This window comes from Bradyrhizobium sp. LA6.1 (assembly GCF_040547805.1).
GTDB classification, from domain to species: Bacteria; Pseudomonadota; Alphaproteobacteria; order Rhizobiales; family Xanthobacteraceae; genus Bradyrhizobium; species Bradyrhizobium barranii.
Genome location: NZ_JBEPQK010000011.1, coordinates 1 through 56,983, shown reverse-complemented (window position 1 = coordinate 56,983; position 56,983 = coordinate 1). Strand labels below are relative to the sequence as shown.

Sequence of the window (56,983 nt, the reverse complement as noted above, 5' to 3'; positions counted from 1 at the left end):
ATCGAGCCAGCGGTCGAAATGATCGCCGACCAGGCTGAGCGGCACATGCGCCCGCATCGGCGAACCATGATAGCGGCCGCTCATCAGCACGACCGACGACCAGAAATCCTTGAGTTTGGTGAGATGCTCGTCCCAATTCTGCACGATCGCAAAGACCGGCCCCAGCAGCGCATCCTCGCGCACGCGTCCGTAGAAGCGGGTGACGAGCTCCCCGATCATCTCCTCGGTGATCCCGGTGCGCTCGATCGCATCCTGGGTCAGCAGGTTCCGCCGCGCGGCCGCCGCCTCGCGCTCGGCCTTCAGTCGATCCGACATGTCCTTCGTTATCCGTTCATTTGTTCCCGCAGGCCGCCCGTTCGACATTGTCGGGCCAATTGCGCGCGGCGTCTTTGTCACAGCGCAAATTGCGGGGATCGGGCGGCGGATGCCGGGCACCCGCCGCCGGCGCCATCAGGCACCGTAAGTGTAGAAGCCCTGGCCGGTCTTGCGGCCGAGATGGCCGGCATCGACCATTTCCTTGAGCAAGGGGGCCGGACGATATTTGGGGTCGTTGAAGCCCTTATAGAAGACCTCCATCACCGAGAGCATGGTGTCGAGCCCGACGAGATCGGCCAGCGCCAGCGGCCCGATCGGATGGTTGCAGCCGAGCTTCATGCCGGCATCGATCTCCTCAGCGGTTGCGATCCCTTCCTGGAGCGCAAAGATCGCCTCGTTGATCATCGGGCACAGGATGCGGTTGACGGCGAAGCCGGGGCTGTTCTTGGCCGTGATCGCCACCTTGCCGACCCGCTTGGCGAAATCCAGCGCCTTGGCGTGGGTGTCGTCGGAGGTCTGCAGGCCGCGGATGAGTTCCAGCAGCGCCATCACCGGCACCGGGTTGAAGAAGTGCATGCCGATGAAGCGATCGGGACGATCGGTTGCGGCGGCAAGCTTCGTGATCGAGATCGAGGAGGTGTTGGTCGCGAGCAGCGTGCGCGGCGACAGCGTGGCGCAGAGGTCCTTCAGGATCTTGACCTTGAGCTCCTCGTTCTCGGTCGCGGCCTCGATGACGAGGTCGCAATCGGCGAGCTTCGCGCGGTCGGTGGTGCCGGTGATGCGCTTGAGAGCAGCGTCGCGATCGGCCGCCGACATCTTCTCCTTCTTGACCAGACGCTCGAGGCTGCCGCCGACGGTCGACAGCCCGCGGTTCACCGCCGCATCGGAGATGTCGACCATCACGACCGAGAGCCCGGCCGCGGCACAAATCTGCGCGATGCCGTTCCCCATGGTCCCTGCCCCGATGATGCCAACGGTGTTGATCATTGCCTCGTATCCTTCATCCTTGCGGGCGTGCCAGACGGCCCGGCCCCATTGTTCCTGCATCAGGGTCTAGCACCGCCGCCGGGCGGGTGCGACCTGATCCTGCCCCCCTCCTTAAAGCATCCCGGGCGGGAATAAAGCCGCTCTTCCGCCGCGGAGAGGTGCGATTTGATGCCCCGGCGGGCTGATTTGTGCGCATTTTGCCCGGCCGCTGCAGGGGGTGCCGAGGGCGCGCCAGCGAGCACCGGGCCAAGACGTCTTTGTGACACAGGCCACATCTGCTTCGCGCCCGGCCTGCTAGCCTCGGCCGCATGATGAAGCACCTCACTCTCCCCGTACTCTTCACCGCTCTGCTCGTCGCCACGCAAAGCCTGGCGGCCGAGACCAAGGGCGCCGGCTCAACCTTCGTTTCGCCCGTGATGGCGAAATGGATCGACGCGTACAAGACGAAGACCGGCAACACCGTCAGCTATCAAGCGGTCGGCTCGAGCATCGGCGTCGGCCTGATCAAGAAAGAGGCCGTCGACTTCGGCGCAAGCGACATGCCGCTTGATCCCAAGGAGCTGGAGAGGCTCGGCATGATGCAATTCCCGATCGTGATCGGGGGCGTCGTGCCGGTCGTCAATATCGATGGAGTCAAACCCGGCCAGATCCGCTTCACCGGCCAGATGCTCGCCGACATCTATCTCGGCAAGCTGAGATCATGGAACGATCCGGCCATTCGCGCGATCAACCCCGACATCAGGCTGCCGAACACTGCGATCACGGTGGTTCATCGCACCGACGGATCCGGCACGTCGTTCAACTGGTCGAACTACCTCTCGAAGGTCAGCCCGCAGTGGAAGACGAGCGTGGGCGAAGGCACCTCGGTCGAGTGGCCGCTTGGTCTCGGCGGCAAGGGCAATGACGGCGTCGCCTCGCTTGTCAGCCTCGTGCCCGGTTCGATCGGCTATCTCTAATACACTTACGCGCTGCAACGGCTAGACAGAATCTCATTTGGCGTCGTGCAGAACAGCGCCGGCAATTTCGTCGTCCCCGACGCCGCATCGTTCCAGGCCGCGGCCTCGAGCGCGGACTGGAAGGCGGAGAAGGATTTCCACCTCGTGCTCACCAACGCGCCCGGCGAAGACGCCTACCCCATCACGGCCACGACGTTCGTGCTGATGCCGAAGGCGCCGAAATCCGAGGAACGATCGGCAGCGGCCATCGACTTCATCCGCTGGTCGCTGGAGAACGGCAAGTCACAGGCCGAGACGCTGAACTACGTTCCGCTTCCGCCTGCCCTGGTCGACCAGATCGAACGCTATTGGCAGCAGAGCATCGAGACAAACCCCACGGTCTCGGCCTCGGCTAACGTCAAGCGCTGAAGCTTGGAAACGAGCGGCCGTCATGCCCGGGCCTGTCCCGGGCATCCACGTTGCCAGCCACGCGACCGCGATCCTTCTGGAAATCTCGCCGTGAATCGTGATTTAGTCCCGCGAAAGCCTGTTGCCGGCTCGCGGCGGCGAGAACGCGCGAAGGTCCAAGCCCGGGGACTTTCGAATGGACGTGATCATCGACCACAATCCCGACTGCAGCACGTCGCGCAGCGCGCTTGCCACGATCGGGAGTGCCGGCATCGAGCCGCACGTGGTCGAATATTTGAAGACGCCACCCTCGCGAGCCCCGTTGCAGCAGTCCATCGCGCGCATTTCGGTGCGCGAGGCGGTCCGCGAAAAGGCGGCGCCCTATCCGGAGCCCGGGCTCGACAACCCGGCGCTGACGGATGACCAGCGGCTCGAAGCGATGATGGTACATCCGATCCTGATCAACAGGCCGATCGTGGTGACCCCGAACGGCGTCAGGCTTTGCCGCCCTTCGGATCTGGTGCTTGATCTCCTGCCGGCGCAACAGCGTCCGGCCGGATGAACGATTTCGCGCGATCCATCGGCGCCGCGCTCACGCTGATCAGCGAGGCCGATGCCGAGCTGCTCGGCATCGTCGCTTTGTCGGTTCGTGTCAGCCTGACCGCCGGCATCGTTGCGCTGCTGATCGGCGCGCCGTTCGGGGCCCTGCTCGCGATCACCCGATTCCGCGGGCGACAGGTCGTCATCGTGCTGACCAACGCGCTGCTCGGCCTTCCGCCGGTCGTGGTCGGGCTTGCGCTCTATCTTCTGCTGTCGCGGTCCGGCCCGCTTGGGGCAGCCGGACTGTTGTTCACGCCGACCGCCATGGTAATCGCGCAGACCCTGCTCGCGACCCCGATCGTGGTCGCGCTGGTGCACCGGCCAGCGAGCCTGCTCTGGGCCGAGTATGGCGACCTCGCGCGGATCGACGGACTATCGACGCTGCGCAGCATCGGCCTGCTGTTCGCGCTCGGCCGAACGTCGCTGCTGACGGCCTTTCTCGCGGCGTTCGGACGCGCGATCGCCGAGGTCGGCGCGATCATCATCGTCGGTGGCAACATCCGCGGCTTCACGCGCACGATGACGACGGCGATCGCACTGGAGACCAGCAAGGGCGACCTGCCGCTGGCACTCGGGCTCGGGCTGATCCTGCTCGCGCTCAGCGTGGCGGTGTCGACCGTCGCCTTCCTGCTAGTGGGACGCGTTGGGGAAAAATAGCTGCTCGCCGCCGACCTTGTAGCCAGCGATCGCATCCTGCCCCTTCGGCGAAACCAGCCAGTCGATGAAGGCCTGTCCGTCCTTCGCCTTCACATTCGCATGCGTTGCCGGATTCACCAGCATGACGCCATACTGGTTGAACAGCCGCTTGTCGCCCTCAGTCAGGACGGCAAGCTCGCCCCGGTTCTTGAACGACAGCCAGGTGCCACGGTCTGACAGAACATAGGCGTTCGACGACGAGGCCATGTTCAGCGCCGGACCCATGCCCTGCCCGATCTCGCGATACCAGCTGTCCTTGCCGGCACCGATATCGACACCCGCCTCCTTCCACAATCTCAGCTCTGCCGCATGCGTGCCGGACTTGTCGCCGCGCGAGATGAATGGCGCCTTCGCCGCCGCGATCTTGCGCAGCGCATCCGTGACGTCCTTACCGCCGGCGATCTTGGCGGGATCGCTCTTCGGACCGACAATGATGAAGTCATTGTACATGACATCGAAGCGCTTCACGCCCTGCCCCTCGGACATGAACTTGTCCTCGGCCGGCCTGTCATGCACGAACACCACGTCGGCATCGCCGCGCCGCCCGATATCGAGCGCCTGGCCGGTGCCGACGGCAACGACCTTCACCTCGATGCCCTCCGCCTTCGAGAACAACGGCAGCAGGTAACCGAACAGGCCCGACTGCTCCGTCGACGTCGTCGAGGCCACGGTGATGGTGCGATCCTGCGCGAATGCGCATGTCGACCAGACCAGAACCGCTGCGATGGTGGCAAGCTTTCTCATTGCGTAGTCCTCACTCCCCAGACGTTTGAACTTAGGCGGGAAGGATGACGCAGGGAAGTCCGACATTCGGCGCAGGATCAGCGGCCGGGGCAGTACCGCATGACGCTGCGGTAGCCCTGCGGGTCCGGCTCCTTCATCCACTGCTCTTGCCAGGCAACCCAAAGCTTGTCGCCGGAGCTTCAGGACGACCGCAGCTTTTCGATGATGGCCGTCACCTCGTTCAGCTGGGCTTTGGCCGTGGCCAGCAGATCGAGCAGATCGCGCGCGGACTGAGCTGATCCGCCAGCGGCGGCCTGATCGATCACGCTCAAGCCGTCGGTGAGACGCGAGATGATTTGCACGAGTTCATCGCGGCGCGCCTCGAGGTCCGCAAGCGTTGCGTCAAAGCGCTCGTCGAGCCGGGCGCCTTGCAACGAGCGGATCGGAACGATCCTATCGTCGGGAGGATCGGACATGCGCGTGCTTTGCATTGCTGTCCCGCCCATCCTAGGCGCGACCGCCCGCAACCCGGCGGTGGTGCATTGTCGCATCCGACACGGCAGTCGCGTTGCCCTTTCCCGCGCGGTGGAGGCACGGATGTTCTGCAATTGGTCCCACCTACATTGACATCGATGTGACGGCCGGGGCAGTTTTTTGCATTGCTGGCGAATCAGCGATTGCTTCACGCCGAGTACCTCTTGGACAACTCCCTGTGCTTTCGAGACTGATATCGTTGCTGCGCCGCATTCCCGCGGTGAAATGGGCGTTCACCCGGCTTAGGCCCTTGCCTCACGGCGGCAGCATCGATGTCGCGCCGATCGCGGCAAGCGATTCGCCCGCAATCGTCGCCAACATCGCAGAAGCCGTTCCGGCTCCCGACGGCATCAGCACGAACCCGCAGCCCAGTGACACCGAGATCACCGTTGCGGCTCCGGTCGCCGAAGATGGCGCCGCTATCTCTGTCATCCCGGAGAGCCCATCCGCAGCGTCAACTGATATCAGCGTCGCCGATGATTCATCCTTGGAAGCGCCGACAGAGGTCGAGTCGATCGTCGTCGAAGAGGTTTCGGTCTCATCAGTCGAGGTGGAGAGCGAGGCCGTTGAGCTCGTCAGCAGCGATCCGCCCGCGGACCTTGAGACCAGCGTCGCACCCGTTGTCGTAGAAGAGACACCGGTCCCGGTTGTCGAGATCGAGAGTGAGCCGGTCGGTGCACCCGAGCTCGTCATCAGCGACCCACCTGTGGAACTTCCGGAGATCGTTGAACCCGTCATCGTTGAAGAGGCGCGGCTGTCGCCTGTCGAGGCCGAGAGCCGGCAGGCCAACGTTTCCGAGCCCGTCATCGGCAGCGATCCATCTCCCGACCTCTCGGCCGAGGTGGAGCTCGTCGTCGCAAAGGAGACGCCGGTCTCGTCTATCGACATCGAGATCGCTCCGGTTGATGCCCCCGCTCTCGCCGTCAACGACGATACCTCCTCTGACGTCGCTGATGTGGAGCCGGCTGTCGTGGAGGACCCGTGCGTCGCGCTTGCGGACAGCGACGTCTCGGCGGAGGAGGTCTCCGAGAGCAGCATCGACAGCGCGGCCTTCCCGATCGTCACAATGGAGATCGAGCCGATCCCGGCCAACGATCCCGCCCCGATCGCAGCGATCGCCGCGCCGGGTTCCTCTGCCGACACAGCGAGCGTCGTCACGCATGTCGCGCCGGAGCCGGTCCTCGAGTCTCCTGCGCCGGTGATCCCCAGCGCGCCGAAGACGCGCACAAAGGTCGTGGAACCCGTCGACCGCGCCACGTTGATCCGGCAGCGCTGGACGGAGACCGGGATCAGGATGTGGAATCCGCGGCTTCACGGCGCCGGCGACGCCACGCTGAACATCCAGGGCCGCGTCGAGCTGCTGCCGCCCGCGCCCGGCGAGACCATGCCACGCTACGACAAGCTCGAATTCAGGATGCTGGACGGGCAGATCGTCTGCGAGGGCGTCGTCGTCGAGGCGCCCGCGTCGGCGGGTCAGCGCAGCTTTACCCGGCTCGCCGAGCCGCGTAACCCCGACCGGCCCCGCGAACCGGTACGGGAGCGCCGGGCCGCTCTCGCCTGACCCTTGTCCTCTGCGACCATGCCCGCCATATGCTAGGCTGACGGCTTGGACACATGGGAGGCAGCATGCCCGCAAGATCATTGCGCCTGATCGTGATCGCCGCTCTCTGCATCTCGCAAGGGGCCTTTGCGGCGTCCGGCAAACGCCCGCACCATGCGCCCGCCACCGATCGGGCCGCGCCCTACAAGGCCGACCGGCTCTCGACCTCGCGCGGCGATACGATCCTCAACACGCCCGGCCAGACCACCGTGCTGACACGTCAGATCCTTGACGACATGAACGCGACGACCCTCCGGGACGCCATGCGCTCGACCGCCGGCGTGACGATAGGGCGCTAGATTTCGCGCGGCTTCGCGTTCAGGGGATCGGATAGCCCTTCCAGACCCACTCCAGCGCCGACGGCAGCGTTTGCGCGATCGTCGGCCGGTCGACGTGCTTGGCGTTGCGCACGAACAGGAACTGGTAGTGGTAGCCCTTCTCCGCCAGCACCTTCGCCATCAGCGCGTTCGACAAAGTCCAGTCGTGCATACCATCGGGAATGGTGGGGTTCGGATAGAACAGGTCCTGGTCGCCGCCGAAGAACCAGAAGCGGATCGGCTTCGCCGGCGCGGCGACGATCAGCGGCACGCCGGGCGGCTCGGCCGGCGTGAGCACGCCGGCCTTCGATATGAGGTTGGGCGTGGCCGGCCCGGTCCAAGCGCTGTGATATTCCCACGCACCACCACGCAACGACGGATCGTGCGGCCATTGCTGGTTGACCATCGTCGGCGAGAAGGCCAGCACGCGGTGATAGAGATCGGGATAGAACCACGCCATGGTGAAGGCCGCCACACCGCTCGAGCTCAGGCCCATGGTCGCGCGCCCGTCGGGGTTTTTGGTCAACTTGACGTCGGCGTTCTTCTCGACCAGCGGCAGCACCTCGCGCTCGACGAACTGCGCATAGTCGCCTGACACCGCATCGTATTCGCGGCCGCGCTGGCTGCCCTGCGCGTCCTGCCCGCCATTGCCGATCTGGATCGCGATCATCGGTGGCACGCGGCGCTGCGCGATCAGATTATCGAGCGTCGTGGCGAGGTCCTTGTAGGCGTTGGAGCCGCCGTCGCCGACCACGATGAACGGCGCCTCGGTGCCGCGTACATATTGCGCCGGCACGTAGACGTCGATCGTGCGCGACCAGATTCCGGGATGGCTGGTGGTGACGATCATGTGCGACTTGTCATCCGGCGCAGTGACGGTCGTCATGATCGACGAATTGGTGCAGCCAGCGACGTCGTCGCGGATCAGGCCGGGATTATAGATCGTGCTCTCTTTCGACGTCAGCGTGAAGGATTTTGTCGTGCCGCGTGGTACGCCTTCCTTCGCAATCGTCTCCGGCGCTGGATTGTGGGTGGGCCCGATGATGAAATTGCCCTCGGCGCCGGGCGGCGGCAGCGTTCCGTCGGGCAGCTCGGTCGCGCGCGGATAGTTGGGGTTCGAGGGATCGCGCGTCGGCGGCGCCGTCTTGAAATCCAGGCCCGTCGTGTCGATGAAGAACGGTGCCGCCTTGTCGGTGGTGTTGGCCCCGGGCGGCACGGCCATGTTCTGGGTGACGCAGGCCGGCTGCGACAATGCAATTGAAGTGAAGGAGACGAGGGAAATCAACGTCCCCGCAAGGACGGACAAAGAATTGGTCATTTCAGCTCCCGGTGCCGACAAGTCTTTCTGGCTCGCCTTGACGCAAAGTATGGCGGGCCGCCTGCGCGCGGTCAAACAGCAAGCGGCCGCATTCCAGCGATAGCCGCCATGCTCAAACCGAACGGCGACCGTTATTCCGAGCATGCTCATGAATTATCGCGGACACGAGGCCGTTGCTGCGGCACCTCGCACGACGTAGCTTGCGCAAGCACGTGCGTCGGCTGACCGCGCGGCCATGCGCCGTCGCCGACGTGAAAAGCCAAGATCTCGCATGGTTAGCAGATCGTAGCTGCAGGTGGCCGCGGGCGAGACGTGCCTGAGACACGCGCCTCGGCCGCCGGATATCCTTAACACGGTCTCACCAATACACGCGGCCGGAAAATCCCGTAGCCGCGCGCAACCTGCGCTGGCTTTTTCGTGCAGCCCCACCTAACGCGCCCTTTACCCCCGCCGTGGAAGATCGCCGCCGTTTTGAAGGGATCCGGGGCGCGTATTGCAATGCCTGTCGTCAATTTGAAGTCTCAGCTCGCCGCCGCGATGCGGCTGTTTCGCGTGCCGGCCGACAACCCGGACCTGACGCGCGCGCAGTTCGACGCCTTCTCGAAGCAGATCCCGCTGCTCTATTTCATCCTGATGAGCAACACGATCGCGGTTGCCTATACCTATGTCAACGTGGCGCCGGACTGGCTGACGATGATCGTGCCGAGCGTGCTCACCGTGCTCGCGGCGCTGCGTACCTTCTGGTGGCTGCGCCAGCGGCATCTCGTGCGCAGCGATGCCGATATCCTGCGCAATCTGCGCGCCACAAACTGGATGACATTGCCGATCGGCGCCGGCTTCACCGCATGGTCCTTTGCGCTGTACCCTTACGGCGATGCCTTCGCCAAGAGCCAGGTCGCCTTCTACATGGCGGTGACCGTGATCGGCTGCATCTTCTCGCTGATGCATCTGCGTTCCGCGGCGCTGATCGTGACGCTCGTCGTCGACGTTCCCTATGTGCTGTTCTTCTGGGCGACCGGCGAACCGACGCTGAAGGCGATCGCGGTCAACAACCTGCTCGTGTCAGGCGCGATGGTGACGGTGTTGTTCATCTACTACCGCGACTTCGCCGATCTCGTCTCGAGCCGCAAATCGCTGCTGGCGCAGCAGGCGGCAACCCAAGCGCTCTCGGACGAGAACTTCCGCCTCGCCAATCTCGATTCCCTCACCGAGCTGCCGAACCGCCGCCGCTTCTTCGCCGAGCTGTCGAGCGCCTTCACCGACGCCGAGCGCAGGCGCGTTCGCGTCGCGGTGGGGATCATCGACCTCGACGGCTTCAAGCCGATCAACGACAATTACGGCCACTCGGTCGGCGATCGCGTCCTGATCGAAGCCGGGCGCCGCATCCGCGAAGTTTGCGAGGGCTTCGGCCCGCAGCGGGTGGAATTTGCCCGGCTCGGCGGCGACGAGTTCGGCCTCGTGGTGTGCGGCGATCCCGAAGATGACGATTTGATGCGGCTCGGCCAGCGCATCGGCGAACAGGTCAAGTTGCCCTACCAGCTCGACACCGCCCATACCGGGCTGTCCTGCTCGATCGGCTTCGCGCTGTTCCCAAGCTCGGCGACCAGCGCCGAAGCGCTCTATGAATGCGCCGACTACTCGCTCTATCACGCCAAGCGCCATCTGCGCGGCCGCACCGTGATCTTCTCGAGCGAGCTCGAGGCCGAGATCCGCAGCCGCGGCGTCATCGAGAACTTGCTCCGCACCGCCGATTTCAGCACCGAGATGGACCTGGTGTTCCAGCCGATCGTGGACGCGATGAGCGAGCACACCGCCGGCTTCGAAGTCCTGGCGCAGCTCCCGCCTCGGCCTAGTCTCACCGGCCGACTTCATTCCGGCCGCAGAGCGCATCGGCCTGATCCGGCCGCTGACGCAGGCGCTGCTGGTCCGCGCGCTCGCGACGGCAAGGACCTGGCCCGAGCACATCCGCCTGTCGTTCAACCTCTCCGCTCACGATGTCTGCGCAGCCGAGGGCATTTTGCCGCTGATCTCGATCATCGAGAAGAGCGGGTTGCCGCCGCACCGGATCGACTTCGAGATCACCGAGACCGCCGTCACCTTCGACTTCGTGCGCGCGCAGCAGTCGATCGCGACGCTGAAGGCCATGGGCTGCGGCATTTCACTGGACGATTTCGGCACCGGTTATTCCTCGCTGAGCCACGTGCATCGGCTGCCGCTCGACAAGATCAAGATCGACCGCAGCTTCGTCGCCGACATCAACGACAATCCGGTGAGTCACAAGATCATCAAGTCTCTCGCCGGCCTGTGCGACGACATGGAGATCGCTTGCGTCGCCGAGGGCGTCGAAACCCGCGCCCAGCTCGACAGCCTGCGCCGCCTGGGATGCGACTTCATCCAGGGCTACTACTTCGCAAAGCCGATGTCGGGCGATGCGATTGGCGATCATCTCGCAAAGGAACACCAGCGTCTCGGCGACGCCGGCGCCAAGGTCGTGGCCTGAGAGGCCAGATCTCAATCCGCACGCGCAGCGCTGATAAATTAAATTGCTGCCTGTCAATCGTCCGCTTCACATGCGTCGAAACGCCCCCGACATGTCGGGATGCCGTGTCGGTGCTTGTCAGCGACGTCAAAACGCGCGATACTCAATTTCAAGGGGAAAGATATTAAATATACAACTTTTTGATCTTGGTGGCCTTCAACTGGGCGCGGCGGCAAACACGGTTGTGAGTTGGCAATCGGGAGGCAGGCATGTCGTCCAATGCGTCATTTTCGGCAGGGCGCCACGCCCCGCCGCATTCCCACCTCACCGCTTCGCATGCATCACCGCCGCCCGCCGAGCCGGACGCCGGCGGCCTCATACCCATCAGCCTCTTCATCCTCAGCGACGTGCGCCTGCTCTGCGAAGGCCTCAGTTCCTGCCTGGCCCGGCAGGAATGCTTACGCATCGCCGGACACGGTGATCTTGCGACCCCGCCTGAGCAAGTCGTCGACAGCGGCTCACAGGTGCTGCTGGTCGACATAGCGACGCCGCAGGGCTTGCGGCAATCGGCGGCGTGCCGCGCGCTGGCGCCCGCGTTGAAGGTCGTCGCCATCGCGGTCGCCGAGGCCGAGCAGGATATCCTGGCCTGCGCAGAGGCCGGTGTGTCCGGCTTCGTGCTCCGCGAGGGTTCGATCAGCGACGTCGTCGCCGCCGTCCATAACGCGATGCGCGACGAGCTCGTGTGCTCGCCCAAGGTCGCCGCCGCCCTGTTCGGCCGCCTCGCGCTGCTCTCTGCGCGGACCGTCACGCGAGCGTCGGCCGCCGGCGTCGATACGCTGACACCACGCGAGCACGAGATCATTCGATTCGTCGGCGAAGGGCTGTCGAACAAAGAGATCGCGCGAGCCTTGCGGATCCGCAATTCGACCGTGAAGAACCACATGCACAACGTGCTCAGCAAATTGCAGATTCGCCGGCGCGGCGAGATCAGCAAGCATCTGCACGCGAACGGCGCGGCCGCGTCTGCATCATCGCGGATCCAGACCCGCTAGACCTTTCGGCCTAGATCCTTCGAGCCGGCATCGCGCGCGAAGCCGCCATGTCGCGGTGAATTACGCGCCGTTTGCATCATCGCGGTCTCACCGCCGCGGGCATGGTCCGGACCATCAACTCCATCCTCGCTAGACCTTTTGGCTCAATCGCGCCGTCGCGCCTTGTGCAAGGCTCACCGCAAAAGGTGGCCATTGCGACAGAGACGCATCCTCATTGCGGGATTTCCGAGGCTGATGACCGATCTTCTCGAGCATGTCGTCGCGAAAGATCCGGCGTTGTCCGTAGTCGGGACGAGTGACGACGCCAATCTGGCAACGGAGGCACGCCGCACCCGGGCCGACGTCCTCGTGGTGGCGCAGAAGGCCCCGGACGAGCGCGACAGCCTCGCGAGCCTTCTGCACAGCCGGCCGCGGATGAAGGTCGTCACCATCGTCGCAAGCGGCGAAAGCGGCGCGCTCTACGAGCTGCGGCCGCACCGCACGGCCATCACCGAGATTACGACGCAATCCCTGTCGGAAGCCATTCGGGATCCGCCCGGCCCGAGGCGCCGGCCGCGCCAGCGGCGCGCCCGCCGGCCAGGCAAGACCATCGCCGCGGTCTGACCAAGCGAGACGGACCGCCAAATCACAGGAGCCGACATGCCCTCAGCCCTTCTGCAACCCGGCGTCTATATCGAGGAAATCTCCAGCGGCGTGCGCTCGATCTCGGGCGTGGCGACGTCGATCGCGCTGTTCATCGGCTGGGCGCCGCGCGGCCCCGTTGACCGTGCCGTGCGCATCTCGAGCTTTGCCGACTATGAGCGCGCCTATGGCGGGCTCGACCGCCGCGCCAATCTCGGCTACGCCGTGCGCCAATTCTTCGACAACGGCGGCAGCGACGCCTACGTCGTGCGGATCGCGCTGTTCAATCCGGGAACGCCCGCCAACGACGCGAAGACCGCGACCTGCGCGATCAACGATCTCGGTATCGAGGCGAGTTCTCCGGGCCTGTGGGCCAACTCCTACAGCGTCCGACTGACGCTGCGTGCGGACGACAGCACCCGCTTCCGGCTCGACGTCATCGGCCCGTCGCCGAGCACTGACATCGTTGAGACGTTCCAGGACCTGTCGATGAACAAGGCGGATCCGCGCTACGCGCCGAGCGTCGTCAACGGCCGCTCCGCCTTCATGGACAAGCTGACCACGGCGTCAACGACGGTCCCGACCCCGGCCACGAAACCATTTGCGGGCGGCGCCGATGGCACGGTCCTCTCCGCCAATGACGGTCCGTTCGTCAGCGCGATCGATCCGCTGTTCGCGACCGGCGGGATCGTCGATCGTATCGACATCTTCAACCTGGTCTGCGTGCCCGGCCTCACCAACGTCAATTCAACAACCCAGGGCGCACTCGCCAAGCTACAGCAACGCTGCCACGTCCGCCGTGCGTTCCTGATCATCGACAGCCTCCAGAACGAGACGGTCGCCAACATGAGCGGCGCCAACGGCGAGGCCGGCCTGACCGGCTCGGACGGCAATTTCTCCGCGCTGTACTACCCGTGGGTGATGCAGGCCGATCCGCTGCAATCCGGCGTCGTGCGCGACTTTCCACCTTGCGGCTTCGTCGCCGGCGTCTACGCCCGGACCGACGCGACGCGCGGGGTCTGGAAGGCGCCGGCCGGCACCGATGCCAGCGTCAACGGCGGCGTCGGCTTCGCGTTGAGCTTGAGCGACGCCGAGAACGGCCAGCTCAATCCGATCGGCGTCAACTGCCTGCGCACGCTGCCGGTCTACGGCAACGTGGTCTGGGGCGCGCGCACGCTGCACGGCCAGAACGACCGCGGCTCGGAATGGAAATACGTTCCGGTACGGCGCATGGCTCTGTTCCTGGAGGAGAGCCTCTACCGCGGCACGCAATGGGTGGTGTTCGAGCCCAATGACGAACCGCTCTGGGCGCAGATCAGGCTCAACATCGGCGCCTTCATGCAGGGCCTGTTCCGGCAGGGCGCGTTCCAGGGCCGCTCGCCGCGCGAGGCCTATTTCGTCAAATGCGACCGCGAGAGCACGACGCAGGCCGACATCAATCTCGGCATCGTCAACATCATCGTCGGCTTCGCGCCGCTGAAGCCCGCCGAGTTCGTCGTCATCAAGATCCAGCAGATCGCCGGCGACATTCCAACCTGAGGCAAGGAAAACCTGAGGCAAAGACACCTGAGGCAAGCAAATGGCACAGTTCTCGGTCAATCCGCAGCGCTTCGATCCCTACAAGAACTTCAAGTTCCGCGTGAAATGGGACGGCCGCTACGTCGCCGGCATCAGCAAGGTGTCGGCGCTGAAACGCACCACCGAAGTGGTCGAACACCGCGAGGGCGGCGATCCCTCGACGGGACGCAAGTCGCCCGGCCGCAGCAAGTTCGAGGCGATCACGCTCGATCGCGGTGTCACCCACGACACCGAGTTCGAGAAATGGGCCAACAAGGTCTGGCATTTCGGCGCAGGACTTGGCGCCGAGGTCTCGCTGAAGGATTTCCGCAAGGACATCATCCTCGAGGTCTACAACGAGGCCGGGCAGCTCGCGCTCGCCTACAAGCTATTCCGCTGCTGGGTCTCCGAATACCAGTCGCTGCCCGATCTCGACGCCAACGCCAATGCGGTGGCGATCCAGCACATCAAGCTGGAGAACGAGGGATGGGAGCGCGATCAAGCCGTCGCCGAGCCGTCCGAGCCCACTTTCACCGATCCGGCCTGAGGCCGCCCATGCTCTCCGCCACCGCACAACGCGAGCAGGACATCCTGGCGCTGTGGGACCGGGCCGCCGGCCGCGCGCAGCGCCAGCGCGACGATGCCTTGTTCGCGGCGGCGGGCGCAGCGCCGACGGACTCGATCGGCACAGGCAATGCCGCGCTGCTGGCCTTGCGCACGCGACTGTTCGGCGCGCCGTGGCGGCTGCGCGCCGCCTGCCCCATTTGTCACACCGACTGCGAGTTCACGGCGGACAGTGCAATGCTCGCGGACGGACTTGCTCCACCGGCTGACGCCGTGCCGCCGCGTATCACGAACGGGGGCCGGGAGCTGGTGCTGCGGCTGCCGACGCTTTCCGATCTTGCAAGCGTCGCCGCGACCTGCGATTCCGCCGCCGCGGCAAAACTGTTGCTCGCGCGCTGCCTCGGTGACGCGCCGCCGGCCGCGCAGGACATCCTGCATAGGGTCGAAGCCGAGCTCGAACGTTGCGATCCCGGAGCGGTGCTCAGTTTTGCGCTCGACTGCCCCGATTGCGGCCACGCCTGGCAGGCCGTGATCGACATCGCGCCGGCGCTCTGGGCCGAGGTGCAGGCGGCGGCCGAGCGTACCCTGCTCGAAGTCGACGCGCTCGCGCGCGAATATGGCTGGAGCGAAGCCGAGGTGCTGGCATTGCCGCACACCCGCCGCGCCGCCTACCTGCAACTTGCGGGCGCGTCATGACGGGCCTCCTGCAAAATCTTGCACGCATCGGCCGCTGCGAACCGATTCCCGGCGCGGCACGCGTTGCCCTGCCGCCGCGTTTTGCCGCCCCGCCCCGGAATGACGATGCTCCGATGCACGAGACGACACGGGATGAAAGGCAGACACCGGCATCCTCGCCGGCGGCATTGCCGAACATCACCGGCGCAGACGATCCTGCCACTGGCGTGCAGGCGCCGCAGCGCAGACAAATGGAGCCGGACAACGAAGGCGCACCGTTGCGTCTCGAGGCCAAGGTCGCAGCTGCCGCGCCGCCGCTTCAATCGACCGACGCGCCGTCGAGATCGCCTGTCGATGCCCCTCTGCCTGCCGACCCGCGCGATCCGCCGCGCGGCACACAGCCGCGTGACACGGTCTTGCGCGACACGCCCCGCCCCCGAAACGAAGCTGCAACACCGCCGGCGCTTCCGCTCGGCCAGACCGTGCTCGCCGGCCAGGCGCAGCGCCGGCGCGAGACACCGCCGGTGATCAAGGTGACGATCGACCGCATCGACATCCGCTCGCCGGAGCCCCCACGCACGGCACGCGCCGTTAAGCCCGCATCAAAGCCGTCGGTGTCGCTATCCGACTATCTGCGCCGCCCTGGACCCGGAGGCCGCGCATGAGTTCGCCGCTCGCGATCGGCGCGGTCAGCGCAGTGCTGCGCAACCTGCTCGACAACGGGCTGATCGAGGCCGGGCCCGCGGTCGGCGGCACCGTCAATGTCAGTGCGGTTGCGCCCGACACGATCGACCTCGCCAGCCCTGAAGAGCAGCCGCGGCTCAATCTGTTCCTGCATCAGGTGACGCCGAACCCGGGCTGGCGCAACCGCTCCCTGCCGTCGCGGTCCTCGACCAGCGGCGAGCGACTGACCAACGCACCGCTCGCACTCGACCTGCACTATCTGCTGACGGCCTACGCGCGGGTCGACTGCCAGGCCGAAATCCTGCTCGGCTATGGGATGCATCTGTTGCACGAGCGCCCGGTGCTCGATCGCGCCGCGGTGCAGCGCGCGCTCAATCCCAATCCGCTCGACGTCGCGATGCTGCCGCCAGCGTTCCAGGCGCTCGCTGCCGCCGACCTTGCCGATCAGGCCGAGTTGATCAAGATCACGCCGGCTGTGATGGGGCCGGAGGAGATGTCACGACTATGGGCGGCCATCCAGTCGCATTACCGGCCGACGGCCGCCTATGTGGTGTCGGTGGTGCTGATCGAAGCCACGAAGCCCGCAGTCTCGCCGCTGCCGGTGCTGTCGCGCGGGATCATCGATCCCGCGACCAAGCGCGACCGCGGCGTCGTCGTCAATCCCGACACGTTGCCTCCGCTGCCGACGCTGTTTGCGGCGACGCCGCAGAACAAGCAGGCCGGCGCACGGCTTGGCGAGCCCGTGGTGCTCTCCGGCATTCGCCTCAGCGGCAGCAATTTTCATGTGCGGCTGGCGCACCCGCTATTTCCGGCGCCTTTTGAACTGGTGCCGGGCGCACCCAACGACGACGGCACCGAGCTCACCGTGACGCTGCCGAACGATGCTGCCGCGCAGGCAGCGCTCGCGCCGGGGCAATGGAGCCTCACGCTGCGCCTGCTGCCGGCCGGCGAAGCCAATGAGCGCGAGACCAACGCGGTGGCCCTGGTCATCGCCCCAGCACTGGTCATTGTAGCCGATGCCGGACTTTCGCTGCCCGCAGCGACCGTGCTGCGCAAGACTGCGCCGCTGCGCGTCACGGCCACCCTATTCTCGCGGCCGCAGGTGCAGCCGCGGCAGCGCGCGAGCCTCGTCCTCGGCACGGCGGAAGCCACCGCCAAACCGCGCAGCGCGGCCACCGATCCGCTGGTGTTCGACTTCCCCGCGACGCTTCCCGCCGGGGCCTATCCGGCGCGGTTGCGCATCGACGGCGTCGACAGCCTCCTGCTCGATCTCAGCGGCGATGCGCCCGCTTTCGATGCCTCGCAAACCCTGAGCGTGCCGCCATGAACATGCACGACAGACCGCAAGCGCAGCCCGTGCTCGATTGGGCCAGCCGCAACCAGCATTGGCTGGCGGCGCAGTTCGCTGCGCTGCGCGGGCGCCTCGCACGGCAGTTGCGCGATACATCGGCCAACGCCGAGCCGCCTCCGCCGGAATGCGCCGATGATTTCGAGCCCGCGCTCGAGGCGCTGACCAAGCTGTTCGGCCTGTCGGCGTTCGAGCGCGACGTCGTGCTGCTCGCGGCCGGCGTCGAGCTCGACAGTGCGCTGCGTCGCCTCGTCGGCGTGGCGATGGCGCAAGCGCCCGAAGCCATCGCGAGCACGCAGCCGACGTTCAATTTCGCCATGCAGATGCTGAGCGAACCACATTGGGATGCGCTCTCGCCGCTCCGGCCGTTGCGGCGCTGGCGCCTGATCGCATGCGAGGGCCGCGAGGCGCCGCCGCGCCGCCCGATCCAGATCGACGAGCGCGTGCTGCACTACCTGACCGGCGTCCCCGCGATGGATGCCCGCCTGATCGGGCTCGTTCGCTGCGAGCCGGTCGGATCCATCGAGCCCGATACACCACAGGCGAACACGATCGCGCACGCGCTCGGCACGGGCGCGGCCGCCCTGGCCACCCTGGGTCACGCTCGCGGCGAGATCGAGCCGCAGCGCGACCTCGCGCGCGCCGCGCTCGCCTGCCTCGGTGCGAACGGCCTGTGGTTGCACGCCCGCGACCTGCCGCACGATCCGCGCGAGCTCGCCGAGATCGCCCGTCTGCTCGACCGCGAGGCCGCGCTCTCGGATGCCATCATCGCGCTCGAGCTCGACCGCCCGATCGAGGCGGCGGATGCCGAGGCGCATGCGATGACGCTGCTCGCCCATCTGATGGGACCCGCGATCGTGCTCAACGCGCCGGAGCCGGCCCGCTTGTCGCGACTGCGGCAGCGCCGCATGCTGCGGCTCCAGGTCGCCGATGCCCCGGCCGCCGCGCGGCAGGTCGCAGCCTTGCGCGGGCTTACGCGCGAGCAGGCCGCCGCGCTCGCAGCCGCGCTGCGCCCGGCGCTGCGGCAGTTCGACGTCCCCGCCGCCGACCTGCGCCTCGTGGTCACCGAAGCCCTCGCCGAGACCCAGGCCGATCCCGCTCTGCTCGGGCCGGCGGTATGGCGGCTCTGCCGCGCCGCGGTGCGCGGCGGGCTTGACACGCTGGCGCAGCGGATCGACAGCCGCGTTGGCTTCGACGACCTGGTCGCGCCCCCGGTGGTAACCGCGCAGCTCCGCGCCATCGCGAATGAATTGCAGCACCGGCCGCGCGTCCATGGCGACTGGGGCTTTGCCGCGCATAACGGCCGCGGGCTCGGAACCGCCGCGCTGTTCGCCGGCGAATCCGGCACCGGCAAGACCTACGCGGCCGAAGCGATCGCGAGCGCGGCCGCACTTGATCTCTACCGCATCGATCTTGCCAGCGTGGTCAGCAAATATATCGGCGAGACCGAGAAGAATCTGAGCCGGCTGTTCGAGGCCGCGGAGACCAGCGGCGCCATCCTGCTGTTCGACGAGGCCGATGCGCTGTTCGGCAAGCGCAGCGAGGTGCGCGATAGCCATGACCGCTTCGCTAATATCGAGATCGCCTACCTCTTGCAGCGGATCGAGACCTATCGCGGGCTCGTGATCCTCACCACCAACATGAAGAGCGCGCTCGACCGCGCCTTCCTGCGCCGCATCCGCTACGTGGTCCAGTTCCCCTACCCTGACGCTGCCGCGCGCGAAACATTGTGGCGCATGCAGTTCCCCTCCGATGCACCGCTCGGCGAGGTGGATTTCGCAGGCCTCGCCAGACTGCAACTGACCGGCGGCAACATCCGCGCCATCGCGCTTAACGCCGCCTTCCTGGCCGCCGCCGGCGGCGGACGGATCGAGCAGGACGCGATCAATGCCGCGGTGCGTGCCGAGTTCTCCAAGCTCGAGCGGCCTTGGCCGGGAGTCGGGCCATGAAACACGCCGCTATCGATATCCGGATTGGACGTCTCGTCGTCGATGCGTCGCGACACTCCGAAGCTGCGGGACTTGCCGACGCAATCGGACAGGCCTTGCAACAGCGGCTCACGGGGTCCGCCAACGAGGCGAGCGCCGTCCATGCCGAGGCGCCGCGCGCCGTCGCCGATCGGATCGCGGCACGATTGACCACGACATCCGGCGCCGGCGCTCCGCGAGGCAAGCTATGACCGTGCATGCCGCACCAAAGGCAGTGCCGAAGCAATCCTCGCCGGCCCATGCGCCTTCGCTCGAGCTTCGTCCGGCCCGCGACCGCTTCGAGAGCGAAGCCGAGCACGCGGCCGAGAACGCCCTGCGGCCATCGCAGCCGGCTGGCCCGGCCCCGGTGCTGTCGCCGCTTCCACGCTCTGCTGGCACGACGGGACAGGCCGCGCCGGGCGCGGTATCCGCGGTGGTCGGATCGGCAGGCTCGCCACTCGGCGCTCCGACACGCGAGACGATGGAACGCCAATTCCGGTCCGACTTCAGCCATGTGCGGATCCACACCGACGCGCAGGCCGCAGCCTCGGCCCGTGCGATCCGCGCAACCGCCTACACCGCGGGCGCCCACATCGTGTTCGGCGACGGCGCATACAATCCGCAAAGCCCACGTGGCCGGCACATTCTGGCGCACGAGCTCGCCCATGTCGTGCAGCAGCGCGGCGCGACCGTGTCGCCGGCGGCGGTGCAGCGGCTCGCCTGGTACGAATCGATCGCCGTGTTCTTCGGCGCCGAGGGCAATTTCGGCGACAAGGAGCTGCTCGCCTATCTCGAAAAGATCACCAAGTCCGCCGCGATCGAAGGCAGCTTCGACAGCGACAACAAGGCGCGTGCGATCGTCCGTCGGTGGAAAGCCGGCCAGGCCGAGTTCAAGCTCGATCCAGTCCAAAAGGCGCTGTTGATCCTGGAGATGCAGGACGGCCCCACACTTGATGACGACGAGAACGCGATCCTCGACCTGCTCGAGCTGAGCGATATCGCCGCACTGAGGATCATGTTCGGTTCAGGCAAACTCAGCGTCACCGAGCTCGAATCCGACATCGACGGCGCCGAGTACAAGAGGTTGAAGCGCTTCTTCGCAACCCGCTTTCGCGGCGGACGCGACGCGCTCGCCAAGGGCGACGTCGAGCCGCTGGGCGAACCGGGCAAGGGCGCGCCGACCTTCGCCTACGATGCCATGGCCATCAAGATCCGGATTGCGACGGCAGCGGGCCACGACGAGGTCGCCACCATCGCCGCGGAGGTGTTCGCGCTCGCGCCGGCCGAGCGGGCGAAGGCCACGGAGGAACTCGGCCGCGAGCGCGCCGACATCGCCCGCCGGTTCGACCTCCTCAGCGACCAGGCCGAGGACGAAAGCGATCCGGCGAAGAAAGCAACGCTCAAACAGCAGGCTGACGCGACGGAAAGGATCCTCGACAAATACGACGTCATGCTTCAGGGCGTGTTCCGCGACGTCACGCTGATCACCAGCGCCGGCGATCTGTCGACGACGGTCGAACCCGATGCCGCGAAGAAGGCAGACATCGCGGTGGCGCTGAGGCCCGACCCCAGCAGCCCGCTGCCATTCGACAACTCCCCGGCGGGCAAGAAGAAGTACGACGACGCCTTGCGCCTGCTGATGCCCGGCATGATCCAGGACTACTGGGATGAAATGGTCAAGGACAAGGGGACCGCGGAGCACGGCGATCCGAACAAGGTGCACCAGCTTGCGGAGTTCGAGCGGATCGGCAAGGCCAGCAAGGACGAAACCGACAAGGTGTTCGGCGAGTACTACGACCAGTCGAAGCATCCCGAGCTGAAAGCCGATACGCTCGGCGCGCGCGGCAACATCCACGACCTGTTCGCCGAGACCGAGGCCGAGCTCGCGGGCATGGACAGCACCGAGAAGCGCGACAAGGCGAAGGCGCTGATGCGGTATTTCTTTCAGGCCAACGACCGCGTGCGCGCCATCAATCGCAAGCTCAATGCCTCACCGCATTTCGATGCCAGCAACAATCCCGTGGGCGACGAGGCGATCATCCTCGACCAGATCGCCGACGACTTCACCAGCACGGCCGCGCAGGTCGACAAGCTGAACGAAATCGACCGCGGCTGGGATGCCTCCGCCAATCTCGGCGACATCAACATCCAGATCTTCAAGAAGGCCGACTCGGACAAAGATCGCGATTTCCTGTGGGACATGTTCCAGACGCTGATCCACGAATATATCCACACGCTGCGGACCACGGAATACGACAATTTCGCCAATACTTTCGGCGACGGCTCCAACGAAAACAATACGCTGATCGAAGGCGTCGATTCGCTCTTCGACGAGATCGCCTGGGAGAATGTCGCACCGCGGGTCAACGATCCCAAGCTGCGCGAGGCGGTTGAGGGCCCCGCATATGCAAAGCTCAAACCGATCACCGTGCAGCCGGCATCACGCCGACGCTATTCCTCGTATGCGGAGGCGGTGAAGCTCGTCAACGTCGTCGGCATCCGCAACCTCTACGCCGCCTATTTCCAGGGCGACGTCAAGAAGATCGGAGGCTGAGCGATGCAAGCCGCGCGCCCGTCGGATCTCGCTCTGTCACCGCTGCGGCTGCTCGCCGGCCGCGACCTGCGTTCGTTCGCAGGCCTCGCGCACCCGACCTCCCTCGACGACGTCGCAGCCGTGTTCGATCTCGACCGCTCCTGGCATGGACAGGGCGCGCTCGGCAGCGCCAGGCACCGGACCGACTGGTTCAACGCCGCGGCCGCAGGCTTCGCGCGAGGCGCGCGGGTATGGGCAAACGACGGCACGGTGGTGCTGATCGATGCGACCGACGTCGTCCTCGTCGAGCCGCTGCCGTCGTTGCTCGACGCACTCGGCGAGCCGGAGACAAGGCTCAATTCGTTCCAGGGGACGTTCGAGGTCGAAGCCAATGAATACGTGTACGCGCAGCGGGGCCTGACGCTCTACGTCAACCGCGCCGTCGATACGACGCTCCGGATTGCCGCGTTCGCACCGGGCAGTCTTGAACGCTATCAGCGCGACTTGCGGCTCGACCTTCAGATGAAACGGCTGCCACCGTCGCGCGGCCCATCGGGGGATCGCCTGCCATGACCGGCCTCACCTCGTCCCCAAAACTGATCAAGGGCGGCCTCGTGGTGCTGGCGCCGGGCGGCGGCACGGTGCGACGGCAGATCGCGCTCCAGTACAATCCGGACACGCTGAGCCGCAGCTACCAGGTGCAGGGCACCGGCGGCGACGGCTCGGCCGGCGGGCGGGCGCAACCGTTCCGGCTGAAAGGGCCCGCGATCGAGACCATCAAGCTCGACGCCGAGATCGACGCTACCGACCAGCTCGCCGATCCCGACGCGCACGCCAATGCGGTCGCCTTCGGCATCGCGCCGCAGCTCGCGGTGCTCGAGGCGCTCGTCAATCCGAGCGTCGACGATCTGCTCGGCATCGCAAGCCAGGCCGATGGCGGCACGCTCGAGATCCTGCCGCCGGAGGCGCCGCTCACTCTGTTCGTCTGGAGCAAGAACCGGGTCGCGCCGGTGCGCGTCGCCGAGTTCTCCATCGTCGAGGAAGCGTTCGATCCCGCGCTCAATCCGATCCGCGCAAAGGTCTCGCTCGGGCTGCATGTGATGAGCACCGACGATCTCGGCTTCTCGCATCGTGGCGGCACCATCTTCCTCAATTACCTGCGCAATCGCGAGACGCTCGCCGGCCTGACCGGGAGCGCCTCACTGGCCTCGCTTGGTCTTTCCAGCCTGCCCTGACGGAGCACATGATGTCCTCGGATCCCGTCCAGATGTTGATCGATGCCGGCGCGTTTCCGGACAATAGTTTTCCGCCGAACAGCCGCTATCACGGCACCGCGATCGGACGGCTCAAGCGCAGCGCCGACGATCCCGGTGTCGCCTATGTGCTGCGCCGCTTCATCCCCCAGGGGCGCGACATCGGCATCGCCGGCGAACACATCGTCAATGCCGGCGCCCGGCCCGACACGCTCGCCTCCGCAACGCTTGGCGACCCCGAACTGTATTGGCGGATCGCCGACGCCAATTTCGTGACCGATCCGCTCGAACTCACCGACACGCCCGGTGAGCGCGTGCAGATCCCGCGCCCGAACGGGCTTTAGGGAGACGATTCCCGATGATGCAGGGTGGCGTCCAGCTCTCGCTCCAGATCGGCCCGGCGCCGGTGCCGGCGCCGCGCGAGGTGCTGGAGACGCTGACCCATGCCAAGATCGAGATCGGATCGGGCGATGCGCAGAGCGGATTCGAGCTGACTTTCGACCTGCCGGTGCGCTCGCCGCTGCGCACCATCTTCCTGCTTGCCGGCGGCGGCGCGCTGCCGCCGCTGCTGCGCGTGGTGCTGATCGTCACCATCAACGGCATGGCCGAGTCCGTCATCGACGGCATGGTCACCAATGTCGAGACACAGCCGGGCAGCGGCGGCGTCGGCAAGCTGGTGATCAAGGGCAAGGACATGTCGGCGCTGATGGACATCATCGAGCTGCCGGGCCTGCCCTTCCCGGCGATGCCGCCCTCGGTGCGCGTGCTGGCCATCCTTGCCAAATATGCAGCACTCGGCGTGATCCCGATGGTGATCCCGAGCGTGCTCGATATCCCGCCGATCCCGGTCCAGCAGATCCCGCAGCAGAAGGGCAGCGACTACGCCTACGTCAAGAAGCTCGCGGGTGAAGCCGGCTACGTCTTCTATCTCGAAGCCGGTCCCGCGCCCGGTGCCTCCAAGGCCTATTGGGGACCGGAAATCCGCTTTGGCGCGCCGCAGCCGGCACTCACCACCAACATGGACGCGCTCACCAATGTCGAGGAAATCTCGTTCAACTTCGACAAGGAACGCAAGGTCATGCCGATCGTGTTCTTCCAGGAGGCCAACAGCAAGGCGCCGATCCCGGTGCCGATCCCCGACATCACGCCGATGAGCCCGCCGCTCGGCGTGGTGCCGCCGCTGCCGCCGAAGATCGAGAAGCTCTCCAACACCGCGCATTTGTCCGCGCCGCAGGCGCTGATGGCGGGGCTCGCTTACGCCAGCCAGCACAGCGACAGCGTGTTCGGGAGCGGCAAGCTCGACGTCGCCAGATATGGCCGCGTTCTGAAGTCGCGGCAACTGGTTGGCGTGCGCGGCGCAGGCCTCCCGTTCGACGGGCTCTATTACGTCAAGAACGTCACCCACGAGATCGAGCGCGGCTCCTACAAGCAATCATTCTCGCTCGCACGCAACGCGCTGATCTCGACCGTTCCGCAGGTGCCGACATGAGCGATGCGCCACTTTTCGGAAAGTATCGCGCGGTGGTGATCAACAATATCGATCCGCTTCAGATCGGCCGGATCCAGGTGATGGTGCCCGACGTCGGCGCCGTGATACCGACGAGCTGGGCGATGCCTTGCGTGCCGACCGCAGGCATCAATGCCGGCTTCTTCACGGTGCCGATCATCGGCGCCGGGGTCTGGATCGAGTTCGAGCGCGGCGACCCCGACTATCCGATCTGGGTCGGGTGCTACTGGGGCAGTGCCGCGGAGGTGCCGGTACTGGCGCACGCAGTGCCACCCGGCGTCCCCGGCATCACCCTGCAAACCCCCTTGAAGAACGGTCTCACCATCAGCGACGTGCCGGGCCCGACCGGCGGCATCCTGATGCAGACCACGACGGGCGCGATGATCTCGGTCAGCGACGTCGGTATCACCATTTCCAACGGCAAAGGCGCGGTCATCACCATGACCGGACCGACCGTCGACGTGAATCTCGGCGCGCTCACCGTGATCTAGGAGACGCACATGCCCGCTCCCGTCTTGCATCTCGGCGCCACGGTATTGTGCAGCCATGCCGGACAGGCGACGCCGATCGCGCCGTTCCCGCGCGTGATGCTGTCGGGCCAGCCCGCGGTCAATCTCACCAGCCCCTATGCGATCGCGGCCTGCTCGCTCACCGGCTCGGCGCCGCCTTGCGTCACGGCGCAGATGGTAGTGGGCGCCGCACGGGTGATGATCGGCGGCGCACCGGCCGCGACCATGATCGGGCAATCCGTCTGCACGCCGACGGGCACCCCGATGCTGCCCGTCGTGGCGCAGACGCGCGTGCTGGCAACCTGAGGGGAGGACGGCGTGAGCAGCGAACTCGATTTCCCCTATCATTTCGACGACCAGGGCCGCACGGCCACGACCGGCCGTCCCGATCACATCCGCGACCTGATCGAGCAGGTGCTGTTCACGATGCAGGGCGAGCGGGTGATGCGGCCGGATTTCGGCGCGGGACTCCTGGCGCTGGTGTTCGAGCCCAATTCGGTGACGCTCGCCGCGACCACGCAGATGCTGGCCCAGGCCGCGCTGCATCAGCACCTGTCGCATCTGATCGCCGTCACCTCGGTCGAGGTGATCAATGACGATGCGGTGCTGCGGGTCGAGATCCGCTACGTCGTGCTTGCCGACCGCACCAGCCACGTCGCGAGCTTTGCGGTTCCGGGGGGCGCGGCATGAAGCAACATTGCTGCGATCCGCGCCGGCTCGAAGTGCTCGAGGCCAAGGGCAGCGCCAACGCCATCGCATTCATCGAGGTGCTCGACCTCGCTTCTCCGCCCGGCGCGCCGCGGCAACAGACCCTGCTGGTGCGGCTGCTGCATTCCGGCTTCACGCTCTCGCCGGACAATCTGCGCATCACCGGCGGCGAGCGGATCGCGACCGTTGGCGTGGTCTGGTGTGCGCCGGCCGACGCGCTGCCGGCCGAGGCCGAGCCGGGCCTGGTCGACACCGTCGACGATCTCGCCCGCACGCTGGTCGTCCGGACCGACAGCAGCGGAGATTATTCGATCTACAATTTCGGCATCTTCGCCAATTCCGGCTCGGCCCTGCCGCCGGCCGGGTTCGATCCGAAGCTGTCGGCGATCGACTTCACCTTCAAGGTCGAATGTCCCTCGGACTATGACTGCGCAGACACCGCGCCGTGCCCGCCCGTGCCGCGCTTGAGGCCGGAGATCGACTATCTCGCGCGCGACTATCAGGGTTTTCGCCGGCTGATGCTTGACAGGCTGAGCCTGCTCGTGCCCGGCTGGCAGGAGCGTTCGGCGGCGGATCTCGGCGTGACCCTGGTCGAGCTGCTCGCCTATGCCGCCGACAACCTCGCCTATCGTCAGGATGCGGTCGCCAACGAAGCCTATCTCGCCACCGCGCGGCAGCGCATCTCGGTGCGGCGCCATGCGAGGCTGGTCGACTATCATTTGCACGAGGGCTGCAACGCCCGCGCCTTCGTGCATTTCGACGTGAATGGGCAGAAAATCGCGCTGCCGAAGGGCACGCAACTGCTGACCCGTGTGCCGGGCCTCGGCGCGGCGCTGACGCCGGGCTCGCGCGCGCTCAGCGATGCGATCGAAGGCGGCGCCGAGGTGTTCGAAACGGTCGCACCCGCCGAGTTGGACCAGCAACAGAACAGCCTCGCGTTCTATGCCTGGGGCAACAACGGATGCTGCCTGCCGCGTGGCACCACGCGCGCGACGCTGCGCGGCCACATTGATACGCTCGCCATCGGCGGCATCCTGATCTTCGAGGAGGTGATCAGCCCAACGACGTTGTCTGCCGCCGATGCCGATCCTGGCCATCGCTGCGCGGTGCGGCTGACCGAGAGGACGCTTACGAGCGATCCGTCCGGCGGGCTGTTCGACGAGCCTCCGGTCGACGGCCCGGTCGACGTCACCGAGCTCGCCTGGAGCGAGGCCGACGCGCTGCCTTTCCCGCTTTGCCTGACGGTGGAGGACCGCCCCGAGCTCGCGATCAGTGTTGCGCGCGGCAATATCGTGCTCGTCGATCACGGCCGCACGCTATCGCCCGAACAGCTCGGCGTGATGCCGCGCGCCAGCTTGAAGCAGGCATCGCGCGCGCCGGGCAATTGCTGCACCTCGTCCCCGGACGTCATGCTGCCGCCGCGCTTCCGCCCGGTGCTGGCAAACAGCCCGTTGACGCAATCCTTCGATCTCGGCGCGCTGCTCGCCGTTCCCGTCAGCAACGACAAGCCGTGGTGGGCGGCCAGCGCATTTTCGCTCTTGTCGCCGCGCGACGCCACGCCTGCCATCGTCGATCTCACGGGACAAGTCGCCGGCATCACCGAGCACTGGCTGCCGCGACGCGACCTCATCAACAGCGCCGGCAACGCGCCGCATGTCGTGGTCGCGATCGACAACCACGGCGAGGCCTTGCTGCGGTTCGGTGACGGCCTGCTCGGCAAGCGCCCGGCCGAAGACACCGCATTCACGGCGACCTACCGGATCGGCAACGGCACATCCGGAAATGTCGGCGCCGAAGCCATCGCCCACATCGTCAACACCACGGACGGCGTGTTCGCGGCCGTACGCAATCCGCTTCCCGCATCCGGCGGCGTCGAGCCCGAGGACATCGAAGCCGCCCGCCGCGATGCCCCACAGGCGTTCCGTACCCAGGAGCGCGCGGTGACGGCGGCCGATTACGCCGCCGCCAGTGAACGACGTGCCGACGTGCAGCGCGCGGCCGCAACGTTCCGCTGGACCGGAAGCTGGCACACCGTGTTCGTGACGCCCGACCGCTTCGGCGGCGGCGTAGTCGACGCGCCCTTCGCTACGCAACTGCGCAACCATCTCGAGCGGTTCAGGATGGCCGGCTACGACCTCGACGTACGGCCGCCGCGCTATGTGCCGCTGGACGTCACGCTGCATGTCTGCGTCAAGCCGGACTATTTCCGCGCCGAAGTCGCGCAGGCCGTGCGGGTGGTGTTGTCGAGCGCGGTGCTGCCCGACGGCACGCTCGGCCTGTTCCATCCCGACAATTTCACCTTCGGCGATCCCGTCTATCTCAGCCGCATCATCGCAGCCGCACAAGCGGTCGAGGGTGTCGAGGCGGTTCAGGCGGAAAAATTCCAGCGGCTGATCTCGCCGCTCGCGACCTCGCTGGATGACGAGGTGATCCCGATCGGAAGCCTCGAGATCGCGCAGCTCGCCAATAATCCGAGTTTCCGCGAGCGCGGCCGGCTCATCATCGAGGCGGGAGGCGGCAAATGACGCTACCGATCCCAACCATCAAGCCTCATGCCCTGCCTGCCGGCAGCGAGAGCTGCGGCTGCTGCGCCGGTGTCGAAGCCGAGACGCCGCAAGGCATCTCGAACCGCTACGGCCTCTCCGCCATCGCCTATCGCGTCGGCGACTACGCCCAGTTCCGCGAGAGCCTGCACGCTGCGCTGTCCTCTGCCGCGTTCGCACCGCTCGGCAAGCTGCAAAGCCGCGCCGATGACGATTTCACCATCGGCCTGATCGATGCGTTCGCCTGCGCTGCCGACGTGCTCACCTTCTACCAGGAGCGCATCGCCAACGAATCCTATCTCCGCACTGCGCTGGAGCGCGTCTCGCTCCAGGAGATGGGCCGGCTGATCGGCTACCGCCTGCGGCCCGGCGTCGCCGCCGAGACATGGCTTGCCTTCACGTTGGAAACGCCGCCCGCGCCGCCGCCAAAACTGTCGCCCGAGCCGGGCAGCTTCGTCACCGGCGTGCCCGCTCAAGTGTCGATCGAGATCGGCACGAAAGTGCAGAGCGTACCGGGGCCGGACGAGAAGCCGCAGACCTTCGAAACGGTCGAGCGACTGGACGCCGCACGGCCGGCCTGGAATGCGATCCGACCGTGGCTGGCGGAGACACGCCGACCGGACAAAGGCGACACGGTCATGTACCTCGCCGGCCAGCGCAACAATCTGAAGCCGGGCGATGCGCTGCTGATCGTCGGCGATGCTTTCAATCCCGGTACGAATGACAGCAACTGCGATTTCCGCTTCATCGACAGTGTCGAGCTGCAATCGGATTTCGATCGCACCAAAATCACCTGGCAAGCCGGTCTTTCCGGGGTCACGGCCGCCCAGAACTCGAAGGTCTATGCGCTGCGCAAGCGGGCAGCACCCTTCGGCCACAACGCGCCGATGTGGAAGTCGATGTCGACGGACTTTCGCAATAACTATCCGAGCGGGAGTGGCGCGCCGGAGTGGCCCGACTACACGATCTCGCCGATGGGCTCGGCCCAGGGCGGCGGTTTCATTGATCTCGATACGGTCTATTCCGAGGTCCGCGCCGGTGGTTACGTCGTGCTTTCGATGGCAGCCAGGGGCTCCATCCAGGTCATCATCAAGGCCTTCGGCAAGTCGGATGTCATCCTCGATCTCGGCCCGCATCTCGACGTCTACCAGATCGCCGATGCGGACGAGACGTCGCGCGCGGAGTTCGCGCTGGCCGGCAAGGTCACCCGGCTGCAATTGCGTGGCTCCCATTACGACCGCTATCAGGACCAAGTTCGTCGCATCACGGCCTTCGTGCAGTCCGAGCAGCTCGCGCTTGCGCCCTACGCCGTCGATGATGCCGCGACCGGCAACAGCATCCCGGCGCCCGTCAGTGCCGATGGCCTCATTGCAGGGCGACGGCTGATCGTACGTGGCAATCGCGTCTCCGACGGCCAGGCCGTCGTCGTGCAGGCTAACCTCGTATCCGCCCAGGCTGTCGATGCCGGCCGCTGCATGCTTCAGATCGATCCGCCGCTCGCCGGCAGCCTCGACCGCGGCAGCGTCGTCGTTCATGGCAATGTGGTGCCGGCCTCGCATGGCGAGACGGTGACTCAGATCCTCGGCTCGGGCGATGCGGCCCAGCCGTTCCAGCAATTCGAGCTGAAACAGGTGCCGCTGACCTATCGCGCCGCCGCCAATGAGAGCGGTGCCGCGAGCGAATTGACGTTGCGGGTCGGCCAGATCGCATGGCACGAGCGCGCGACGCTGTTCGGCACAGCCGCGACCGATCGCGTCTTTGCGCTCGATATTGACGAGCAAGCGCGCAATCTCGTGAAGTTCGGCGACGGCGCCAGCGGTGCGCGGCTGCCGAGCGGGCTCAACAACGTCCGCGCCACCTACCGCAAGGGCATCGGGGTCGCCGGCAATGTCCGCGCCGAGACGCTGAGCCAACTGCTGTCGCGTCCGCTCGGGCTCAAGGGCGTCAGCAACCCGTTCGCGGCCGAAGGCGGCAACGATCCGGAGCCGGCGGACGCTGCGCGTCGGAGCATGCCGCTCGGCGCCCGCACGCTCGGCCGCGTCGTGTCCGTCCTTGACTATGAGGATTTTGCCCGCGCCTTCACCGGCATTGCCAAGGCGCAGGCGCAGGTGTTGCAACTGCCGCGCGGAAAGACCATCGCCATCACGATCGCGGGGCCACCCGGCGCTCCCGTCAATTCGACAAGCTCGGTATGGACCAATTTGCTCGCTGCGCTGAAGGCCGGCGGCGATCCGCATGTCGCCGTCATGCTGCTGCCCTACCAAGCCAGCACCTTCCGGATCGGATTGAAGGTCAAGCGCGATCCCGATTTCGACGCCAAGGCCGTGCTCACCGCCGTCGAGGCGGCGCTGCGCGCGCACTTCACCTTCGACGCGCGTGAGCTCGGCCAGCCGGTGCAGCAATCCGACGTGATCGCGGCGGCACAATCGGTGCCCGGCGTCATCGCTGTCGACCTCGTCCAGCTCTATGGCGGCACGGCGCCCCTCGCGCAGACCATTCTCTCGCGCCAGGTCCGGCTGCTCGCCTCGCGGATGCACGTCGACCAGGGCGTGGCGAGACCGAGCGAACTGCTGACATTGAACCCGGCGCCGTTCGACCTCCTGGAGGAGATGGCATGAACAGCCTCACCCCCGAACGGCTCTACAGCCTGCTGCCGACGCTGCACCGGTTGCGCGACGCCGCGCTTGCGGGCGATCCCGCAAAGGCCGGTCCGCTCCAGGCTCTATTGGCGGCATTTGCGCGCGAGTTCGCCACGCTGGAAGAGTCAATCGACCAGCTCTACGACGACCAGTTCATCGAAACCTGCGCCGAGTGGGTGACGCCCTATATCGGCGATCTCATCGGCTACCGGCCGCTGCGCGGGCTCGGCACCGAGCTGACCTCGCCGCGTGCCGAAGTCGCCGACACCATCGCCTTCCGCCGCCGCAAGGGCACCGCGCTGATGCTGGAGGAGCTCGCGCAGGACGTCACCGGCTGGCCGGCACATGCGGTCGAATTTTTCGAACAGCTCGCCACCACGCAATACATGAAGCACATCCGCCTGCATGCGCCCGCGACCTGCAATCTGCGCGACACTGCGGCGCTGTTCCGGCGCGACGGCGCCTTCAACAGCATCGCGCACACCGCCGAGATGCGGCGGCCGGGAACGGGCGCCGGCCGCTACAACATTCCCAACATCGGCATCTTCCTGTGGCGGCTGTTGTCGCTGTCGCTCACGGCGGTGCCGCTGACGCCTGACGCCGGCGACGCGACCGGCCGGAAATTCCGTCTCAACCCGCTCGGCGCGGACATGCGGCTGTTTCGATTCGCGCAGGCCGAGTCCGACATCTCCCATCTCGCCGAGCCGGTCAACGCGCCGGAGCCGCTGTCGGTGCGGCTGATGGCAATGGCGGTGCGCGCCGCACAGGCAACCGCACAGCCGGACGCACAGCGCGAGGACGATTATGGCGACGGCGAGAGCCTGGTGTTTTTCACGCCGGGCACCCCGCCCATCCCGGTGCCGACGGCCAAGGTGCGGGTCTGCGATCTCCGCGACATTCTCGATGGCGGCGGCAATGTCATCGGCTGGGCCCATGAGGCGCAGGTGACGGCGGGCACGATCGGCTTCGATCCCGAGCGTGGCCGTGTGCTGCTCGGCAATCCCGCCGACGGACCGCTGCTTGCGACATTCCACTACGGCACTGCGCGGCAGATCGGCGGCGGCGAGTATCCGCGCGTGCCCGCCGCGGGCGATATCGGCAACGAGCAGACCGTCGATGCCGGAGGCGCGTGGCAGGCCAAGCTCAACCTGATCAGGACCGGTGGCCGCCTCATCATCGGCGACAGCCTGACCTACCAGGAGACGCCGACCTTTGTGGTCGACGACGTGACCGGCGACGCCACGCCGCACCATGTGGTGGTCGCCGCGCATGACCAGACCCGCCCGCTGCTGGCGGCGGGCGGCGAGATCACGCTCGACATCGGCGCGCGTGGTCGCCTCACGCTCGACGGGCTCGTGATATCGGGCGGCGCGTTGCGGCTGGCGGCTTTTGCCGATGTCGAGCCGCGGGAGCTGCTGCTGCGCGATTGCACGCTGGTGCCCGGACTTACCCTGAATGGGGACGGCAGTCCGACCTCGCCGGGCGAGCCGAGCCTGATCATCGAGCATCCCTTCGCCAAAGTGACATTGGAGCGCTGCATCGTCGGCCCGATCCACGCCGTCACTGATGCCGAGGTGGCGCTGACCGACTGCATCATCGATGCCGGCGCGCCGGGGAACGTCGCCTTTGCCGCCGATGCCGCAGGCGGCCCCGGCGCCGAACTGACGGTCGCCCAATGCACCGTCATCGGCAAGGTTCACACGAAACTGTTGAAGCTCGCCTCCAACACCATCTTCTTCGCAGAGCTTGGTCCAAAGCCCGCGGAAAAGTGGATCGCGCCGCTCTTGGTCCAGCGTCGCCAGGAAGGTTGCGTCCGCTTCTGTTACGTGCCCGCGGGTTCGATCACGCCGCGGCGCTTCCATTGCGTGCCGAATGACACGGCGCCCACGGCGCTGCCGCTGTTCACCTCGCTTCGCTATGGCGATCCCGGCTACGGGCAGCTGCGCCGCGCCACCAGCCTCGCGATCCGCGCCGGCGGCGACAATGACAGCGAGATCGGCGTGCTCAACGCATTATTCCAGCCGCAGCGCGAGGCCAATCTCAGGCTGCGGCTCGATGAATATCTACGTTTCGGGCTGCACGCGGGCCTGTTCTTCGCGAGTTGACCGAGTGCATCGGAGGCTATCATGGGTGCCGACTTCTCACGCGTTCGTCTCGACCCGCTGCTCGACTTCGCCGGCGTGGAGCTGAAACAGGGCGCGGTGCTGCTGGACGGCGACGCCAACGAGCTAATGGCGATCCTCGATCGCAGGCTGCGTGCACTCGCCAGCGACATTCTCGACCGCGATACGGTGTCCTCGACGACCCCGGATGCATTCAAGCTCGGCGTTGCCGGCAATACGCTCGAGATCGGCAAGGGGCGGCTCTATGTCGACGGTCTGCTCGCGGAGAACCACGGCCTAGCCGATCCCGACAAGCGCCTGTTCGACGATCTCATGGCCGAGACAGTCTTCACCGACAAGCTGACCTATGAGACCCAGCCCTATCTGCCGGATGCAGTGCGGCCGCCGCTGCCGGCGGCCGGTCGCCATCTCGTCTATCTCGACGTCTGGGAGCGCGAGCTGACCTGGCTCGAGCGGCCGGAACTGGTCGAGATCGCCGTCGGCGTCGAGACCAGCTCGCGGCTCCAGACGGCGTGGCAGGTGCGTGTGCTCGACACCGATGCCGGCGCCAACACCAGCTGCGCGACGCCCGACGAGGACATGCCGGGTTGGACCACAGTGATCGCGCCATCGACCGGCGTGCTCACGACAGGCACGTTCGACGCAGCTCCGGTGACCGACCCCTGCGAGCTGCCGCCGACCGGCGGCTTCCGCGGCCTCGAGAACCAGCTCTACCGGGTCGAGATCCACGACCCCGGCCAGCCCGGCGGCACCGCGACCTTCAAATGGTCGCGCGAAAATGCCAGCGTCGGCTCGCGCGTCGCCAGCATGATCTCGGCGACCGAGCTCGAGCTCGACAGTCTCGGGCGCGACGACGTGCTGCGTTTCAACACCGGCGACTGGATCGAGATCATCGACGACCCCAGGGAGTTCTCGCAAAAAGCCGGCGAGATGCGCCGCATCACCGTCACCGAAGCGACCCGCCGCATCAGCTTCACACCGGCACTGCCGGGCCTGATGCTGCCGTCGGGGTTCCCCAACAGCGATTGGCCGAAGCAGACCAATTTGCGGGTGCGCCGCTGGGATCAGAAAGGAAAGGTGTTCCGGACCGACGCCAGCGGCACGCCGGTGCAGATCGGCGATCTCGATGCCGCCGGATCGACCGGCGTGATCAAGGTGCCCGCCGCTGGCACGACAGTCCTGCTAGAGGACGGCGTCACCGTGAGCTTCGATTCGACCGGGGCAGCGGGCAGCCGTGCCGGCGACTGGTGGGCCTTCGCCGCGCGCACCGCGGATGCCAGCGTCGAATTGCTCGACCGCGCCCCGCCGCGCGGCATCCATCACCATTATGCACGGCTCGGCATCTGGGACGTCGACGCCAAGAGCGTCACCGACTGCCGCCACCCGTGGCCGCCGAAAGGCGAAGGCCACGACTGTGCCTGCACGGCCTGCGTCACCGTCGAGCAGCACGAGAGCGGCAGCTTCACCATTCAGGACGCCGTCAACAAGGTGCGCGAGACCGGCGGCACCATCTGCCTCGGCCCCGGCCGCTACGTGCTCAAGGAGGCCGTGGCGATCAACCAGGCGAAATCGGTCCGCATCGCCGGCAAGGGCCCGGCGACGCTGCTGGTGGCGCCGACCGGCGCATTCGCCATCCAGGACTCTTTTGCGATCGCAATCGAGGACCTCGCGATCCTTTCGCTCGCACGCGATCCCACGATCGACGTCTCGACCTGCATCGGCCTCGGCCTGACCCGTCTCGCCATCGCGGCACTCGGCACCGAGAATGCACAGCTCCCGGCGGTGGTGCTGCGCGGTGTGGTTGGCGGTGCGAAGCTCGCCGAGAACGCGATCTTCGCGCCGGTTGCGATTGCGGGCGGCGCGCTCAAGGGCGTGGAGAACGGTGCCGGCTTCCTGCTGACGGCCGCGGTGACGATCGAGGAGAACGTCCTGCTGTGCCAGCGCGGCGCGATCGCCTTCGCCGACGAGGTGCTGCATCTGCTCGCCACGCGGATCGCGCATAACGAGATCATCGGCTGCACCGACACCGCCATCGCCGCGCAGGGCCTTGCGCTTCCCGGCGCCTCGCTGGCGATCGACGGCAACAGTTGCAACGTCATGGCCAACGGCATCGCCTGTGCCGCGGCGGGGCTGTGGATCGAGCGCAACCAGCTGCGCAACTGGTCACCCGGTGATCACGTCGGCATCGGGCTGATCCCCGGGCTCGACCGCCGCAGCACCGCTGCCGCGCATATCCTCGCCAACCAGATCCACGGCTTCGGCACGGCCGGAATCAAGGTGATTGCCGGAGCACAGGACCTGATCATCAAGCTCAACGCGATCGACGCCTGCGGCGCCGGGATCATGCTCGGCGGCGCGACCGACGCCGCAGCCGTCTCGATCGAGAATAACCACATCCGCAACATCGAACCGGTCACCGAGAGCGAGAACGGCACCGTGGTCGGCATCGAGGTGATCCGCGCCGACAGCGCGACGATTGCGGGCAATCTGGTTCGCGCGATCGGCCTGACGGCAGTCAAGTCCGCACTGCGCGCCGGCGTCGTCACCTTCGGCGTCAACCGGCCGCGCGTGAGCGGCAACGAGATCGTCGAGGTCGCGCCCGCCAAGGGGTTTGTCGGTACCAGCGCCGGCATCATGCTGCGCGCGCCGCAGACCCAGATCGAGGTCAATCACAACAGCGTGCAGCGCGACCTCACGCCGGGCGTGGACAATTCGGACGGCAACTGGTTTGCGCTCACCACGGCGGAGGTCAATCCGAAACTGCCGTTCGGACAGGCCGGCGACAAGGTCGCGATCCGGCTCGGCGACGGGCGGATCCTCGCGCTTGGCGCCGACTATGCGTTCGTCAGGGCAAGCCTTGCCGCCAACGACACCGAGGGCGCGCGCGCCGGCATCATCGGCAACATGCTGGCCGCGCGCGGGCCTGCCCCCGCCGTTCTGGTCGTGGCCGGCCAGGAATGCCTGTTCAACGACAACCGGGTGGAATCCGGCAGCAGAAGCGTCGCCGTTTCGCTGGAGAGCGCGGTCGCCATCATCAGCACGAACCGGGTGCGCGGCGGCGAAAGCTCGATCCGCCTCACCGGCGCGCGGGCAGTGACCGTGATCGGCAACATTACAACCAGCACCATCATCATCCCAGGCGGCATTGCCAACACGCCGTGGGCGCCACTCAACGTGATCGGCTAATTCGCGGAGATTTCGATGCGCACCTTCATCGTTGGAGACGAGACGAAACTCAAGGCTGTCAGCGAGAAGCTGCTGCATGCCAATCTGAGCCAGGTTCGCAGCGAGGCTGCGCTGAAAGCCTTGCAGGAGGCCAATCCGCATGCCGATCTGAACAGGCTCGCGCGCGGCACCGTGCTCTTCGTGCCGGATACGCCGGGCTTCAAGGTCAGCACCACAAGCTCCGCCACCGAGGGTCCGCTCGCAGCCTTGCACGAGCTCCTGGATGAGGCGCTCGGCCTCGCGCTCGAGGAGACCGCAGCCGGCAGCAACGCGCGGCTCGCGGATCAGGAGCAGACCGTCAAGGCCTTCGACGACGGCGCGGTGAAGAAAGCGATCGGCGACCCCAATGTGGGCGGCCAGATCCGCGAAAGCGTCAATGCCGTCAGGAAAGGCTTCGAGGCCGATCGCGAGCTTGCCGCGCGCGCGGAAAAGAACATCACCGAGGTCGGCAAGGCAGCGATCGCAAAGCTCAACGAGCTCGGCAAGCTGCTTGGATGACCTGCTGGCGTACGGCCCTCAGCGGCCGTCACACCGCGCAATAACGCTCCTGGATGTCCTTGTCCGCCAGCAGTGCCGCGGCGCCGCTTTGATGCACGACCTCGCCCTGGTCGATGATCACCGCCCGGTCGGCCAGCCGCAGGGCCCATTCGACGTTCTGCTCGACCAGCAGCAGTGTCTTGCCCTCGTCGCGCAGGCGGCGGAACAGCACGCCCATCTCCTCGACCAGGACGGGCATGATGCCTTCCGAGGGCTCGTCGAGCAGGATCATCTTGGGCTTTGCGATCAGCGCGCGGGCGATCGCGAGCATCTGTTGCTCGCCGCCCGAAAGCGTGACGCCCTCCTGGTCGAGGCGTTCCTTCAGGCGCGGAAAGGTTTCGGCGATCTCGTCGATCGCGGCGCGCTCCTCGATCTCGCCTCCGGCCGCGACCAGGCCGAGGCGGAGATTTTCGCGCACGGAGAGACCGGGAACGATGCGGCGCTCCTCGGGCACATAGGCCAAACCGAGATGGAAGCGCTGATGAGCGCGGAGCGGCAGCAGCTCTCTGCCCGCAAAGCGCACGCGGCCGGTGGCCTTCGGCATCAGCCCCATCATCGAGCGCAAGGTCGTGGTCTTGCCGGCGCCGTTGCGGCCGACGAGAGCTACCACCTCGCCCTCCTTCACGTGCAGGGAAATGCCGTGCAGGATATGGCTTGCGCCATACCAGGCGTGGAGATCATCGATTTCGAGCAGCGCGGTCTCAGCCATAGCCTTCACTCTGTCCGAGGTAAACCCGCCGGACTTCCGGGTTGCTCCTGATCTCGTCGGGCGCGCCGTCCGCCAGCAGACGGCCGTGATGCAGCACCACGACACGCTTGGACAGGCCGAGCACCATCTTCATCTTGTGCTCGACCAGCAGCACCGTGCGCTTCTCCGCGAGCCGTTCGAGCAGCGCGACCATGTCCTTGGTTTCTTCCGGCCCCATGCCGGCGGTGGGCTCGTCGAGCAGGAGCAGCTCGGGCTCGGAGACCAGCGCGATCGCGATCTCCAGCGCGCGCTGCTGGCCGTGCGAGAGGAATTTGGCCAATTCAGCGCGCTTGCCGAGCAGTCCGACCGCCTCAAGCGCCGCATCGGCGCGCGCGTTCAGCTCCGTCAGCCGGGCGCGGTTGCGCCAGATGTCGTAGCTCACGGTCAGCGCCTGGGCCGCTACGCGCACATTCTCGTGCACGGACAAGTCCGGAAAGATGTTCGTGATCTGGTAGGAGCGCGAGATGCCCTGATGCACGAAGCGGTGCTGCGGCAGGCCGTTCAGCTCGCGGTCCCTGAAGTGCAGCGTGCCCGACGTCGGGGCCAGCGCGCCGGAGAGGATGTTGAAGAAGGTGCTCTTGCCAGCGCCGTTCGGCCCGATGATCGAGGTGAGCTGTCCCGCCGCAAAGGACACGGTAATGTCTTCGAGCGCGACGAAGCCGCCAAAACGCTTGCCGACCCCCTCGACGCGAAGCAGTTCGCCGCTCATGGCCGCGCCTTTCCGATGCCGAGCGTGTCGAGCAGCGTTCCCCAGATCCCCTTGGGCAGGAACAGCACGAACAGCACGAAGATCGCGCCGACAAAAATCTGCCAATGCGGCGTCCAGAGCGAGATGACATCCTCCAGGATCAGGAAGCTCGCAGCCCCGACGAAGGGCCCGAAGAAGCTCCGCGCGCCGCCGAGCAGCACCATCATCACGATCATGCCCGATGTCTGGTAGTGCAAAAGGTCGAGCGGTACGATCGACAGGTGCAGCGCCAGCATGCAGCCGCCAAGCGAGGAGATCGCACCCGACAGCATGAACACGATCAGCTTGCTGCGCTCGACGTCATAGCCGCACGCCCGCGCCCGCTGCTCGTTTTCGCGGATCGCCTCGATGACGGCGCCGAACGGCGAGTTCAGGATCCGCGACTGGAACCACATCGCCAGCGCAGCGAAGGCCATCAGCACATAGTATTTGTTGACGGGGTCGAGGAAATTGACGGGGAAGCCGAACAGGCTGATGCGGTCGACGGTGAAACCGCGCAGGCCGTTCTCGCCGCCGGTGAAGGACGAGGCCTGCAGCGCGACGTAGTAGACCAGCTGGGCCAGCGCCAGCGTCACCATGGAGAAATAGATGCCGCGGGTGCGCGTCGAGACGATGCCGATTGCGGCGGCAAGGCCGGTGCTCAGGAGGACGGCGATCGGCACCGCGGCGAACCAGGGTACGCCGTAGCGGCCGATCGCAATGCCGGTGAAGTAGGCGCCCGCGCCGAAGAACGCCGCCTGCCCGAACGACAGCAGCCCGGTGTAGCCGAACAGCAGATTGTAGCCCATCACCACGACGCCGTAGATCAGGACGTTGACGGCCAGCGCCTGCGACGGCAGCAGCCATGGCAGCACGGCCAGCACCGCGATGGACAGCAGGACGCGCTGCTCGAGGAGCCAGCCGAAGCCGCTGGACGAGGGCTTGGCGACCGCTTCGCCGTTCGATGGTGACGTCACGCGGTCCTCCCTCTCACGCCGAACAGGCCTTGCGGGCGGATCAGCAGCACAATCGCCATCAGCGCGAACATGACGATGGTCGCCATTTCAGGTGCGAACAGCGCCACCAGGCTGATGGAGATGCCAACCATGAGGCCGGCGACGACCGCGCCGACGATCGAGCCGAGCCCGCCGATCACGGTCACGACGAAGGCCTCCGCCAGTACCAGCGAGCCCATCTCCGGATTGACGCTGCGCATGGGACCCGCGAGCACACCGCCCAGCGCGGCAAGTCCGACGCCAAGGCCAAAAATCGCAAGCCAGACCCGGCCGATATCGACGCCGAGCACCTGCATGATGGTGGGATCGCGGGCGCCCGCGCGCACAATGAGGCCGATGCGGGTCTTCTCCAGCGTCAGCCAGAGCACCAGCAGCACCACCGCCACCAGTGCGATGACGAACAGGCGGTAGCGCGGGAAGAAGCCGATGCCGAGATCGAGCACGCCGACGAGCTGCGGCGGGGTCGGAAACGGAATGCCGTCGCTGCCGAACACGATGCGCACGCCCTCGACCAGGATGTAGCTGAGGCCGAAGGTGAGCAGCAGCGGATCGTCGATCGAGCGTCCATAGAGCCTGCGGATCAGGACGAACTCGATCAGCATGCCGAACGCGCCGATCAAAATGGGAGCGAGCAGCAATCCCCACCAGAAGCTTCCGGTGAGCGATGCCAGATACAGCCCCGCATAGGCCCCGATCATGAACAGCGCGCCGTGGGCGAAATTGACCACCCCGAGCATGCCGAACACGATCGTCAGTCCAAGCGCAGTGATCACCAGGACCGCCCCAAGGGCGATCCCGGAGAGAAGCTGCATGATGATCAGCGACAGGTCCATCGGCCGGGCTTCAGGTCGCGTGACCGAGCTCGCTGCAGCTGCGCAGCATATCGTCGGAACCCCAATCGTTGGCGAGAATCGCAAACAAATCGTTGTCGTTCGCCATCGCGGACTTCTTCTTGGACTCCAGCACCAGCACCGACTGCACCGACTGGTGGTCGCATTTGCGGTAGTGCTGCGGGCCCTTGGTCAGGTCGTATTGCAACTTCTCGAGGGCATCGATGACCTTGTCGGTGTCGGTGCCTCCGGCGACCTGCATGGCTGCCAGCAGCGAACCGACGCCGGAATAGCCGTAGGCGCCGTAGTCGGTCGGGATCGCACCGCCATTGGCAGCCTTGAACGCCGCGTTGAAAGCGGCCGCCGATTTGCTCTGCGGCTCCAGGCCCCAATAGTAATTGGCCCCGCCGACCACGCCCTCGAACACGTCAGGGCCGACCGCGAGCCGCTGGTTGTGCAGGATGACGGGCACGACGATCTTCATCTGCTGCTTGACGCCGAAATCCACCGCCTGCTTGATCGCGTTGGCCTGGTCGCGGCCGAAATTGGAGATGCAGAGCACGTCCGGCCGCATCGACATCAGGCGCGGCATGAAGGTGGAATAGTCGGCCGCGCCGAACGGATGCAGGATCTCGCCAACGTTATCAGCGCCGATCGCCGCCTGCGCGCGCTTGAAGCCGCGCAGCATCTCATGGCCATACGCATAGTCGGCCACGAGATGGGCGACCTTCATGCCCTTCTTCAGGGTCTGCCGCGCCACGGCAGCGGTCGTCATGTGCGGGTTCAGCGCCTCATGGAAGGTATATTTGCTGAAATCCTTGGCCTCGTTGATCGTGTCGGACTGGCTGATCGACACGTAGATCACGCCGCGGGCGCGGGTGACCTCGTTGACCGCGAGCTGCACCGCGCTGGAGAGCGCGCCCACCACGGCGTGGACCTTGTCCTTCTCGATCAGCTCCAGCGTCCGGGTCGCGGCCTCACCGGCATTGAGCTTGTCGTCACGAACCAGCAGCTCGACCTTCCGGCCGCCGATGCCGCCCTTGTCGTTGACGAGCTTGACGGCAAGCTCGGCGCATTTGACCTGATCGCGCGCCTCAGCGGCGAACGGTCCGGTCAGCGGCGTCGGGAAGCCAATGCGAATCGTCTCGTCCGCGGCGCGGCCGAGCCGCGGCATGGCGAGCAGGGCGGCGCCGGCGGAGAGGCCAGCGAGCGCGGTGCGGCGGGATATTGTCGAGGTCGAACCGGATTTGGGCATGATTTCCTCCAACTGTCTTTTTTTAGAAACGTTTCAGGGCTTTCAGGACTTTTATGGGCGTGATCGGGATCGAATTGATCGTCGCGCCGAACGGCGTGAGCGCGTCGTTGACGGCGTTGAGCACACAGGCGGAAGCCGCCGCCGTGCCGGCCTCGCCAACCCCCTTGGCTCCGAGCACGGTGTCGGCGGTCGGCGTCTCGACATGGCCGATGACGATGTCGGGCATCTCCATCGGCATCGGAACGAGGTAGTCGGCGAGCGAGCCGTTCATGAGCTGACCTGTCTCGCTGTAGCGGCATTCCTCGAACAGCGCCGCGCCAAGCCCCTGCACGATGCCGCCGCGAAGCTGCTCGTCCACCAGCATCGGATTGATGACGCGGCCGCAATCCTCGACGATGAAGTGCTTCAGCACCTTGATGAAGCCGGTCTCGACATCGACCTCCAGCGAACAGCCCTGGATGCCGTTGGTGAAGGCAAAGGGATAGCCCTGTGGCGCGAAATGATGGCTGACGGTGAGCTGCGCCTGGGTACCGGGCGGCAAGGTGTCGGAGCGGAAATAGGCGATCCGCGCGATCTCGGAGATAGGCAACCGCTTGTTCCGGGTCACGGCGTCGACGACCTCGCCATCGATGATGTCGAGTGCCGAGGGCTGCTCCTGAAGAATGAGCGCGGCAATCTCCAGAATATTGCGCTTGAGCACGCGCGTGGCCTGCAGCGCGGTCTCGCCGCCGATGCCGGCGCCACGGCAGGCCCAGGTCGCGCCGCCATGCGGCGTCACCTCGGTATCTCCGGTGATGACCTTGACGTGTTCCTGCGCAAGGCCGAGCTGATCGGCCACGATCTGGCTGATGATCGCCTCGGTGCCCTGCCCCTGCTCGGTGACCGAGATCAGGCAGCGGACCTCGCCCGACGGCGTCAGGCTGAGGATCGCGCCGTCCTGCGACGAGATGCGCGCGCCGCCGACGCCGTAGAAGGCCGGGCTGGGATTGGTGATCTCGACGAAGGCCGCAATGCCGATGCCGCGATAGATGCCGCGCTTGCGCAAGTCGGCCTGCTCGGCGCACAACGCCTCATACCCCATCATCTCGTGCAGGCGCTTCAGGCAGGCCTGGTGCGACAGCGCCTCGAAGCGATAGCCGGTCGGCGAGGTCTGCGGATAGGCATCGTCAGCGATAACGTTCTGCGCGCGGATGGCGAAGGGATCGAGGCCAACCTTGACCGCCGCCATGTCAACCAACCGCTCGGTGACGGCGCAGGCGATGGGATGGCCGACGGCGCGATACTGGCTGGTCTGCACCTTGTTCTGGAAGATCACCTCCAGCGTGGCGCGATAGTTCTTGAAACGATACGGCGCGCCGATCAGGCGGATCACCTGATTGCCCTCGACCACGCTGGTGCGCGGATAGGTCGAGAACGCCCCGATCGCGGTCAGGTCCAGCACGTCCATCGCCAGAATCTCGCCCTTGGCATCCAGCGCCATGCGGGCGCGGACGCGATGATCGCGCGCGTGGATGTCGGAGACGAAGGACTCGATGCGGTCGGCGACGTATTTGACGGGACGGCCGAGCAGGATCGAGAGGCCGACCACCGCCATGTCCTCGTGATAGACATGCAGCTTCATCCCGAAGGAGCCGCCGATGTCGGTCGCGATGACGCGGACGCGGGCCTCGGGGATGCCGTAGTGGCGCGAATAGAGATCCTGGAACTGGTAGGGCGTCTGCGTCGCGTGATGCACGGTGAGTGCGCCGGCGGCGGGATCGTAGTCCGCAACGATGGCGCGCGGCTCCAGCGTCACCGCGGTATGGCGGCCGAAGGAGAACTCTTCTTCCACCACGTGGGCGGCCTGCGCAAATGCCTCGTCGACTGTGCCGTTGTCGAGCTGGCTGCGGAAGCAGGTGTTATTTGCGGTCCCCGGATTGATCAGCGGGCCACCAACCTCGCGCGCACTGTCGATATCGACGACGACGGGGAGGTCCTCGTAATCGATCTCGATCAGCTCCAGCGCATCTTCCGCAATCGCCCGGCTCTCGGCGACGACGGCCACCACAGCCTGCCCGGCCCACACCACGCGGTCGAGCGGCAGCGGCAATTGCGGAGTCGACGTCATGCCCTTGAAGTGGTCGAGCGTGCCGGTCCAGGGAGTGCAGATCCTTGCGAGGTCCTCGCCGGTGGCAACGAGATGCACCCCTTCGAGCGCGCGCGCTTGCTCGGTATTGATGGCGACGATCTTCGCGTGCGCATGCGGACTGCGCAGGAACGCGGCATAGAGCATGCGCGGCAGCTTGAGATCGCTGATATAGCGTCCGCGCCCGGCAAGCAGCCGCTTGGCGTTCGGCCGCGGCACGGACCGGCCGATATAGGAGTTGGGACGGTCGAGCGAGGTCAGCGGCGCGGTCATGCCGGACCCCCGTCTTCGCTGCGTGCTTTCGCCACGGCGTCGATCGCATCGACGATCGCTTCATAGCCGGTGCAGCGGCAGTAATTGCCCGACAGCGCGTCGCGGATTTCGTCGCGGCTGGGCCGCGCCACCTGCGAGAGCAGTTCATGGGCATTGACCAGCATGCCCGGCGTGCAGAAGCCGCATTGCAGCGCGTTGCGGCGATGGAATTCGGCCTGGAGATCGGCAATCACGCCGCTCTCGGTAAGACCTTCGATGGTATTGATCTTGGCGCCATCGGCCTGCACTGCAAAGATCAGGCAGGAGTGCACAGCGCGGCCGTCGAGCTGCACCAGGCAGGCGCCGCAGGCCCCCATCTCGCAGCCCGCATGCGTGCCGGTCAGTTCGAGCGCGTTGCGCAGGCAATCGACCAGCGTCTCGCGCGGCGCCACCTCGCAGGCGACCTTGCGGCCATTGACGACGAAGCGGACCCGCACGGTCTCGCCCGCGTCATCCAGCAGGGTTTCGTCAAAACCGCTCATGCGCCCTCACCCAGACGTCCGAGCAGGCGGCCGAGCAGCACGCGGGCGAGATGCAGCCGCATCGCCGGCGGCACCTCGTCGCTGTCGGGTGGGGCGAGATCGCCTTCGAGCGCCGCTTGCGCGGCGGCGATACGTTCAGGATCCAGGTTCGAGCCGATCAGAGTTGCCTCAGCGCCCTTCACCCGCGTCGGTGTATTGCCGACCGAGAAGAAGGAAATGCGGATGTCGTCGATGCGTTCGGCTGTGAAAGTCGCAAGCATGCCGCATCCGACCAGAGCATAGTCCCCGCGCCGGCGCGCCAGCTCGTCGAACGCAAAACGCTGATCGGCTTTGAACAGCGGAACGTAGATCGCGGTGATCAGCTCACCGGGTTGCAATGCGGTCTCGAACAGCTCGACGAAGAAGTCGTCGGCTTTCACACGCCGGCTGCCGGAAGGGCCGGCGATCTCGATCTCGGCATCGAGCGCCAGGGTCATCGCCGGGAATTCGGAGGCAGGATCGGCGAGCGCGACGCTGCCGCCAAAGGTGCCGCGGTTGCGGATCGCGGGATGGGCGACGAAGGGGGCGGCCGCATGCAGCAGCGGCGCGAACTCGGCGATCAGCGGCTCGCTCAGCATCTCGCAGTGACGCGTCAGCGCGCCGATACGCAAATAACCGCCCTCGCGCCGGACGCCGCGCAGCTCCTCAATATGGGTGATGTCGATCAGCAACCGCGGCGCTTGTAGCCGCAGCGATAACGCCGGCACGAGGCTCTGGCCCCCGGCAATGAAGCGCGCGTCATCGCCGGCGCGGGCATGAGCATCCAGCGCCTGGTCGATCGTCGCAGCACGAAAATAGCTGAAAGCCCTCGCCTTCACCGCCGTTTCCTCGAGATCCGTCGGCTCATCAGCCGGGATGCCAGATTTGTAACCATCTGGTCTCAAAATCCTGACATGCCGCCGGGAGGCGGTCAACAGAAAATGACCATTTGGTCACAAATGCACCTTTAGGCTAAGAAGGCAGCCGGAGATTGCTAAACAGCGACGAAATGGCCCGAAAAGCGCAGAAGCCAGCGAAACGACCGGTCCGGAAGCGGACGGACACAGGCAGCAAGTCCGCGCCAAAGCGCCGCAACATGCGTGCGGCCGACCGCGAGCGTGCGATCGTGGACGAGGCGATCCGCTTCTTCGCCGAGCATGGCTTCGAGGGCCAGACCCGCGAACTCGCCAAACGCATGGGCATCACGCATTCGGCGATCTATCGCCACTTCCCGAGCAAGGAGGCGCTGATCGAGCGGGTCTACCAGGAGGTCTATCTCAGCCGCTGGTCGCCCGACTGGGGGTCGATGATCCGCGACCGCTCGCTGTCGCTGGAGGCGCGGCTGACGCGCTTCTACCTCGATTATGTCGAGCGCGTGTTCGAGTACAATTGGGTGCGGATCTTCGTCTTCTCCGGCATGAAGTCGTTCGGCATCACCGGCCGTTATCTTGACATTGTCCGCCGCGAGATCATCGAGCCCGCGGCGGCCGAGCTGCGCCACGATCTGAAGCTGCCCGACGCGAAGTCCCATCCGCTCAGCGAACGCGAGACCGAGCTGTTCTGGGGCCTGCACGGCCGCATCTTCTATCTCGCCATCCGCAAGTTCATCTACGAGACGCCGATCCCGCCCGATCTCGACGCGATCGTCCGCGACGCCGTCCAGACCTTCATGGACGGCGCGAAGATGACGATGCCGAAGCTGCTGGTAAGCGGCTAGTTACTTCGCAAGGCTTGGCAGATCGAGGCCCTTGTCGCGGGCGCAGTCAATCGCGGTCTCATAGCCCGCGTCTGCATGGCGCATCACGCCGCTGGCGGGATCGTTCCAGAGCACGCGCTCGATCCGCTTGGCCGCTTCCGGCGTACCGTCGGCGACGATCACCATGCCGGCATGCTGCGAGTAGCCGATGCCGACGCCGCCGCCATGGTGCAGCGAGACCCAGGTCGCGCCGCTGGCGCAATTGAGCAGTGCGTTGAGCAGCGGCCAGTCGGACACAGCGTCCGATCCGTCCTTCATCGCCTCGGTCTCGCGGTTGGGACTCGCCACCGAGCCGCTGTCGAGATGATCGCGGCCGATCACGATCGGCGCCTTCAATTCGCCACGTGCCACCATCTCGTTGAAGGCAAGGCCCAGGCGATCGCGATCGCCGAGGCCAACCCAGCAGATTCGCGCCGGCAGGCCCTGGAACTTGATGCGCTCCCTGGCCATGTCGAGCCAGTTGTGCAGATGCTTGTCGTCAGGCATCAGCTCCTTGACCTTGGCATCGGTCTTGAAGATGTCCTCGGGATCGCCCGAGAGCGCAGCCCAGCGGAACGGCCCGACGCCTCGGCAGAACAAGGGACGGATATAGGCGGGAACGAAGCCCGGAAAATCGAAGGCGTTCTTCAGGCCCATGTCCTGCGCCATCTGGCGGATATTGTTGCCGTAGTCGAGCGTCGGAATGCCCTGCGCATGGAAATCCAGCATGGCCTGGACGTGCTCGACCATCGACGTCTTCGACGCACGCTCCACAGCCTTCGGATCGGAGGCGCGCTTGGTTTCCCAATCGGCGAGCGTCCAGCCCTTTGGCAAATAGCCGTTGATCGGATCATGCGCGCTGGTCTGATCGGTGACGATGTCGGGCTTGACGCCGCGGCGCACCAGCTCGGGGAAAATCTCCGCGGCATTGCCGAGCAGGCCGACCGAAACCGCCTTCTTCGTCTTCGCGGCATCTTCCATGATCGCCAGCGCCTCGTCGAGCGTCGCGGCCTGCCGATCGAGATAGCCGGTACGCAGTCGCATCTCGATGCGGCTCGGCTGGCATTCGACCGCGAGCATCGAGGCGCCCGCCATCGTCGCGGCCAGCGGCTGCGCGCCGCCCATGCCGCCGAGGCCGGCGGTGAGAATCCATCTTCCCGCGAGGCTGCCGCCATAGTGGCGCCGGCCGACCTCGACGAAGGTCTCGTAGGTGCCCTGCACGATGCCCTGGCTGCCGATATAGATCCAGGAGCCCGCCGTCATCTGGCCGTACATCATCAGGCCCTTGCGATCGAGCTCGTTGAAATGGTCGAGCGTCGCCCAATGCGGCACGATGTTGGAGTTCGCAATCAGGACGCGCGGGGCATCGGCATGGGTACGGAAGACGCCGACCGGCTTGCCGGACTGGACCAGCAGCGTCTCGTCATTCTCGAGCTTGCGCAAGGCCGCCGTGATGCGGTCAAAGCTCTCCCAGTCGCGCGCGGCGCGGCCAATGCCGCCATAGACGACGAGCTCGCTCGGACGCTCCGCGACATCAGGATCGAGATTGTTCATCAGCATGCGCAGCGGCGCTTCCGTCAGCCAGCTCTTGGCGCTGATGTCGCTGCCGCGGGGGGCGCGGATGGTGCGGTCATTGTCCAGTCGGCGGTTCATGCGGAGCACCTCTTTAGTCAAGTCTCGGGAACGGATCGGTTGGAAGCGCCGCGATCGCCACGGCCGGTAGCGCATCGGCTTCGATCAGCGCAGCCGCCTTGGCGAGATCGCCGGCCATGTAGCGGTCGGCGCCGAGCGCGGGCACATGCTCGCGAAGCGCAGCGATGACGGCAACGAGTGGGGCGCTGGTCGCATGCGGCGCGCGCAGCGTGATGCCTTGTGCGGCGACCAGGAGCTCGATGCCGAGGATGGCGGCGAGATTGTCGGCCATATCCGAGAGGCGACGCGCGGCGTGCGCGGCCATCGAAACATGGTCTTCCTGGTTGGCGCTGGTCGGTGTCGAGTCGATCGAGCAGGCAGCCGCACGCTGCTTGTTCTCGGCGTAGAGTGCGGCAGCCGTGACCTCGGCGATCATGAAGCCGGAATTGATGCCGGGGTCCGGCGTCAGGAACGGCGGCAGACCGAAATTGAGCGCGGGATCGACCAGCGTCGCGATACGCCGCTCGCTGATCGCGCCGATCTCCGACAGCGCCAGCGCGATTGTATCGGCGGCAAAGGCGACCGGCTCGGCATGAAAATTGCCGCCGGAGACGATCTCGCCGGTCTCGACCAGGACGAGCGGATTATCGGTAACGGCATTGGCTTCGACGATCAGGGTGCGCGCGGCCTGCGTGATCAGATCGAGCGCAGCGCCCGCGACCTGCGGCTGGCAACGCAGGCAATAGGGATCCTGCACGCGCTCGTCACCTTCGAGATGCGACAACCTGATATCGCTGCCGTCGAGCAACGCGGTCAGCGTCGAGGCCGCCGCGATCTGCCCGGCATGGCCGCGCAACGCCTGAATTTCCGGGCGGAACGGCGCCGTCGAGGCCATCGCCGCATCGACCGACAGCGCGCCGGTCAGGAGCGCGGCGCGAGCCAGTCGAAACGCGCGCAGCACGCCGGAGACGGCGTAGGCGGTCGAGAACTGCGTCCCGTTGATCAGCGCAAGCCCCTCCTTGGGGCCCAGCGTCAGCGGCGCGAGACCGGCGACGGCGAGTGCCTCACGGCCGGAGACAGTCTTGCCATCGACGATCGCCTGCCCCTCGCCGATCATCACCGCCGTCATATGCGCGAGCGGCGCAAGATCGCCGGAGGCGCCGACCGAGCCCTGCTGCGGCACCAGCGGATAGACGTCCTGCGCCAGCATGGCCTGCAACTGCTCGATCACCTCGCGGCGGACGCCGGAGGCACCACGCCCAAGCGAAACGATCTTCAGCGCCATCATCAACCGGACGATCGGCTCCGGCGTGGCCGGGCCGACGCCGCAGCAATGCGAGACGATGAGATTGCGCTGGAGCAGCGCGGTCTGGTCGGGCGGAATGCGCTTCGAGGCCAGTTTTCCAAAACCGGTATTGATGCCGTAGACCGGCGCAGCGGCGTGTGCTGCCTTTGCGACGATCTCCGCCGCCGCCTCGACGCGCGGCCAGAATGGTGGATCGAGCACGACAGCGGCGCCTTTGAGCACGCGCGCGAGATCATCGAGGCTGACCGTTCCCGGCTTGACGACGATCGCCGCGCCCTGTTCCGTCACTGTCCCCTCCACACCCGGCGATGCAGCGGATTGAAGCCGATGCGGTAGACGAGCTCGGCGGGCCGCTCGATGTCCCAGATCGCGAGATCGCACCACTTCCCTGCTTCCAGCGTGCCGGTCTCATTGAGCACGCCGAGCGCACGCGCGCCTCCGCGGGTAACACCAGCGAGGCATTCAGCCACGGTCATCCGGAACAGCGTCGCGCCCATGTTCATCGTAAGCAGGAGCGATGTCAGCGGCGAGCTGCCGGGATTGCAGTCGGTCGCGAGCGCCATGTGGACGCCGTGCCCGCGGAACGCCTCGATCGCCGGCTTCTGCGTCTCGCGGATGAAGTAAAAGGCGCCCGGCAGCAGCACGGCGACTGTCCCGGCCTTCGCCATTGTGGCGGCGCCGGCCTCGTCGGTATGCTCGAGGTGATCGGCGGAGAGCGCCGAGAATTTTGCGGCAAGTGCTGCGCCGCCGAGATTCGACAGCTGGTCGGCATGGAGCTTGACCGGCAGCCCAAGCCCCCTCGCCGTCTCGAACACCCGTGCGGTCTGCTCGGCCGAGAACGCGATACCTTCCATGAAGGCATCGACGGCATCGGCAAGACCGGCCTTTGCGACAGCCGGCAGCATTTCATGACACACGAGATCGATGTAGCGATCCTTGTCACCGCCGGCCTCCACAGGCAGCGCATGCGCCCCGAGAAAGGATGTGCGGATCGCAACCGGCCGCTGACGGCCGAGGATGCGCGCCGCTGAGAGCTGCCGCATCTCGGTCTCGACATCGAGGCCGTAACCGGACTTGATCTCGATGGTGGTGACGCCCTCGCCGATCAGCGCATCGAGCCGCGGCAGCGCGCTGGCAACGAGCTCGGCCTCGCTCGCCTTGCGCGTCGCGGCGACTGTCGAGACAATGCCGCCGCCGGCGCGCGCGATTGCCTCGTAGCTTGCACCCTTCAGGCGCAGCTCGAATTCGTGCGCGCGATTGCCGCCATAGACGAGATGGGTATGGCAATCGACGAGGCCGGGCGTGATCCAACGCCCCTCGCAATCGATCCGCTTGATCGCGTCCGCATCACCAGGGAAATCCGCCGCTGCGCCCGCATAGACGATATGGCCGCCGCGCGTGGCGATCACGCCATGCTCGATCTCGCCGAGATCGGAACGGTCGGCCCGCATCGTGGCGAGCCGGGCGTTGTGCCAGATCCGGTCGAAGCGCTCTGCCATGCAATGGTCCCTTCGTGGGATGCTTGACTTATATGTCTAGACATATAATCGTGGGGCGGTTCTGTCCAGCCGGCGTGTAATCATGACCCGACTGCATTTCGCCTCCGCGCTCCTGCCTTCGGGCTGGGCCAATGACGTGCAGATGGTGATCACCGCCGGCGCGATCGCCGAGGTGACGCCCGGCGTGGCGCCGGCCGCCGGCGACGAGCGTCATGGAATTGCGCTTCCGGGGTTGGCGAGCCTGCACAGCCACGCATTCCAGCGCGGCATGGCGGGGCTGGCCGAGCTGCGCGGCGATAGCACCGATACGTTCTGGACCTGGCGCGACACGATGTATCGCTTCGCGCTGACGATGACGCCGGACGACGTCGCCGCCGTTGCGACGCTGCTTTATGTCGAGATGCTCGAACAGGGCTTTACCCGCGTCGGCGAATTCCACTACCTCCACCACGATCGCGACGGCTCCCCTTATGCCGACCTCGCGGAAATGGCTGCCCGCATTGCACAGGCCGCCGAAGCTTCCGGCATTGCGCTGACGCTGCTGCCGAGTTTTTATGCGCATGGCTCCTTCGGCGGCGCAGCACCGCATGCCGGACAACGCCGCTTCATCTGCTCGGTCGATCAGTTCGCCGCGCTGATGGCTGCGTCGCGCAAGGCGATCAGCAGATTGCCGGGCGCCAATATTGGCATCGCGCCGCACAGCCTGCGCGCGGTGACGCCGGACGAGCTCGCGGCGATCATTCCGCTCGCCGATGGCGGGCCGGTGCATATCCATGCCGCCGAGCAGGTGAAGGAAGTCGAGGATTGCCTAGCCTGGTCGGGACGACGACCGGTGCAATGGCTGCTGGAGCACGCGCCGCTCGATCAACGCTGGTGCCTCATCCACGCGACCCATACGACGGATGCGGAAGTCACGGCGTTCGCGAAGACCGGTGCGGTGGCCGGTCTCTGCCCCATCACCGAGGCCAGTCTCGGCGACGGCATCTTTCCGGCGCGCGAGTTCGTCGATGCCGGCGGTGCGTTCGGTGTGGGCACCGACTCCAACGTGCTGGTCGGCGCAGCCGACGAATTGCGCCAGCTCGAATATGGCCAGCGTCTCAAGCATCGCGAGCGCAACGTGCTCTCCGGCGGTGCAGGCCGCTCGACGGGACGTACGCTGTTCGATCATGCGCTCGCGGGCGGTTCACGCGCGCTGGCACAGGCGACGGTTGGCCTCGGGCCCGGCGCACGCGCCGACATCGTCACGCTCGACACCGCACATCCGTCGCTCGCGGGACGTTTGCGCGACGCCGCCATCGACGGTTGGATTTTTGCCGGAGGGACCGGCGCGATCGATTGCGTCTGGGCCGGCGGCCACAAGGTCGTCGAAGGCGGACGTCACAGACTGCGACAGACCGCGCGCGAGCGCTTCAACGCAGCGGTACGGAGGCTCGTCGCATGAGCCTGGCCACCAATGCCGCCGACCAGCCGACGCTCTACAAGCGCATCCGCGCCGATATCGAGAAGCGCATCCTGACCGGCGAATGGCCGCCCGGGCATCGCATCCCGTTCGAGCACGAATTGGTCGCGCGTTACGGCTGCTCGCGCATGACGGTGAACAAGGCGCTGTCGGAGCTCGCGCAGGCCGACCTGATCGAACGGCGGCGGCGCGCCGGCTCCTTCGTACGCCGGCCGCAGCATCTGTCCGCGGTGCTGAAGATCGCAGACATTCGCGCCGAGATCACCGCGCTTGGCCGCGGCTACGGCTACGAGCTGATCGGGCGCAAGCTGCGTGCGGCGACCGCCGCCGACCGCGAGCGTCTTGGCGTCAAGAAGGCCGGAAAGGTGGTTGCGATCACCTGCCGGCACAGCGCCGACAAGGTGCCGTTTGCCGTCGAGGACCGACTGATCGATCTATCCTCCGTGCCGGATGCAGCGACCGCGGATTTCTCGCGCGAACCGCCCGGCTCGTGGCTGCTTCATCATGTCCCATGGACGGAAGCCGAGCATACGATCAGCGCCATCGTTGCGGACGATCGCACGGCGGAGGCGCTCGACATCGCCGTCGGCGCGCCTTGCCTCGTGATCGACCGCTATACCTGGCGCAGCGCGCGCACCATCACCGCAGTGCGCCTGCTCTATCCCGGTGACTCTCACCGCCTTGTCGCCCGATTCAAGGGAGGCTGAGAGAACGATGTCGGCACAAATCGTGCAACGCTTCGGGCAACGGTCCATCAGGACCGAATGATCAACAGGGACGTCAATCCATCGATCGGCAAGAGGACGACAATCATGCGTAGTTCGACAATTTTTGCGACAATCATTGCCCTCGCGGCCTCCACTCCCGTGCTCGCCGACGACGTCAAGGTCGGTATCGGCATCTCCGGATGGACCGGCTTCGCGCCGCTGACGCTGGCGAAGGAGGCCGGCATCTTCAAGAAGAACGGTCTTGACGTGACGATCAAGAAGATCCCGCAGAAGGACCGCCACCTCGCGATCGCCTCCGGCGACGTCCAGTGCGCGGCAACGACCGTTGAGACCTGGATCTCCTGGAACGCCAATGGCGTTGCGACCAAGCAGATCTTCCAGCTCGACAAGAGCTATGGCGCCGACGGCATGGCCGTGCGCAACGATCTCGCATCGATCAAGGACCTCAAGGGCAAGACCGTCGCGGCCTCCGCGCCCGGCACCTCGCCCTATTTCGCGCTGGCCTGGATGCTCAAGAAGAACGGGCTCTCGGTGAAGGACGTCACCGTCGTGAACCTCGAGCCTGCTGCGGCCGCGCAGGCCTTCGTCTCCGGCCAGAACGACGCCGCGATGACCTACGAGCCGTATCTGTCGACGGTTCGCGCCGCGCCCGACAAGGGCAAGATCATCGCGACCACGCTCGACTACCCGATGGTCATGGACACCTTTGGCTGCACGCCGAAGTTCCTCACCGAGAACCCGAAGGCTGCCAAGGCGCTCGCCGACAGCTATTTCGAGGCGCTCGACATGATCGGCAAGGATCAGGCCAAGGCCTATGAGATCATGGGTGCCGATGTGAAGCAGACCGGCGAGGCGTTCGGTAACTCGGCAAAATATCTGCGCTGGCAGGACAAGGCCGCGAACCAGAAGTTCTTTGCCGGTGATTTCCTGACCTTCAACAAGGACGCCGCCGACCTCCTGCTCGAGATCGGCATCATCAAGGCCGCGCCGAAGGTCGAGGACCTCTTCGACGCGAGCTACATCAGGTAAACCTTTCAGGAGCTGCCGGCCCCGTCTCGCGGCGGGGCCGGAAACTCGTTCACCGCCCGGATAGATCGTTGATGCGTCCCCTGGATCCCGTGACATCGAAGCAGCGCGTGGCTTACGGCCTCGCGTTCTTCGTGCTGTTCGTTGCCCTCTGGTCGTGGGCAACGCTCGGCGGCCATGTGTCGAAGACCTTTCTCGCCAACCCGCTGACCATGATGCAGGAAGGCTATGACCTGCTCGCCAAGCAGGGCTTCCTGTTCGACATCGGCATGACGATCTGGCGCGTCGTCGGCGGCTTCGCGCTCGCTGCGATCATCGCGGTTCCGCTCGGCGTGCTGATGGGTGCCTACAAGCCGGTCGAAGCGTTCCTCGAACCGTTCGTCTCCTTTGCTCGCTATTTGCCTGCCTCGGCCTTTATCCCGCTGTTGATCCTGTGGGCAGGCATCGGCGAATTGCAGAAGCTGCTCGTCATCTTCATCGGCGCGGTGTTCCAGATCATCCTGATGATCGCCGTAACCGTGGGCACCACGCGGCGCGATCTGGTCGAGGCGGCCTATACGCTGGGGGCCAGCGACCGCGGCATCATCCGCCGGGTGCTGTTGCCCTCCTCCGCACCCGAGATCGCAGAGATTCTGCGGCTGGTGCTGGGCTGGGCCTGGACCTACGTCATCGTCGCCGAGCTGATCGGCTCGTCCTCGGGCATCGGCCACATGATCACCGACAGCCAAGCGCTACTCAACACCGGCCAGATCATCTTCGGCATCATCGTGATCGGAGTGATCGGTCTCCTCTCGGACTTCATGTTCAAGGCGTTCAACGCCTGGCTGTTTCCGTGGAGGCTCGCATGACCACGCTGAAGATCGAGCAGGTCTCGCGAACCTTCCCCGCGCGCCACGGCAACGCGCCGACCAGGGCGCTGGAGCCGACCGATCTCATGATCGGCAACAACGATTTCGTCACCATCCTCGGCCCCTCCGGCTGCGGCAAGTCCACGCTGCTTCGCATCGTCGCCGGTCTCGACCGGCCGACCAGCGGGCGCGTCACGCTCGACGGGCGCGAGGTGACCGGCCCCGGCGCCGATCGCGGCATGGTGTTCCAGTCCTACACACTGTTTCCCTGGTTGAGCGTGCGTGAGAACATCGCGTTCGGCCTGCGCGAGCGCGGCGTGCCCGAGGCGGAGCGCAACAAGATCGCCGATGCCTTCATCCGCCAGGTCGGGCTGTCCGGCTTCGAGAACCACTGGCCGAAGCAGCTCTCCGGCGGCATGCAGCAGCGCACCGCGATCGCCCGCGCGCTCGCCAACGATCCGAAGATTCTCTTGCTCGACGAGCCCTTCGGCGCGCTCGACAACCAGACCCGCGCCTTGATGCAGGAAATGCTGCTCGGAATCTGGGAGCGCGACCAGAAGACCGTGCTGTTCGTCACCCACGACATCGAGGAAGCCATCTTCCTCGGCAGCCGCGTCATCGTGATGAGCGCGCGCCCCGGCCGCATCAAGGCCGAGATCAATGTGGACCTGCCGCATCCGCGCTCCTACAAGATCAAGACCACGCCCGAATTCGTCCAGTTGAAGGAACGGCTGGTCGAGGAGATCCGCACCGAGGCGCTGAAGGTTGCCGAACATGCCTGACACCAAGCCGCGTGCCGATGGGCAACGCGTTCTCGCCGATCTCAATGCGCTCCGTGCCATCGGCGCCTACAAGACCGGCGTGCACAAGCCGACCTTCTCCGAGCCGCACAAACTGTCGCTCGACTGGCTGGTGCAGAAGCTGCCCGACGCCGGCCTCACCGCCGCGATCGACGGCATCGGTAATGTGTTCGGCAGCAGCGCGAAGCAGGGGCCGAAGCTGCTGGCGGGCTCGCACCTGGAGAGCCAGAACTACGCCGGCTGGCTCGATGGCCCGCTCGGCGTCGTCTATGCGCTCGAAGCGGCCCGCGTGCTCAATGCCGACCCGTCCGTGAAGGGTGCGGTCGAAATTGCCGCCTGGTGCGACGAGGAAGGACACTTTGGGCACTTCCTCGGCTCGCGCTCCTATGTCGGACAGGTGACCGAGGCCGACATCGATGCCGCCCGCGACCGCACCAGCGGCCGCACCATGCGCGACGCACTCGCCGACATGGGGCTCTCGGGCCGCGCGCGCGTCGCCGCCGAGCCGGGACGCCACATCGGATATCTGGAGGCGCATATCGAGCAGGGCGACACGCTCGAAAGCGGCAAGCTCGCGATCGGCGTGGTGACCTCCATCGTCGGCATCTGGCAGTACCAGATCAATTTCGTCGGCGAGCAGAACCATGCCGGCACCACCCGCATGGCGGCGCGGAAAGATGCCGGCCGCGCGCTGGCCAAGTTCTGCGTGGCGATCGACGAGCGGTTCCCAGGCGCCTGTGGCACGCGCACGGTCTGGACCACCGGCCGCATCACGCTCGATCCCGGCGCGCCGAGCATCATTCCCGGCGGCGCCGAGATGCTGTTCCAGATCCGCGACGACAATCCGGCGGTCATCGCGCGGCTGGAGGAGCTGCTGCGCACCATGGCGGAAGAGGCCAACGCGAAGGGCCCTTGCACCGTCACCGTGGAGAAGATTCGCACCGGCGGGCCCGCGATGATGAACGCCGGCTTCCAGGACGCCATCGAAGCCGCGAGCAAGGCCCTTGCCAGCGGACGATCCATTCGCATGCCCAGCGGCGCCGGCCACGACGCGCAGTTGCTCGCGACCGTCATGCCCGCGGCCATGCTGTTCGTGCCGTCGATCGGCGGCATCAGCCACCACTGGACCGAGAACACCGCCGACGCCGACATCGTCACGGGCGCGCAGGTCTTCGTCGACGCCTGCCGGCGGCTCCTCGGTGGTTAGAACGACGTGCCGCCGCATCTGAACTCCTGGACGATGTCGTACTTGCCCTTCGTGATCGGCACGGCATAGCCGAGGCGCAGCGTTCAACCACACCCGCCTCTGGAATGCTGGGTCGCCCATCTTCGCGGGCGATGGCAGCGCGTGTTGCAGACACACCTTCGCATCCTCGCAGCGCATTTCGCCCGAGCTTTGCTTGATCTCTCCACCCTCGAAGCCAAGAGGGCGCAGGGAAGGCCGGGTGCTGACCTCGCACCCGCGGTCCGCTGCGCGAGG

General features: G+C 66.2%; 51 protein-coding genes and 1 pseudogene (1 of these 52 cut by a window edge). 36 read left to right on the top strand and 16 right to left on the bottom strand.

Annotated elements, in window-relative coordinates; genetic code table 11:
* Together ABIB99_RS25375 and ABIB99_RS25370 are read right to left on the bottom strand one after the other, a co-directional pair.
* Nucleotides 1-315, bottom strand: partial view of a group III truncated hemoglobin gene (locus ABIB99_RS25375; protein ID WP_354177927.1) — the 5' portion only. The gene continues 150 nt to the left of window position 1, outside the view; 315 of the gene's 465 nt are visible here — the first part of the coding sequence; the start codon lies at nucleotides 313-315; its stop codon lies beyond the left edge, outside the window.
* Nucleotides 316-450: 135 nt separating this feature from the next.
* Nucleotides 451-1,362, bottom strand: coding sequence for a 3-hydroxybutyryl-CoA dehydrogenase (locus ABIB99_RS25370; protein WP_071911652.1), 912 nt, complete (start codon nucleotides 1,360-1,362; stop codon nucleotides 451-453).
* A gap of 251 nt (nucleotides 1,363-1,613) precedes the next feature.
* Here ABIB99_RS25370 and pstS point away from each other — a divergent pair, with 251 nt between their 5' ends.
* The 4 genes from pstS to ABIB99_RS25350 all read left to right on the top strand — a co-directional run bounded on the left by pstS (nucleotide 1,614) and on the right by ABIB99_RS25350 (nucleotide 3,902).
* Nucleotides 1,614-2,258: a phosphate ABC transporter substrate-binding protein PstS gene (gene pstS, locus ABIB99_RS25365; protein ID WP_354177925.1), complete on the top strand. Its 645-nt coding sequence runs from the start codon at nucleotides 1,614-1,616 to the stop codon at nucleotides 2,256-2,258.
* A 45-nt stretch (nucleotides 2,259-2,303) separates the two neighbouring features.
* Entirely contained in the window at nucleotides 2,304-2,666 is a 363-nt protein-coding gene (locus tag ABIB99_RS25360; RefSeq protein WP_354177923.1) for a type 2 periplasmic-binding domain-containing protein, read from the top strand.
* Nucleotides 2,667-2,841: 175 nt separating this feature from the next.
* Nucleotides 2,842-3,207: an arsenate reductase (glutaredoxin) gene (arsC, locus tag ABIB99_RS25355; RefSeq protein ID WP_354177921.1), complete on the top strand. Its 366-nt coding sequence runs from the start codon at nucleotides 2,842-2,844 to the stop codon at nucleotides 3,205-3,207.
* Nucleotides 3,204-3,902, top strand: a complete 699-nt coding sequence (locus ABIB99_RS25350; protein WP_354177918.1) for an ABC transporter permease — start codon at nucleotides 3,204-3,206, stop codon at nucleotides 3,900-3,902. The genes arsC and ABIB99_RS25350 overlap by 4 nt, the downstream gene beginning before the upstream one ends.
* On the opposite strand, the gene ABIB99_RS25345 is transcribed toward ABIB99_RS25350, so the two are convergent.
* Together ABIB99_RS25345 and ABIB99_RS25340 are read right to left on the bottom strand one after the other, a co-directional pair.
* Nucleotides 3,876-4,685 carry an ABC transporter substrate-binding protein gene (locus tag ABIB99_RS25345; RefSeq protein ID WP_354177916.1) on the bottom strand — a complete coding sequence of 270 codons (810 nt, stop codon included), beginning with the start codon at nucleotides 4,683-4,685 and terminating at the stop codon, nucleotides 3,876-3,878. The genes ABIB99_RS25350 and ABIB99_RS25345 overlap by 27 nt on opposite strands.
* Nucleotides 4,686-4,864: 179 nt before the next feature.
* Entirely contained in the window at nucleotides 4,865-5,272 is a 408-nt protein-coding gene (locus ABIB99_RS25340) for a hypothetical protein (RefSeq protein ID WP_354177914.1), read from the bottom strand.
* 125 nt (nucleotides 5,273-5,397) lie between these two features.
* Between ABIB99_RS25340 and ABIB99_RS25335 the strand changes: the two genes are divergently transcribed.
* A complete protein-coding gene (locus ABIB99_RS25335; protein ID WP_354178120.1) occupies nucleotides 5,398-6,759 on the top strand; it encodes a hypothetical protein in 1,362 nt (453 codons plus the stop codon).
* Nucleotides 6,760-6,824: 65 nt separating this feature from the next.
* The gene (locus ABIB99_RS25330) at nucleotides 6,825-7,097 is read left to right on the top strand and encodes a Plug domain-containing protein (RefSeq protein WP_354177912.1); all 273 of its coding nucleotides are present in this window, start codon (nucleotides 6,825-6,827) and stop codon (nucleotides 7,095-7,097) included.
* Nucleotides 7,098-7,116: 19 nt separating this feature from the next.
* Here the strand turns inward: ABIB99_RS25330 and ABIB99_RS25325 are convergent, their stop codons facing one another.
* Nucleotides 7,117-8,433 (bottom strand): alpha/beta hydrolase, encoded by a 1,317-nt coding sequence (locus ABIB99_RS25325; RefSeq protein ID WP_354177910.1) that lies wholly within the window; start codon nucleotides 8,431-8,433, stop codon nucleotides 7,117-7,119.
* 498 nt (nucleotides 8,434-8,931) lie between these two features.
* On the opposite strand from ABIB99_RS25325, the pseudogene ABIB99_RS25320 reads away from it, so the two are divergent.
* The 23 genes and pseudogenes from ABIB99_RS25320 to ABIB99_RS25210 all read left to right on the top strand — a co-directional run bounded on the left by ABIB99_RS25320 (nucleotide 8,932) and on the right by ABIB99_RS25210 (nucleotide 36,918).
* Nucleotides 8,932-10,933 (top strand): annotated as a pseudogene (locus tag ABIB99_RS25320) (putative bifunctional diguanylate cyclase/phosphodiesterase).
* Nucleotides 10,934-11,181: 248 nt separating this feature from the next.
* The gene (locus ABIB99_RS25315; RefSeq protein WP_354177908.1) at nucleotides 11,182-11,964 is read left to right on the top strand and encodes a LuxR C-terminal-related transcriptional regulator; all 783 of its coding nucleotides are present in this window, start codon (nucleotides 11,182-11,184) and stop codon (nucleotides 11,962-11,964) included.
* Nucleotides 11,965-12,198: 234 nt separating this feature from the next.
* On the top strand, nucleotides 12,199-12,567 hold the full coding sequence (locus ABIB99_RS25310; RefSeq protein WP_085405637.1) for a hypothetical protein: 369 nt from the start codon (nucleotides 12,199-12,201) through the stop codon (nucleotides 12,565-12,567).
* 36 nt (nucleotides 12,568-12,603) lie between these two features.
* Nucleotides 12,604-14,124: a phage tail sheath family protein gene (locus tag ABIB99_RS25305; RefSeq protein ID WP_354177906.1), complete on the top strand. Its 1,521-nt coding sequence runs from the start codon at nucleotides 12,604-12,606 to the stop codon at nucleotides 14,122-14,124.
* 40 nt (nucleotides 14,125-14,164) lie between these two features.
* Complete coding sequence (locus ABIB99_RS25300; RefSeq protein WP_071911630.1) at nucleotides 14,165-14,689, top strand: phage tail protein; 525 nt, start codon at nucleotides 14,165-14,167, stop codon at nucleotides 14,687-14,689.
* 8 nt (nucleotides 14,690-14,697) lie between these two features.
* Entirely contained in the window at nucleotides 14,698-15,402 is a 705-nt protein-coding gene (locus ABIB99_RS25295; protein ID WP_354177903.1) for a hypothetical protein, read from the top strand.
* Between the two features lie 113 nt (nucleotides 15,403-15,515).
* A complete protein-coding gene (locus ABIB99_RS25290) occupies nucleotides 15,516-16,046 on the top strand; it encodes a KAR9 family protein (protein ID WP_187387983.1) in 531 nt (176 codons plus the stop codon).
* The gene (locus tag ABIB99_RS25285; protein WP_354177901.1) at nucleotides 16,043-17,392 is read left to right on the top strand and encodes a Pvc16 family protein; all 1,350 of its coding nucleotides are present in this window, start codon (nucleotides 16,043-16,045) and stop codon (nucleotides 17,390-17,392) included. The genes ABIB99_RS25290 and ABIB99_RS25285 overlap by 4 nt, the downstream gene beginning before the upstream one ends.
* Nucleotides 17,389-19,362, top strand: a complete 1,974-nt coding sequence (locus tag ABIB99_RS25280; RefSeq protein ID WP_354177899.1) for an ATP-binding protein — start codon at nucleotides 17,389-17,391, stop codon at nucleotides 19,360-19,362. The genes ABIB99_RS25285 and ABIB99_RS25280 overlap by 4 nt, the downstream gene beginning before the upstream one ends.
* Nucleotides 19,359-19,592, top strand: coding sequence for a hypothetical protein (locus ABIB99_RS25275; protein WP_063981957.1), 234 nt, complete (start codon nucleotides 19,359-19,361; stop codon nucleotides 19,590-19,592). The genes ABIB99_RS25280 and ABIB99_RS25275 overlap by 4 nt, the downstream gene beginning before the upstream one ends.
* Complete coding sequence (locus tag ABIB99_RS25270) at nucleotides 19,589-21,934, top strand: eCIS core domain-containing protein (protein WP_354177897.1); 2,346 nt, start codon at nucleotides 19,589-19,591, stop codon at nucleotides 21,932-21,934. The genes ABIB99_RS25275 and ABIB99_RS25270 overlap by 4 nt, the downstream gene beginning before the upstream one ends.
* A gap of 3 nt (nucleotides 21,935-21,937) precedes the next feature.
* Nucleotides 21,938-22,486 (top strand): hypothetical protein, encoded by a 549-nt coding sequence (locus ABIB99_RS25265; protein ID WP_063981955.1) that lies wholly within the window; start codon nucleotides 21,938-21,940, stop codon nucleotides 22,484-22,486.
* The gene (locus ABIB99_RS25260; RefSeq protein WP_063981954.1) at nucleotides 22,483-23,148 is read left to right on the top strand and encodes a hypothetical protein; all 666 of its coding nucleotides are present in this window, start codon (nucleotides 22,483-22,485) and stop codon (nucleotides 23,146-23,148) included. The genes ABIB99_RS25265 and ABIB99_RS25260 overlap by 4 nt, the downstream gene beginning before the upstream one ends.
* A gap of 11 nt (nucleotides 23,149-23,159) precedes the next feature.
* Nucleotides 23,160-23,510, top strand: a complete 351-nt coding sequence (locus tag ABIB99_RS25255; RefSeq protein WP_354177894.1) for a Base plate wedge protein 53 — start codon at nucleotides 23,160-23,162, stop codon at nucleotides 23,508-23,510.
* Between the two features lie 14 nt (nucleotides 23,511-23,524).
* Nucleotides 23,525-24,655 carry a hypothetical protein gene (locus ABIB99_RS25250; protein WP_063981953.1) on the top strand — a complete coding sequence of 377 codons (1,131 nt, stop codon included), beginning with the start codon at nucleotides 23,525-23,527 and terminating at the stop codon, nucleotides 24,653-24,655.
* Nucleotides 24,652-25,164, top strand: coding sequence for a phage baseplate assembly protein V (locus ABIB99_RS25245; protein WP_063981952.1), 513 nt, complete (start codon nucleotides 24,652-24,654; stop codon nucleotides 25,162-25,164). Before ABIB99_RS25250 ends, ABIB99_RS25245 begins: the two co-directional genes overlap by 4 nt.
* Nucleotides 25,165-25,173: 9 nt before the next feature.
* Entirely contained in the window at nucleotides 25,174-25,488 is a 315-nt protein-coding gene (locus ABIB99_RS25240) for a hypothetical protein (protein ID WP_063981951.1), read from the top strand.
* Nucleotides 25,489-25,500: 12 nt separating this feature from the next.
* Nucleotides 25,501-25,872, top strand: coding sequence for a GPW/gp25 family protein (locus ABIB99_RS25235; protein WP_063981950.1), 372 nt, complete (start codon nucleotides 25,501-25,503; stop codon nucleotides 25,870-25,872).
* The gene (locus ABIB99_RS25230; protein ID WP_354177891.1) at nucleotides 25,869-28,415 is read left to right on the top strand and encodes a putative baseplate assembly protein; all 2,547 of its coding nucleotides are present in this window, start codon (nucleotides 25,869-25,871) and stop codon (nucleotides 28,413-28,415) included. Before ABIB99_RS25235 ends, ABIB99_RS25230 begins: the two co-directional genes overlap by 4 nt.
* Nucleotides 28,412-31,051: a putative baseplate assembly protein gene (locus ABIB99_RS25225; protein WP_354177889.1), complete on the top strand. Its 2,640-nt coding sequence runs from the start codon at nucleotides 28,412-28,414 to the stop codon at nucleotides 31,049-31,051. The genes ABIB99_RS25230 and ABIB99_RS25225 overlap by 4 nt, the downstream gene beginning before the upstream one ends.
* A complete protein-coding gene (locus ABIB99_RS25220; RefSeq protein WP_354177887.1) occupies nucleotides 31,048-33,177 on the top strand; it encodes a hypothetical protein in 2,130 nt (709 codons plus the stop codon). The genes ABIB99_RS25225 and ABIB99_RS25220 overlap by 4 nt, the downstream gene beginning before the upstream one ends.
* Nucleotides 33,178-33,198: 21 nt before the next feature.
* Nucleotides 33,199-36,381, top strand: coding sequence for a DUF6519 domain-containing protein (locus ABIB99_RS25215; RefSeq protein ID WP_354177885.1), 3,183 nt, complete (start codon nucleotides 33,199-33,201; stop codon nucleotides 36,379-36,381).
* Between the two features lie 15 nt (nucleotides 36,382-36,396).
* Nucleotides 36,397-36,918 (top strand): hypothetical protein, encoded by a 522-nt coding sequence (locus tag ABIB99_RS25210; protein ID WP_354177883.1) that lies wholly within the window; start codon nucleotides 36,397-36,399, stop codon nucleotides 36,916-36,918.
* A 28-nt stretch (nucleotides 36,919-36,946) separates the two neighbouring features.
* Here the strand turns inward: ABIB99_RS25210 and ABIB99_RS25205 are convergent, their stop codons facing one another.
* From ABIB99_RS25205 to ABIB99_RS25170, 8 genes are read right to left on the bottom strand one after another with little or no spacing between them, the layout of a single operon-like run.
* Nucleotides 36,947-37,666, bottom strand: a complete 720-nt coding sequence (locus ABIB99_RS25205) for an ABC transporter ATP-binding protein (RefSeq protein ID WP_354177881.1) — start codon at nucleotides 37,664-37,666, stop codon at nucleotides 36,947-36,949.
* On the bottom strand, nucleotides 37,659-38,414 hold the full coding sequence (locus tag ABIB99_RS25200; RefSeq protein WP_354177879.1) for an ABC transporter ATP-binding protein: 756 nt from the start codon (nucleotides 38,412-38,414) through the stop codon (nucleotides 37,659-37,661). The genes ABIB99_RS25205 and ABIB99_RS25200 overlap by 8 nt, the downstream gene beginning before the upstream one ends.
* On the bottom strand, nucleotides 38,411-39,409 hold the full coding sequence (locus ABIB99_RS25195) for a branched-chain amino acid ABC transporter permease (RefSeq protein WP_354177877.1): 999 nt from the start codon (nucleotides 39,407-39,409) through the stop codon (nucleotides 38,411-38,413). The genes ABIB99_RS25200 and ABIB99_RS25195 overlap by 4 nt, the downstream gene beginning before the upstream one ends.
* Nucleotides 39,406-40,281 (bottom strand): branched-chain amino acid ABC transporter permease, encoded by an 876-nt coding sequence (locus ABIB99_RS25190; RefSeq protein WP_071911591.1) that lies wholly within the window; start codon nucleotides 40,279-40,281, stop codon nucleotides 39,406-39,408. The genes ABIB99_RS25195 and ABIB99_RS25190 overlap by 4 nt, the downstream gene beginning before the upstream one ends.
* Nucleotides 40,282-40,291: 10 nt before the next feature.
* Entirely contained in the window at nucleotides 40,292-41,533 is a 1,242-nt protein-coding gene (locus tag ABIB99_RS25185) for an ABC transporter substrate-binding protein (RefSeq protein WP_354177875.1), read from the bottom strand.
* Between the two features lie 22 nt (nucleotides 41,534-41,555).
* Nucleotides 41,556-43,931 (bottom strand): xanthine dehydrogenase family protein molybdopterin-binding subunit, encoded by a 2,376-nt coding sequence (locus ABIB99_RS25180; RefSeq protein ID WP_354177873.1) that lies wholly within the window; start codon nucleotides 43,929-43,931, stop codon nucleotides 41,556-41,558.
* Entirely contained in the window at nucleotides 43,928-44,452 is a 525-nt protein-coding gene (locus ABIB99_RS25175) for a (2Fe-2S)-binding protein (RefSeq protein ID WP_354177871.1), read from the bottom strand. Before ABIB99_RS25175 ends, ABIB99_RS25180 begins: the two co-directional genes overlap by 4 nt.
* Complete coding sequence (locus ABIB99_RS25170) at nucleotides 44,449-45,309, bottom strand: FAD binding domain-containing protein (protein ID WP_354177869.1); 861 nt, start codon at nucleotides 45,307-45,309, stop codon at nucleotides 44,449-44,451. The genes ABIB99_RS25175 and ABIB99_RS25170 overlap by 4 nt, the downstream gene beginning before the upstream one ends.
* Before the next feature lie 257 nt (nucleotides 45,310-45,566).
* Between ABIB99_RS25170 and ABIB99_RS25165 the strand changes: the two genes are divergently transcribed.
* Entirely contained in the window at nucleotides 45,567-46,187 is a 621-nt protein-coding gene (locus ABIB99_RS25165) for a TetR/AcrR family transcriptional regulator (protein ID WP_354076762.1), read from the top strand.
* Here the strand turns inward: ABIB99_RS25165 and hutU are convergent, their stop codons facing one another.
* Genes hutU through hutI form a run of 3 tightly spaced genes read right to left on the bottom strand, consistent with a single transcriptional unit; the run spans nucleotide 46,188 to nucleotide 50,642 of the window.
* Nucleotides 46,188-47,858, bottom strand: a complete 1,671-nt coding sequence (hutU, locus tag ABIB99_RS25160; RefSeq protein WP_354177867.1) for a urocanate hydratase — start codon at nucleotides 47,856-47,858, stop codon at nucleotides 46,188-46,190.
* 13 nt (nucleotides 47,859-47,871) lie between these two features.
* Entirely contained in the window at nucleotides 47,872-49,431 is a 1,560-nt protein-coding gene (gene hutH, locus ABIB99_RS25155; protein ID WP_354177865.1) for a histidine ammonia-lyase, read from the bottom strand.
* Nucleotides 49,428-50,642: an imidazolonepropionase gene (hutI, locus tag ABIB99_RS25150; protein ID WP_354177863.1), complete on the bottom strand. Its 1,215-nt coding sequence runs from the start codon at nucleotides 50,640-50,642 to the stop codon at nucleotides 49,428-49,430. Before hutI ends, hutH begins: the two co-directional genes overlap by 4 nt.
* Nucleotides 50,643-50,724: 82 nt before the next feature.
* Between hutI and ABIB99_RS25145 the strand changes: the two genes are divergently transcribed.
* The 6 genes from ABIB99_RS25145 (at nucleotide 50,725) to ABIB99_RS25120 (ending at nucleotide 56,710) form a co-directional block, all read left to right on the top strand.
* Nucleotides 50,725-52,083, top strand: coding sequence for a formimidoylglutamate deiminase (locus ABIB99_RS25145; protein WP_354177861.1), 1,359 nt, complete (start codon nucleotides 50,725-50,727; stop codon nucleotides 52,081-52,083).
* Nucleotides 52,080-52,808: a histidine utilization transcriptional repressor HutC gene (gene hutC / locus ABIB99_RS25140; protein WP_259256555.1), complete on the top strand. Its 729-nt coding sequence runs from the start codon at nucleotides 52,080-52,082 to the stop codon at nucleotides 52,806-52,808. Before ABIB99_RS25145 ends, hutC begins: the two co-directional genes overlap by 4 nt.
* 105 nt (nucleotides 52,809-52,913) lie before the next feature.
* Nucleotides 52,914-53,858, top strand: a complete 945-nt coding sequence (locus ABIB99_RS25135; RefSeq protein ID WP_354177859.1) for an ABC transporter substrate-binding protein — start codon at nucleotides 52,914-52,916, stop codon at nucleotides 53,856-53,858.
* Nucleotides 53,859-53,929: 71 nt separating this feature from the next.
* Nucleotides 53,930-54,703 (top strand): ABC transporter permease, encoded by a 774-nt coding sequence (locus tag ABIB99_RS25130; protein WP_085405609.1) that lies wholly within the window; start codon nucleotides 53,930-53,932, stop codon nucleotides 54,701-54,703.
* Complete coding sequence (locus tag ABIB99_RS25125) at nucleotides 54,700-55,485, top strand: ABC transporter ATP-binding protein (RefSeq protein ID WP_354177857.1); 786 nt, start codon at nucleotides 54,700-54,702, stop codon at nucleotides 55,483-55,485. Before ABIB99_RS25130 ends, ABIB99_RS25125 begins: the two co-directional genes overlap by 4 nt.
* A complete protein-coding gene (locus ABIB99_RS25120; RefSeq protein WP_354177855.1) occupies nucleotides 55,478-56,710 on the top strand; it encodes a Zn-dependent hydrolase in 1,233 nt (410 codons plus the stop codon). Before ABIB99_RS25125 ends, ABIB99_RS25120 begins: the two co-directional genes overlap by 8 nt.
* Nucleotides 56,711-56,983 lie beyond the last annotated feature (273 nt).

Excerpts from the sequence above, each read along its gene's own strand:
- hutU (WP_354177867.1), bottom strand. The coding sequence starts at position 47,858 with ATGAACCGCCGACTGGACAATGACCGCACCATCCGCGCCCCCCGCGGC.
- ABIB99_RS25225 (WP_354177889.1), top strand. The coding sequence starts at position 28,412 with ATGACGCTACCGATCCCAACCATCAAGCCTCATGCCCTGCCTGCCGGC.
- ABIB99_RS25240 (WP_063981951.1), top strand. The coding sequence starts at position 25,174 with ATGCCCGCTCCCGTCTTGCATCTCGGCGCCACGGTATTGTGCAGCCAT.
- ABIB99_RS25310 (WP_085405637.1), top strand. The coding sequence starts at position 12,199 with ATGACCGATCTTCTCGAGCATGTCGTCGCGAAAGATCCGGCGTTGTCC.
- arsC (WP_354177921.1), top strand. The coding sequence starts at position 2,842 with ATGGACGTGATCATCGACCACAATCCCGACTGCAGCACGTCGCGCAGC.
- ABIB99_RS25285 (WP_354177901.1), top strand. The coding sequence starts at position 16,043 with ATGAGTTCGCCGCTCGCGATCGGCGCGGTCAGCGCAGTGCTGCGCAAC.
- ABIB99_RS25190 (WP_071911591.1), bottom strand. The coding sequence starts at position 40,281 with ATGGACCTGTCGCTGATCATCATGCAGCTTCTCTCCGGGATCGCCCTT.
- ABIB99_RS25180 (WP_354177873.1), bottom strand. The coding sequence starts at position 43,931 with ATGACCGCGCCGCTGACCTCGCTCGACCGTCCCAACTCCTATATCGGC.
- ABIB99_RS25370 (WP_071911652.1), bottom strand. The coding sequence starts at position 1,362 with ATGCAGGAACAATGGGGCCGGGCCGTCTGGCACGCCCGCAAGGATGAA.
- ABIB99_RS25210 (WP_354177883.1), top strand. The coding sequence starts at position 36,397 with ATGCGCACCTTCATCGTTGGAGACGAGACGAAACTCAAGGCTGTCAGC.
- ABIB99_RS25265 (WP_063981955.1), top strand. The coding sequence starts at position 21,938 with ATGCAAGCCGCGCGCCCGTCGGATCTCGCTCTGTCACCGCTGCGGCTG.
- ABIB99_RS25230 (WP_354177891.1), top strand. The coding sequence starts at position 25,869 with ATGAAGCAACATTGCTGCGATCCGCGCCGGCTCGAAGTGCTCGAGGCC.
- ABIB99_RS25185 (WP_354177875.1), bottom strand. The coding sequence starts at position 41,533 with ATGCCCAAATCCGGTTCGACCTCGACAATATCCCGCCGCACCGCGCTC.
- ABIB99_RS25130 (WP_085405609.1), top strand. The coding sequence starts at position 53,930 with ATGCGTCCCCTGGATCCCGTGACATCGAAGCAGCGCGTGGCTTACGGC.
- ABIB99_RS25305 (WP_354177906.1), top strand. The coding sequence starts at position 12,604 with ATGCCCTCAGCCCTTCTGCAACCCGGCGTCTATATCGAGGAAATCTCC.
- ABIB99_RS25220 (WP_354177887.1), top strand. The coding sequence starts at position 31,048 with ATGAACAGCCTCACCCCCGAACGGCTCTACAGCCTGCTGCCGACGCTG.
- ABIB99_RS25255 (WP_354177894.1), top strand. The coding sequence starts at position 23,160 with ATGTCCTCGGATCCCGTCCAGATGTTGATCGATGCCGGCGCGTTTCCG.
- ABIB99_RS25280 (WP_354177899.1), top strand. The coding sequence starts at position 17,389 with ATGAACATGCACGACAGACCGCAAGCGCAGCCCGTGCTCGATTGGGCC.
- ABIB99_RS25275 (WP_063981957.1), top strand. The coding sequence starts at position 19,359 with ATGAAACACGCCGCTATCGATATCCGGATTGGACGTCTCGTCGTCGAT.
- ABIB99_RS25145 (WP_354177861.1), top strand. The coding sequence starts at position 50,725 with ATGACCCGACTGCATTTCGCCTCCGCGCTCCTGCCTTCGGGCTGGGCC.
- ABIB99_RS25300 (WP_071911630.1), top strand. The coding sequence starts at position 14,165 with ATGGCACAGTTCTCGGTCAATCCGCAGCGCTTCGATCCCTACAAGAAC.
- ABIB99_RS25330 (WP_354177912.1), top strand. The coding sequence starts at position 6,825 with ATGCCCGCAAGATCATTGCGCCTGATCGTGATCGCCGCTCTCTGCATC.
- hutI (WP_354177863.1), bottom strand. The coding sequence starts at position 50,642 with ATGGCAGAGCGCTTCGACCGGATCTGGCACAACGCCCGGCTCGCCACG.
- hutC (WP_259256555.1), top strand. The coding sequence starts at position 52,080 with ATGAGCCTGGCCACCAATGCCGCCGACCAGCCGACGCTCTACAAGCGC.
- ABIB99_RS25175 (WP_354177871.1), bottom strand. The coding sequence starts at position 44,452 with ATGAGCGGTTTTGACGAAACCCTGCTGGATGACGCGGGCGAGACCGTG.
- ABIB99_RS25290 (WP_187387983.1), top strand. The coding sequence starts at position 15,516 with ATGCACGAGACGACACGGGATGAAAGGCAGACACCGGCATCCTCGCCG.
- ABIB99_RS25295 (WP_354177903.1), top strand. The coding sequence starts at position 14,698 with ATGCTCTCCGCCACCGCACAACGCGAGCAGGACATCCTGGCGCTGTGG.
- ABIB99_RS25350 (WP_354177918.1), top strand. The coding sequence starts at position 3,204 with ATGAACGATTTCGCGCGATCCATCGGCGCCGCGCTCACGCTGATCAGC.
- ABIB99_RS25165 (WP_354076762.1), top strand. The coding sequence starts at position 45,567 with ATGCGTGCGGCCGACCGCGAGCGTGCGATCGTGGACGAGGCGATCCGC.
- ABIB99_RS25200 (WP_354177879.1), bottom strand. The coding sequence starts at position 38,414 with ATGAGCGGCGAACTGCTTCGCGTCGAGGGGGTCGGCAAGCGTTTTGGC.
- ABIB99_RS25215 (WP_354177885.1), top strand. The coding sequence starts at position 33,199 with ATGGGTGCCGACTTCTCACGCGTTCGTCTCGACCCGCTGCTCGACTTC.
- ABIB99_RS25125 (WP_354177857.1), top strand. The coding sequence starts at position 54,700 with ATGACCACGCTGAAGATCGAGCAGGTCTCGCGAACCTTCCCCGCGCGC.
- ABIB99_RS25325 (WP_354177910.1), bottom strand. The coding sequence starts at position 8,433 with ATGACCAATTCTTTGTCCGTCCTTGCGGGGACGTTGATTTCCCTCGTC.
- ABIB99_RS25260 (WP_063981954.1), top strand. The coding sequence starts at position 22,483 with ATGACCGGCCTCACCTCGTCCCCAAAACTGATCAAGGGCGGCCTCGTG.
- ABIB99_RS25315 (WP_354177908.1), top strand. The coding sequence starts at position 11,182 with ATGTCGTCCAATGCGTCATTTTCGGCAGGGCGCCACGCCCCGCCGCAT.
- ABIB99_RS25205 (WP_354177881.1), bottom strand. The coding sequence starts at position 37,666 with ATGGCTGAGACCGCGCTGCTCGAAATCGATGATCTCCACGCCTGGTAT.
- ABIB99_RS25135 (WP_354177859.1), top strand. The coding sequence starts at position 52,914 with ATGCGTAGTTCGACAATTTTTGCGACAATCATTGCCCTCGCGGCCTCC.
- ABIB99_RS25120 (WP_354177855.1), top strand. The coding sequence starts at position 55,478 with ATGCCTGACACCAAGCCGCGTGCCGATGGGCAACGCGTTCTCGCCGAT.
- pstS (WP_354177925.1), top strand. The coding sequence starts at position 1,614 with ATGAAGCACCTCACTCTCCCCGTACTCTTCACCGCTCTGCTCGTCGCC.
- ABIB99_RS25270 (WP_354177897.1), top strand. The coding sequence starts at position 19,589 with ATGACCGTGCATGCCGCACCAAAGGCAGTGCCGAAGCAATCCTCGCCG.
- ABIB99_RS25250 (WP_063981953.1), top strand. The coding sequence starts at position 23,525 with ATGATGCAGGGTGGCGTCCAGCTCTCGCTCCAGATCGGCCCGGCGCCG.
- ABIB99_RS25245 (WP_063981952.1), top strand. The coding sequence starts at position 24,652 with ATGAGCGATGCGCCACTTTTCGGAAAGTATCGCGCGGTGGTGATCAAC.
- ABIB99_RS25345 (WP_354177916.1), bottom strand. The coding sequence starts at position 4,685 with ATGAGAAAGCTTGCCACCATCGCAGCGGTTCTGGTCTGGTCGACATGC.